55 protein-coding genes and 2 tRNA genes (1 of these 57 cut by a window edge) are annotated in these 46,830 nt (G+C 63.2%); 35 read left to right on the top strand and 22 right to left on the bottom strand.

All coding sequences use genetic code 11. The features are described from left to right. A partial coding sequence (locus NKJ15_RS22140) for a phosphotransferase (RefSeq protein ID WP_352817579.1) occupies window positions 1-437 on the top strand: 437 nt, incomplete at its 5' end. Between the two features lie 37 nt (window positions 438-474). On the opposite strand, the gene NKJ15_RS22135 is transcribed toward NKJ15_RS22140, so the two are convergent. Beyond that, entirely contained in the window at window positions 475-942 is a 468-nt protein-coding gene (locus NKJ15_RS22135; protein ID WP_352454415.1) for a carboxymuconolactone decarboxylase family protein, read from the bottom strand. Window positions 943-1,027: 85 nt separating this feature from the next. Here NKJ15_RS22135 and NKJ15_RS22130 point away from each other — a divergent pair, with 85 nt between their 5' ends. The 4 genes from NKJ15_RS22130 (at window position 1,028) to NKJ15_RS22115 (ending at window position 3,737) form a co-directional block, all read left to right on the top strand. Further along, window positions 1,028-1,699: a TetR/AcrR family transcriptional regulator gene (locus NKJ15_RS22130; protein ID WP_352501858.1), complete on the top strand. Its 672-nt coding sequence runs from the start codon at window positions 1,028-1,030 to the stop codon at window positions 1,697-1,699. A gap of 4 nt (window positions 1,700-1,703) precedes the next feature. Then, the gene (locus NKJ15_RS22125) at window positions 1,704-2,315 is read left to right on the top strand and encodes a hypothetical protein (RefSeq protein ID WP_352817577.1); all 612 of its coding nucleotides are present in this window, start codon (window positions 1,704-1,706) and stop codon (window positions 2,313-2,315) included. Beyond that, entirely contained in the window at window positions 2,312-3,160 is an 849-nt protein-coding gene (locus NKJ15_RS22120) for a 23S rRNA (adenine(2030)-N(6))-methyltransferase RlmJ (protein WP_352817574.1), read from the top strand. The genes NKJ15_RS22125 and NKJ15_RS22120 overlap by 4 nt, the downstream gene beginning before the upstream one ends. Before the next feature lie 124 nt (window positions 3,161-3,284). Further along, window positions 3,285-3,737, top strand: coding sequence for a hypothetical protein (locus tag NKJ15_RS22115; RefSeq protein WP_023677684.1), 453 nt, complete (start codon window positions 3,285-3,287; stop codon window positions 3,735-3,737). Window positions 3,738-3,773: 36 nt separating this feature from the next. Here the strand turns inward: NKJ15_RS22115 and NKJ15_RS22110 are convergent, their stop codons facing one another. Then, window positions 3,774-4,133, bottom strand: coding sequence for a VOC family protein (locus NKJ15_RS22110; protein ID WP_352501860.1), 360 nt, complete (start codon window positions 4,131-4,133; stop codon window positions 3,774-3,776). Between the two features lie 117 nt (window positions 4,134-4,250). Here NKJ15_RS22110 and NKJ15_RS22105 point away from each other — a divergent pair, with 117 nt between their 5' ends. Beyond that, complete coding sequence (locus NKJ15_RS22105; protein ID WP_352817571.1) at window positions 4,251-5,003, top strand: sulfite exporter TauE/SafE family protein; 753 nt, start codon at window positions 4,251-4,253, stop codon at window positions 5,001-5,003. Between the two features lie 36 nt (window positions 5,004-5,039). Here the strand turns inward: NKJ15_RS22105 and NKJ15_RS22100 are convergent, their stop codons facing one another. Then, window positions 5,040-5,675 carry a TetR/AcrR family transcriptional regulator gene (locus NKJ15_RS22100; protein WP_352501863.1) on the bottom strand — a complete coding sequence of 212 codons (636 nt, stop codon included), beginning with the start codon at window positions 5,673-5,675 and terminating at the stop codon, window positions 5,040-5,042. A gap of 62 nt (window positions 5,676-5,737) precedes the next feature. On the opposite strand from NKJ15_RS22100, the gene NKJ15_RS22095 reads away from it, so the two are divergent. From NKJ15_RS22095 to NKJ15_RS22085, 3 genes are all read left to right on the top strand, one after another. Next, the gene (locus NKJ15_RS22095; protein ID WP_352617672.1) at window positions 5,738-6,268 is read left to right on the top strand and encodes a DinB family protein; all 531 of its coding nucleotides are present in this window, start codon (window positions 5,738-5,740) and stop codon (window positions 6,266-6,268) included. Between the two features lie 495 nt (window positions 6,269-6,763). Then, window positions 6,764-7,183 (top strand): hypothetical protein, encoded by a 420-nt coding sequence (locus tag NKJ15_RS22090; protein WP_352817569.1) that lies wholly within the window; start codon window positions 6,764-6,766, stop codon window positions 7,181-7,183. Window positions 7,184-7,668: 485 nt separating this feature from the next. After that, window positions 7,669-8,265: a glutathione S-transferase family protein gene (locus tag NKJ15_RS22085; protein WP_352472598.1), complete on the top strand. Its 597-nt coding sequence runs from the start codon at window positions 7,669-7,671 to the stop codon at window positions 8,263-8,265. Between the two features lie 77 nt (window positions 8,266-8,342). Here NKJ15_RS22085 and NKJ15_RS22080 read toward each other — a convergent pair whose 3' ends face one another. Further along, window positions 8,343-8,993 carry an outer membrane protein gene (locus NKJ15_RS22080; RefSeq protein ID WP_292662341.1) on the bottom strand — a complete coding sequence of 217 codons (651 nt, stop codon included), beginning with the start codon at window positions 8,991-8,993 and terminating at the stop codon, window positions 8,343-8,345. 419 nt (window positions 8,994-9,412) lie between these two features. On the opposite strand from NKJ15_RS22080, the gene NKJ15_RS22075 reads away from it, so the two are divergent. From NKJ15_RS22075 to NKJ15_RS22045, 7 genes are all read left to right on the top strand, one after another. After that, window positions 9,413-10,189, top strand: coding sequence for an SDR family oxidoreductase (locus tag NKJ15_RS22075; protein WP_352472599.1), 777 nt, complete (start codon window positions 9,413-9,415; stop codon window positions 10,187-10,189). Continuing rightward, a complete protein-coding gene (gene uvrC / locus NKJ15_RS22070) occupies window positions 10,186-12,264 on the top strand; it encodes an excinuclease ABC subunit UvrC (RefSeq protein WP_352817566.1) in 2,079 nt (692 codons plus the stop codon). The genes NKJ15_RS22075 and uvrC overlap by 4 nt, the downstream gene beginning before the upstream one ends. A 100-nt stretch (window positions 12,265-12,364) precedes the next feature. Continuing rightward, window positions 12,365-12,961: a CDP-diacylglycerol--glycerol-3-phosphate 3-phosphatidyltransferase gene (gene pgsA, locus NKJ15_RS22065; protein ID WP_023719790.1), complete on the top strand. Its 597-nt coding sequence runs from the start codon at window positions 12,365-12,367 to the stop codon at window positions 12,959-12,961. 1 nt (window position 12,962) lies between these two features. After that, the gene (gene moaD / locus NKJ15_RS22060; protein WP_023677674.1) at window positions 12,963-13,220 is read left to right on the top strand and encodes a molybdopterin converting factor subunit 1; all 258 of its coding nucleotides are present in this window, start codon (window positions 12,963-12,965) and stop codon (window positions 13,218-13,220) included. A 3-nt stretch (window positions 13,221-13,223) separates the two neighbouring features. After that, window positions 13,224-13,703, top strand: coding sequence for a molybdenum cofactor biosynthesis protein MoaE (locus tag NKJ15_RS22055; protein WP_352817565.1), 480 nt, complete (start codon window positions 13,224-13,226; stop codon window positions 13,701-13,703). Between the two features lie 65 nt (window positions 13,704-13,768). Beyond that, the gene (locus tag NKJ15_RS22050) at window positions 13,769-14,536 is read left to right on the top strand and encodes a YbaY family lipoprotein (RefSeq protein WP_352817562.1); all 768 of its coding nucleotides are present in this window, start codon (window positions 13,769-13,771) and stop codon (window positions 14,534-14,536) included. Window positions 14,537-14,729: 193 nt separating this feature from the next. Further along, window positions 14,730-14,999: a hypothetical protein gene (locus tag NKJ15_RS22045; RefSeq protein ID WP_352667151.1), complete on the top strand. Its 270-nt coding sequence runs from the start codon at window positions 14,730-14,732 to the stop codon at window positions 14,997-14,999. 74 nt (window positions 15,000-15,073) lie between these two features. Here the strand turns inward: NKJ15_RS22045 and NKJ15_RS22040 are convergent, their stop codons facing one another. The 5 genes from NKJ15_RS22040 to NKJ15_RS22020 all read right to left on the bottom strand — a co-directional run bounded on the left by NKJ15_RS22040 (window position 15,074) and on the right by NKJ15_RS22020 (window position 18,711). Then, window positions 15,074-15,682, bottom strand: coding sequence for a class I SAM-dependent methyltransferase (locus NKJ15_RS22040; RefSeq protein WP_352817561.1), 609 nt, complete (start codon window positions 15,680-15,682; stop codon window positions 15,074-15,076). A 258-nt stretch (window positions 15,683-15,940) separates the two neighbouring features. Next, the gene (gene ndk, locus NKJ15_RS22035) at window positions 15,941-16,363 is read right to left on the bottom strand and encodes a nucleoside-diphosphate kinase (RefSeq protein WP_023677669.1); all 423 of its coding nucleotides are present in this window, start codon (window positions 16,361-16,363) and stop codon (window positions 15,941-15,943) included. A 243-nt stretch (window positions 16,364-16,606) separates the two neighbouring features. Next, entirely contained in the window at window positions 16,607-16,903 is a 297-nt protein-coding gene (locus NKJ15_RS22030) for a DUF1905 domain-containing protein (protein ID WP_352617688.1), read from the bottom strand. Window positions 16,904-17,051: 148 nt separating this feature from the next. After that, window positions 17,052-17,687: a 5,6-dimethylbenzimidazole synthase gene (gene bluB, locus NKJ15_RS22025; protein WP_352617690.1), complete on the bottom strand. Its 636-nt coding sequence runs from the start codon at window positions 17,685-17,687 to the stop codon at window positions 17,052-17,054. Window positions 17,688-18,000: 313 nt separating this feature from the next. After that, the gene (locus tag NKJ15_RS22020; RefSeq protein WP_352617693.1) at window positions 18,001-18,711 is read right to left on the bottom strand and encodes a glutathione S-transferase family protein; all 711 of its coding nucleotides are present in this window, start codon (window positions 18,709-18,711) and stop codon (window positions 18,001-18,003) included. A 73-nt stretch (window positions 18,712-18,784) separates the two neighbouring features. On the opposite strand from NKJ15_RS22020, the gene NKJ15_RS22015 reads away from it, so the two are divergent. From NKJ15_RS22015 to NKJ15_RS22005, 3 genes are all read left to right on the top strand, one after another. Continuing rightward, complete coding sequence (locus NKJ15_RS22015) at window positions 18,785-19,297, top strand: DinB family protein (protein ID WP_352472607.1); 513 nt, start codon at window positions 18,785-18,787, stop codon at window positions 19,295-19,297. Window positions 19,298-19,311: 14 nt separating this feature from the next. Beyond that, window positions 19,312-19,611, top strand: a complete 300-nt coding sequence (locus tag NKJ15_RS22010; RefSeq protein ID WP_352617699.1) for a hypothetical protein — start codon at window positions 19,312-19,314, stop codon at window positions 19,609-19,611. Window positions 19,612-19,741: 130 nt separating this feature from the next. Further along, window positions 19,742-20,530: a GGDEF domain-containing protein gene (locus NKJ15_RS22005; RefSeq protein WP_352472609.1), complete on the top strand. Its 789-nt coding sequence runs from the start codon at window positions 19,742-19,744 to the stop codon at window positions 20,528-20,530. A 12-nt stretch (window positions 20,531-20,542) separates the two neighbouring features. Here the strand turns inward: NKJ15_RS22005 and NKJ15_RS22000 are convergent, their stop codons facing one another. The 3 genes from NKJ15_RS22000 to NKJ15_RS21990 all read right to left on the bottom strand — a co-directional run bounded on the left by NKJ15_RS22000 (window position 20,543) and on the right by NKJ15_RS21990 (window position 23,359). Continuing rightward, window positions 20,543-20,845, bottom strand: coding sequence for a DUF982 domain-containing protein (locus tag NKJ15_RS22000; protein WP_352472610.1), 303 nt, complete (start codon window positions 20,843-20,845; stop codon window positions 20,543-20,545). 164 nt (window positions 20,846-21,009) lie between these two features. After that, on the bottom strand, window positions 21,010-23,091 hold the full coding sequence (locus NKJ15_RS21995) for an ATP-dependent helicase (RefSeq protein ID WP_352817556.1): 2,082 nt from the start codon (window positions 23,089-23,091) through the stop codon (window positions 21,010-21,012). 94 nt (window positions 23,092-23,185) lie between these two features. Next, entirely contained in the window at window positions 23,186-23,359 is a 174-nt protein-coding gene (locus NKJ15_RS21990; RefSeq protein WP_023677660.1) for a hypothetical protein, read from the bottom strand. Between the two features lie 132 nt (window positions 23,360-23,491). Here NKJ15_RS21990 and NKJ15_RS21985 point away from each other — a divergent pair, with 132 nt between their 5' ends. From NKJ15_RS21985 to NKJ15_RS21950, 8 genes are all read left to right on the top strand, one after another. Next, window positions 23,492-23,671, top strand: coding sequence for a hypothetical protein (locus NKJ15_RS21985; protein WP_023677659.1), 180 nt, complete (start codon window positions 23,492-23,494; stop codon window positions 23,669-23,671). Window positions 23,672-24,125: 454 nt separating this feature from the next. Further along, window positions 24,126-26,003 (top strand): ABC-F family ATP-binding cassette domain-containing protein, encoded by a 1,878-nt coding sequence (locus tag NKJ15_RS21980; RefSeq protein ID WP_352817553.1) that lies wholly within the window; start codon window positions 24,126-24,128, stop codon window positions 26,001-26,003. A 133-nt stretch (window positions 26,004-26,136) separates the two neighbouring features. Then, the gene (locus NKJ15_RS21975) at window positions 26,137-26,544 is read left to right on the top strand and encodes an SMI1/KNR4 family protein (RefSeq protein WP_352817550.1); all 408 of its coding nucleotides are present in this window, start codon (window positions 26,137-26,139) and stop codon (window positions 26,542-26,544) included. A gap of 69 nt (window positions 26,545-26,613) precedes the next feature. After that, window positions 26,614-28,722: a molybdopterin-containing oxidoreductase family protein gene (locus tag NKJ15_RS21970; RefSeq protein ID WP_352817547.1), complete on the top strand. Its 2,109-nt coding sequence runs from the start codon at window positions 26,614-26,616 to the stop codon at window positions 28,720-28,722. A 56-nt stretch (window positions 28,723-28,778) separates the two neighbouring features. Next, a complete protein-coding gene (locus NKJ15_RS21965) occupies window positions 28,779-29,477 on the top strand; it encodes a DUF2270 domain-containing protein (RefSeq protein ID WP_352472615.1) in 699 nt (232 codons plus the stop codon). A 190-nt stretch (window positions 29,478-29,667) separates the two neighbouring features. After that, a complete protein-coding gene (locus NKJ15_RS21960) occupies window positions 29,668-31,890 on the top strand; it encodes a cation:proton antiporter domain-containing protein (protein WP_502906937.1) in 2,223 nt (740 codons plus the stop codon). Window positions 31,891-32,266: 376 nt separating this feature from the next. Next, entirely contained in the window at window positions 32,267-32,500 is a 234-nt protein-coding gene (locus NKJ15_RS21955) for a DUF680 domain-containing protein (RefSeq protein WP_352472617.1), read from the top strand. A gap of 276 nt (window positions 32,501-32,776) precedes the next feature. After that, the gene (locus NKJ15_RS21950; protein ID WP_352817543.1) at window positions 32,777-33,049 is read left to right on the top strand and encodes a DUF680 domain-containing protein; all 273 of its coding nucleotides are present in this window, start codon (window positions 32,777-32,779) and stop codon (window positions 33,047-33,049) included. 110 nt (window positions 33,050-33,159) lie between these two features. Here NKJ15_RS21950 and NKJ15_RS21945 read toward each other — a convergent pair whose 3' ends face one another. From NKJ15_RS21945 to purM, 4 genes are read right to left on the bottom strand one after another with little or no spacing between them, the layout of a single operon-like run. Next, window positions 33,160-33,675: a SixA phosphatase family protein gene (locus tag NKJ15_RS21945; protein WP_352615697.1), complete on the bottom strand. Its 516-nt coding sequence runs from the start codon at window positions 33,673-33,675 to the stop codon at window positions 33,160-33,162. Window positions 33,676-33,684: 9 nt separating this feature from the next. Then, window positions 33,685-34,017, bottom strand: a complete 333-nt coding sequence (locus NKJ15_RS21940; protein ID WP_352817540.1) for a hypothetical protein — start codon at window positions 34,015-34,017, stop codon at window positions 33,685-33,687. A gap of 50 nt (window positions 34,018-34,067) precedes the next feature. Next, the gene (gene purN, locus NKJ15_RS21935; protein WP_352457663.1) at window positions 34,068-34,775 is read right to left on the bottom strand and encodes a phosphoribosylglycinamide formyltransferase; all 708 of its coding nucleotides are present in this window, start codon (window positions 34,773-34,775) and stop codon (window positions 34,068-34,070) included. Next, a complete protein-coding gene (gene purM, locus NKJ15_RS21930; RefSeq protein ID WP_352771776.1) occupies window positions 34,772-35,836 on the bottom strand; it encodes a phosphoribosylformylglycinamidine cyclo-ligase in 1,065 nt (354 codons plus the stop codon). The genes purN and purM overlap by 4 nt, the downstream gene beginning before the upstream one ends. Window positions 35,837-36,225: 389 nt before the next feature. On the opposite strand from purM, the gene NKJ15_RS21925 reads away from it, so the two are divergent. The 3 genes from NKJ15_RS21925 to hdaA are packed head-to-tail and all read left to right on the top strand — an operon-like array spanning window position 36,226 to window position 38,703. After that, a complete protein-coding gene (locus NKJ15_RS21925) occupies window positions 36,226-36,783 on the top strand; it encodes a CDP-alcohol phosphatidyltransferase family protein (protein ID WP_352472672.1) in 558 nt (185 codons plus the stop codon). After that, entirely contained in the window at window positions 36,755-37,996 is a 1,242-nt protein-coding gene (locus tag NKJ15_RS21920; RefSeq protein ID WP_352472627.1) for an AI-2E family transporter, read from the top strand. The genes NKJ15_RS21925 and NKJ15_RS21920 overlap by 29 nt, the downstream gene beginning before the upstream one ends. Window positions 37,997-38,001: 5 nt before the next feature. Further along, window positions 38,002-38,703 (top strand): DnaA regulatory inactivator HdaA, encoded by a 702-nt coding sequence (gene hdaA, locus NKJ15_RS21915; RefSeq protein ID WP_352472673.1) that lies wholly within the window; start codon window positions 38,002-38,004, stop codon window positions 38,701-38,703. A gap of 200 nt (window positions 38,704-38,903) precedes the next feature. Here the strand turns inward: hdaA and NKJ15_RS21910 are convergent, their stop codons facing one another. Continuing rightward, window positions 38,904-39,905 (bottom strand): GlxA family transcriptional regulator, encoded by a 1,002-nt coding sequence (locus NKJ15_RS21910; RefSeq protein ID WP_352817536.1) that lies wholly within the window; start codon window positions 39,903-39,905, stop codon window positions 38,904-38,906. A gap of 130 nt (window positions 39,906-40,035) precedes the next feature. On the opposite strand from NKJ15_RS21910, the gene NKJ15_RS21905 reads away from it, so the two are divergent. After that, the gene (locus NKJ15_RS21905; protein ID WP_352501886.1) at window positions 40,036-40,863 is read left to right on the top strand and encodes an alpha/beta fold hydrolase; all 828 of its coding nucleotides are present in this window, start codon (window positions 40,036-40,038) and stop codon (window positions 40,861-40,863) included. A gap of 124 nt (window positions 40,864-40,987) precedes the next feature. Here the strand turns inward: NKJ15_RS21905 and NKJ15_RS21900 are convergent. Then, window positions 40,988-41,064 (bottom strand) — tRNA-Pro (locus NKJ15_RS21900). A gap of 160 nt (window positions 41,065-41,224) precedes the next feature. Here NKJ15_RS21900 and NKJ15_RS21895 point away from each other — a divergent pair. The 3 genes from NKJ15_RS21895 to NKJ15_RS21885 all read left to right on the top strand — a co-directional run bounded on the left by NKJ15_RS21895 (window position 41,225) and on the right by NKJ15_RS21885 (window position 42,937). Next, window positions 41,225-41,530 carry an ETC complex I subunit gene (locus NKJ15_RS21895; protein WP_352472630.1) on the top strand — a complete coding sequence of 102 codons (306 nt, stop codon included), beginning with the start codon at window positions 41,225-41,227 and terminating at the stop codon, window positions 41,528-41,530. 50 nt (window positions 41,531-41,580) lie between these two features. After that, window positions 41,581-41,657: transfer RNA gene (locus tag NKJ15_RS21890), tRNA-Arg, on the top strand. A 59-nt stretch (window positions 41,658-41,716) separates the two neighbouring features. After that, window positions 41,717-42,937, top strand: a complete 1,221-nt coding sequence (locus tag NKJ15_RS21885) for an anion transporter (RefSeq protein ID WP_352817532.1) — start codon at window positions 41,717-41,719, stop codon at window positions 42,935-42,937. A 105-nt stretch (window positions 42,938-43,042) separates the two neighbouring features. Here NKJ15_RS21885 and NKJ15_RS21880 read toward each other — a convergent pair whose 3' ends face one another. From NKJ15_RS21880 to NKJ15_RS21865, 4 genes are all read right to left on the bottom strand, one after another. Then, window positions 43,043-43,357 (bottom strand): cupredoxin domain-containing protein, encoded by a 315-nt coding sequence (locus NKJ15_RS21880; protein ID WP_352817530.1) that lies wholly within the window; start codon window positions 43,355-43,357, stop codon window positions 43,043-43,045. An 11-nt stretch (window positions 43,358-43,368) separates the two neighbouring features. Further along, a complete protein-coding gene (locus NKJ15_RS21875; protein ID WP_352472633.1) occupies window positions 43,369-43,893 on the bottom strand; it encodes a DUF4142 domain-containing protein in 525 nt (174 codons plus the stop codon). Between the two features lie 103 nt (window positions 43,894-43,996). Then, window positions 43,997-44,668 carry an RNA polymerase sigma factor gene (locus tag NKJ15_RS21870; protein WP_352472634.1) on the bottom strand — a complete coding sequence of 224 codons (672 nt, stop codon included), beginning with the start codon at window positions 44,666-44,668 and terminating at the stop codon, window positions 43,997-43,999. A gap of 246 nt (window positions 44,669-44,914) precedes the next feature. Beyond that, on the bottom strand, window positions 44,915-46,084 hold the full coding sequence (locus NKJ15_RS21865) for a cystathionine beta-lyase (RefSeq protein WP_352817527.1): 1,170 nt from the start codon (window positions 46,082-46,084) through the stop codon (window positions 44,915-44,917). A 427-nt stretch (window positions 46,085-46,511) separates the two neighbouring features. Here NKJ15_RS21865 and NKJ15_RS21860 point away from each other — a divergent pair, with 427 nt between their 5' ends. Continuing rightward, window positions 46,512-46,830 carry the 5' end (the start) of an amino acid ABC transporter substrate-binding protein gene (locus NKJ15_RS21860; RefSeq protein ID WP_254820740.1) on the top strand. 710 nt of this gene lie beyond the right edge of the window, so 319 of the gene's 1,029 nt are visible here — the first part of the coding sequence; its start codon is at window positions 46,512-46,514; its stop codon lies beyond the right edge, outside the window.

Raw genomic sequence — 46,830 nt, 5'->3', positions numbered from 1 at the left:
CGGCCCCCCCCGCCGCGCGGGGGGGGCGGGGGGGCCGCTGCGACACGGCGGCGGCGGCGGCGGGGGGGGCGCGGCCCGTGGCCGCGCTTTGCCACGGGCCGCCGGTCTGGGTCCATGGCGACGTCGCCTCGGGCAATCTGCTCGTCGAAGATGGCAAGCTCTACGCGGTCGTCGATTTCGGTAGTTCGGCTATCGGCGATCCTGCCTGTGATCTGGTGATCGCGTGGACGGAATTTTACGGCGAGAGCCGTCAGGCGTTCCGCGACGCCATTGCCCTTGACGAGCACAGCTGGGCGCGCGCACGGGGCTGGGCGTTGTGGAAGGCGCTGATCGTCGCTTCGGGACATGACGGCAACCAGCGCGAGGCGGAAAAATCGTGGCGGGTCATCGATGAGGTGCTGGCGGATCACACAAAACAGTCGAAGCGGGAAGGCTAATTCAGTCTGAACGCGTCCCGCTCGAATAACGAAAGCATTACTGCCCGCCCATCTCCTTCCTGAACGTATCGAAATCGACCTGCATGCCGTTGAAGATGGTGCTCCAATGGCGGGTCAGCGCTGAAACGGCGACCGCCTCCTGGATCTCCTCGTCGGTGGCGCCGGCGCGCTTGGCGTCCTGCGTGTCCGACCAGATACAGTAGTTGCACGGGATTTGCGCCGCCACCGCCAGCGAGATCAGCGACTTGACCTTCGGCGGCAGCGCCGTCTTGTCGCTGAGCTGGATGGCCTTGACCTCGGCCCATGCACCGGGCAGACCGGCTTTCGGGAACTGCTTTACGAAACCGGGCACCCCGCCCATGGTCGACTGGATGTCCTTGACGGTCGCGTCATACTCATCGGCATAAGAAGGAGCTGCAGCCAGGGTCAGCACACAGGTGGCGGCGAGCAGGCAGGCGCGGCGGATGGAAGAATGCGTTGATGAAAGAGTACGATAGGCAGACATGACATTCTCCTCTGGCGTTTGTTGGCCTTACGGTGTAAGGTAACGTCGAAAATGAACCTTACAGCGTAAGTTGTCAAGCGGCACCATGGACACATCGATCAAAAAAAAGCGACCGCGCGGCCGGCTGTCTCGCGAGATGATCGAGGATGCCGCTTTGAAGGTGATCGAGAGCGAGGGCCTCGCCGGGTTTTCGATGCGCAAGCTGGCGGCAGAACTCGGCTGCGAAGCCATGAGCATCTATCACCACTTTCCTTCGGTGGCGCATCTCTTCGAAGCCTTGGTGGATCGGCTGATCGGCTCCCTCGAAATGCCCGACGCGGACCTCCCTTGGCGACAAAGGTTACGCATTGCCGTGCAGGATTTCCGCCGCGTCGCGCGTGAGCACCCGGCCTTTGCCACGTTCCTTGTAACCTACCGGATGAATTCGCCGACCTGTCTCACTTGGCTGAACGGCATCCTTGGCCTGTTCGAGGCCGGCGGCTTCGGACCGCAACTGGGTGCGCGGCTGTTCCGCACCACCGGCTATTATCTGATGGGTGCCATCCTCGACGAGACTGCCGGCTATGCAAAGGGGCCTTCGGCCGTGACCATCGTCAGCGACGAGCAACTGGCGCAGGATTTTCCAAAAGTAGCTGCGGCCGGGCGTTATTTCGGCACCGCCGAATTCGACCGGACATTTGATCTCGGCCTTGACATGCTCCTGGACGAAATGGAGCGCGCCCGCGACGGCACCATCGCGCCGAATACCGGGACTTGACCTCATGCGCTCCCTGTTCGCCCTGATACTGCTCATCGGTACCGGCATCGGCGTCGTCTATCCCTGGGCGATGACCAATTTCTCCGGCCGTGAGATCGGCACCTGGCGGGTTTACGACCAGGGCCGGTTCAAGCCGGTGACCGTGCCCCTGAGCGCACGCGACGGGCCGCTACGCCTGCTGGTCGACCTTACGGCAAGAGCCGAGCGCATCGTCTCGCAGCAGCGCACTGTGTTGACCCTCACTGCCGCCACTGGCGGCAGGACGGTGCTCGCCTCGACGCTGCAGTTCAATCACTCCGACAATCCGCGCCAGGTCAGCCCGCAACTGCCGGACAGGATCTTTCGCGACGAGGCCGGCCTGATCCAGACCGTTACCCCTGGTTCCTACATCTTCACCGTCGGTCCGGGCGACGCCGAAGGCATTCCGATGCAGGCCGTCGATCTCGTCCTGCGCTCGGGGGCCGGCGAGGTCGACCGCCGGGCGCGCCCGGTTGGTTTTTCCCTGATGGCGGCGGGCCTGGTCGGGCTGGTGCTGGCATTCCGTTTCGGCGGCCGTCGGCCGGAAAATCCGAACTCGCAGCCGCCAGCGCCGCGCTGGGGCAGGGGCTCCAATTGAACTATCGCCATGCCTACCATGCCGGGAACTTCGCCGACGTCGTCAAGCATGTCGTGCTCAGCCGGCTGATTGAATATCTGAAACAGAAGGACAAGGCGTTTCGGGTCATCGACACCCATGCCGGGATCGGCCGTTACGATCTGTCCTCGACCGAAGCGCAAAAGACCGGCGAATGGCAAGGCGGCATCGGCCGGCTCGTCGATGCGGCCCTCGATGCGCCGGCGGCAGCACTGCTGGCGCCGTATCTTGAAGCCGTCCGCTCGCTCAATCCGGACGGCGGCGTGAAAAAATACCCGGGTTCGCCGCTGATCGCCCGGCACCTGATGCGCAAGCAGGACCGGCTGTCGGCGGTCGAGCTGCATCCTAAGGATGCCGCCAGGCTGAAGTCGCTGTTCGACGGTGACTTCCAGACCCGGGTGATCGAGCTCGACGGGTGGCTGGCGCTCGGCGCGCATCTGCCGCCAAAGGAAAAGCGCGGCCTCGTGCTCATCGATCCGCCTTTCGAGGAAGAGGGCGAATTCGGTCGCTTGGTCGACGGGCTGCAAAGAGCCCATCGGCGCTGGCCAGGAGGGATTTACGCGCTGTGGTATCCGCTCAAGGACCGCAGGGCGGTCGCCGCCTTCCGCAAGGCGCTGAAGCAGACAGGCATTCCCAGGCTGCTCGACATCGGTTTTGAGATCAGGCCGGACGCCGTCGAGCCGAGCCTCGACGGCTGCGGCATGGTGGTGGTCAATCCGCCCTTCACGCTGGAGGGTGAGTTACGGACGCTGCTGCCGGCGCTGCACCGGCTGCTTGCACTTGAGCAGCCGTCGCACTGGACGCTGGATTGGCTGGCGGGAGAGTAGTTTGAGGCGTGGCCCTGCCGTTCCGTCAGCGCAACCATCGTCACCACAACCACGGTCGCTACAACCGCTTGACCGCGCGTCAGCGAATCCGCACAGTGCGCGCAGTCGACCTTGAGAGGCTGCCATGACTCGCTTCGCCCAATCCGCCCTTGCCGCACTGCTCGCCTTTTGCACGCCGCTGGCCGCGCCTCTTGGCGTCACCCAGGCAGTCCAGGCGGCCGACCTTGCAATCTATACCGACGAGGATAGCGGCGTCTGCGGCGAGGCCTGGGTGCTGAACAAGATCACCGACCGCTTCTCCTATCAGGTGCATCACGTGCCGCATCTGCCGGATGTGCAGATCGTCGACTTCCAGCGCATCCACCAGCATCGCTATCTGCCGGCCGACGACACCTGGCCGATCGGCCGCCGTTATTGCGGCGCCACCGTCAGCCTCTCCGACGGCGGCGCTCGCACCATCTGGTACCTGATCGAAGAAGGCCAGGGCTTTGCCTCGATCGGCGACAATGTCGAATTCTGCGTCTCGGGCTTCGACCGCTGGATGGTCTACAACGGCCGCTGCCGCGTCCTGCGCTGACCAGCGCTTTCCGATCCCGACGGATTGTTGCGTCACTTAGGTGGTCGAGAAAAGGAACACCTGACGGCCATCAGGATCACGGACGATCACACGTCGGCCCATAGCCGTCGCCTTGACGTCCGCAATGATTCCAAAGCCGTTGGCCTTGGCGGCAGAAGCAGCTTCATCTGCGTTGGCGACTTCGAAGCCGATCATCGTTCCCGCTCCTTCCGGCGTCGTTGCTTCTGCCGGGTAGAGTTCGATCGCAAGCCCTTCACCTTGGAACGCGAAATGTATCGGACCGGAGCCATGCTGCTCTTGCCTGAAGGCAATTCCGAAATTCGCGTAGAAAGCCGCGGCTGATCTGGGATCAGCCGAAAACCATGTGACAAATGCCAAGCTCGGCAAGGAGGACATTCATACCTCTCTGGTGTTGAGGGTCCAAGGTCGGACGAGGTTGCGAAAATCGGAGACTTCCATGCATGTCAACGCCAACCGACCACATCGATCATTTTGCGGGGGAAACAGCACCACATGGATTCGCTTGTTTATACTGTTGCTCTCGGCGCGGTCGTTGCAGGCTTCGTCCAGGGGCTTTCCGGGTTCGCTTTCAGCCTGGTTGCCATGTCGATTTGGGTTTGGACCGTGGAGCCCCAGCTTGCTGCCGCCATGGCGGTCTTTGGGGCGCTCACCGGCCAGATCATCGCCGCCGTCACCGTCCGCCGGGGCTTCGACCTCAAGCTTCTGCTGCCATTCCTGATCGGGGGGATCATCGGGATTCCGGTCGGTGTCGCCATCCTGCCTTTGCTGGATGTGCAGTTGTTCAAGTTGGTCTTCGGAGCGCTGCTGGTCGTTTGGTGTCCCTTGATGCTCTTTGCGCCTCGCCTCCCTCCCATCACGGTCGGGGGTCCTGTTGCAGACGGTGCAATAGGTCTGGTCGGCGGCATCATGGGTGGACTTGGCGGCTTCACCGGCCCGGTTCCAACGCTGTGGTGCGTGCTGCGCCAATGGGAAAAGGACAGGCAGCGTATTGTCATCCAGAATTTCAACCTTGTGACCCTCTCCATGACGATGGCTGCCTATCTTGCGGCCGGAAAGATCAAGCTCGAAATGCTGCCGATGTTTGCCCTCGTCGCACCGGCGATGTTGATACCGACACTCCTTGGCGCGAGACTCTACATCGGCGTTAGCGAGGCGACTTTTCGAACGATCGTCCTCACACTCTTGGCCGCATCAGGTGGGGCATTGTTGGTATCGTCCTTGCCGCGCCTCATAAGCCGGGTTTGAACGACACAGAAATCGCGACTTCCGCCGTGCCATGCGCTATCGACCGATGCGGCCTGCTCCCGATAGGTAGGCGCAGATCAGTTCGACGAGTTGCTTTTGCAGCTCCGGCGCGGCGAGCATGTTCCGGCGTGCCGCGTTATGGATCACACCTTCGATCGCTGACGACAGCACGCGCGCAACTGCCTCCGTGTCGGCGCCTTTCCTTGGTTTGCGATAAGTGGCGACAGCAGTCGCATAGTGATTGAGGTATTGTGCCTGGAACGAAGCATGGGCGGCCCTGGAGCCGCGATCGCCCGGCGCCTCGTCGAGCAGCACCTGATGTAGTGTCGGGTGAATGCTGTGCGCGGCGATCATGCCGCGCACCAGCTCCTGCGCGAATTTCCTGAGCGGCTTTTGGTCTTCCGCCGAATCGCGAATGACCGACAGCACATGATCGAAGTGACGGCGCCGGACGGCAGCGAGCAGGGAAAGCTTGTCGGGAAAATACTGGTAGAGCGTGCCGATGCTTACACCTGCTGTCTCGGCAACCTTGTTGGTGGTGAAGCCGGCCCACCCCAGCCCGCTCAGAACATGAGCCGCCGCCTCGATGATCGCCTCGACGGTTGCCCTGGAACGCGCCTGGCGCGGCTGTTTGCGCATGCGCGGATGCGGTTTTGCAATGCGAGTAGACACGTTCGCCCATTCTCCTGAAAATATAAACAACATACTCGCATTTCCGGAAAAGGACACCGACTATGAATGCGCTCGCTCTGCTTCGCAGCCTGTTTGCCTATCAGGCCTGGGCCAATGACGAACTGCTGGAAAAGCTCGCGAGTCTCGACCCGCATGTTCACGGCAAGGAACGGCAGGCCGTGATAGGGCTCATCGATCACAGCCATGTGGTGTCGCGGATATTCTCGGCGCACCTGGTTGACGCAAGCCATGGCTACTCCGCCGACACCACCGAGGACACGCCGGCGTTCGACGAACTTCGCGCCGCGGTCGCAGCGACCGATCGCTGGTATCTCGATTATCTCGAAACCGTTTCGTCGCGGCAGCTGTCCGAGTCCGTCGCATTCGTGTTCACCGACGGGGATAAGGCATTGATGTCGCGACAGGAAATGCTGACCCACGTCGTACTGCACGGCGGTTATCATCGCGGTGAAGCGGGGCGCATCCTGGCGCAGATTTCGGTCATGCCGCCATGGGATACCTTCGCCGTCCATCTCCACAGGGCCGAGCCTTCGCGCCGGCTGCAGATGAGCCGTGAGCCGCTCGGCGCCTGAACGGCCGAGCGCATTCGATCACGAGGTCGGCTCGACCGGATCTATCGAGCGATATCCTGTCCTTCAGAAATGCGAGCTATCTGCTTACTTTCATCGCGTCGTGCAAGATAGTGCAGCGGCGTGCTCGTCGCGTTGCTTCCTACTTACCTGTAGTTTATCTTTTCGAACAAGACGAGGCGGGCGACCGCCTTCGTTCTTGACAATGTTCGCGCTGAGCGTCGGACGTTGAAGCGCAAAAGCTGGTCGAAAAGGTCCTGAGCTTGACGAGAAGACCGGTCGAGATAGAGCGACCAGAATTTCTGTCGCAGAACTTCGCTGCGGGACACAAAGATTCGCAGCCGGTTTTTGCGCGGGTAAAATGGTCGCGCGCTCGCCGTAACCGAAACTTAAGCTGCAAAAATCATTCTAATGCTTCGCTGGCTAGCAAGCCGCGAGTCAGATATGCAATGCGCGCCGGGTCAATAACGGCCGTCGGCACAACGGAAGGGGCATGATATGGCTAAGCAGTCATCCAAAGCGCCGGCATCCAAGGGACCGGCAAAGTCACCGGCAAAGAAAGCACCGGCAAAAGCAGCCGCGGCAAAGGCCGCAACTGCTGTGAAGAAAGCAGCACCCGCGGCCAAAGCGAAGGCCGCTGCGCCTAAGGCAAAAGCAGCGCCGGCCAAAAAGCCGGCCGCCAAGGCCGCGGCAAAACCGGCCGTGAAGAAAGCAGCACCTGCCAAGGCAAAAGCAGCACCGGCCAAGGCCAAGGCTGCACCGGCCAAGAAGCCGGCTGCAAAGGCCGTGGCGAAGCCCGCTGCGAAGAAGGCAGCACCGGCAAAGGCCGCCGCTGCGAAATCTTCCGCAGCAGTGAAGAAAGCAGCGCCCGCGGCCAAGCCGAAGGCAGCGCCCGCAAAGGCGAAGGCCAAGAAGTAGTCGCCGTTCTCCGATCGCCGGGGACAGTACTCAAGACAGCCATGGCGGGATGCCTAATAGGCGCCTCGCTTGCTGGCTGACGGTCGGGCAGGACGAGAAAGAGGCGGGAGGAAGACATCTTTTCGCAGCTCCCAGGACTTCGCCGTGCGGCGAAGTCCGGTGGGATTTTCGTGGCTGCCAAAACCAACCTTCGGTGCAAGGCCTAGTTGGTAGTTGCTCGGATCTGGATTGTCCGACGCGCTCGCGTCTGCCGACGCACCTCCGATTCATCGCATCCGAACGCGAGACAATGGTTGTACGCTGGCGGCGCGGTTTTCCGCCTCTGGCCGTTGATGAACCCTGCATGATCGGTCAACGGTGCCCATGCACGAGCCCCTGTCGGAATCGATTTTCGGTGAGGGTCATGCACGAAGTCACAATGCTACCGCATCCTTTGCGCGTCCAATGGGGCATATGGAGCTGTAGCCGGCAAACAGGGATCGACAATGCCCAGACTGCTCTACGCGTCTACTTCTCCCTACAGTTCCAAGGTGCGCATGGCAGCACTTCATGCCGGCATCGCCGTCGATCTCGTGCCGATAAAGACCGAGGAAAGACCGGCCGCGCTGATCGGCGCCAATCCGCTCGGCAAGATCCCGGTGCTGGTGCTCGACGACGGCCGCTCGGTCCATGACAGCCGCGCCATCACCCAGCATCTCAACCGGATGTCGAAGAACGCATTGTTTCCGCGCAATCCCGACAAGCGCCTCGAGGCGGAGGTGCTGGAGGCATTGGCCGACGGCATCTGCGACTGCGCGCTGTCGATGGTCTACGAGCGGCGCACACGGCCGGAAGAGATGGTCTACCAGCCTTGGCTCGAGCGCCAGTGGACGAAGATTTCGGACGCGCTCGATCTGCTCAACGCAAACCCGCCGAAGCTGCCGAAGAAAATCACCCTCGGCCAGATCGCATTGCGCGCCTGCCTCGGCTATCTCTCGCTGCGCTTCGCTGGAAAATGGGAAAAGGGCCGCGGCCGGCTGACGCGCTGGGCGGCACGCTTCGACGAGAAATTCCCGGAGCTGAAGCCCGCCATCCCGGCTTGAGGGCGGGCGGCCCCAACCGGTGCCACAAAAAAAGCCGGGCGCGAGGCCCGGCTTTTTCGTGTCGTGGCTTGGACGACTTAGAACTTCATACCGACGCCGAAAGTGACGCGATTGTCGGTCGACTTGACCTTGCCGATACCGTCGAAGTCCTTCCTGCCGAAGTCCGTGTAACGATACTCAACACGGCCGAACACATTGTCGGTGATCTTGATGTCGGTACCGACGCCGGCTGTCCAGCCAAACTGCGTGTTGGTGTCGCTTACGCCGGCAGCTTCAATCTTCTGGTTCTTCAGCGCGCCACCGGCGGTGCCGTAGAGCAGGATGTCCGGGGTGACAGCGTAGCCGAGGCGGGCACGCAGCGAGCCCTCGAAGCCACCCTTGGCCTCGATGCCGGCATCGTCGCCCTTGACGCCGTTGTAGCCGATATCGGCTTCGGCACCGTAGACGAAGTTCTCCTGCTGCCAGTTATAGCCGCCGAAGACGCCGCCGACAAAACCCTTGGTGTCGACGTCGACGCCAATGTCTTTGGCTTTGGCGTGGCCAGCGAAGCCGTAGCCGACGCTCACACCGGCATAGGGACCGGCCCAGGATGCGACCGGAAGTTCTGCGATCGGGGCAGGTGCCGGCGGCTCTTCCTGAACCACGTCCGCGGCATAGGCGGTTCCGCCGAGGGCGAACAGCCCAAACGCCACCGCGAGCGGTCGCGCAAATTTAAGATTGGCTTGCATTGTTCTTTACTCCTTAAGCCACAGGACACAGGCTTGTTGTTTATGAGCGCCCTCAACCCGTCCGGGGGATGAAACGGATCCGGCGTTCAACGGTTCCAAATGTCGTGTCGAAATGCGGCTGAAGCGAACCTGAACTTGGGTCATTCCCTGGCACGAATGAGGCAGAACCTTGACGTTGCATCTTCGCAACAGCGAATGTCAGCAGGTTCGCCGTGCTGCACTGCACACGGCTTGGTGTAAGGGCTCCAGAGCCCTATATTGCGGGCGGGCTGGCCCGAATTCCGGTCGAGCCAAAACGCCCACCGGGCACTTTGCCACAATCCTGCCCCAGGTGGAAATGGGATTTAACGCTTGGCGGGCCATAATTTGCCGGCGCGATCCCGGCAGGCCGGAATCGGCATTGGATTAAGGATTGACAGATGAGCAAGGTCGCCGCGACGGCACTGGTGACGGGCGGTGCGAAACGGATCGGCAGGGCGATCGTCGAAGATCTTGCCGCGCATGGTTTTGCCGTCGCCATTCACTGCAATCGCTCGCTGGCCGAGGCGGAGGCACTGGCGGCCGAGATCAACAGTGGTCATTTTGGTCGACATGGCCGGGCCGCAGTGATTGCTGCCGACCTGACCGAGATGGACGCCGTCAGCAACCTGGTCGGTCGCGCGGCGGCGGCGCTCGGGCCGGTGTCGCTGCTGGTCAACAACGCCTCGCTGTTCGAGCACGACAGCGTTGAGGATTTCGACTGGCCGGCCTGGGATCGCCATTTCGCCATGCACGTCAAGGCGCCGGCGCTGTTGGCACAGACTTTCGCCCGGGCCTTGCCGCAGAACAGTGAGGGGCTGATCGTCAACATGATCGATCAGCGCGTCTGGCGGCCGACGCCGCGTTATTTCTCCTATGCGCTGTCGAAGTCGACCTTGTGGGCGGCGACCGAGATGATGGCGCAGGCGCTGGGTCCCCGCATCCGTGTCAACGCCATTGGTCCTGGCCCGACCTTGAAGAACACGCGCCAGCACGACAGCGATTTCGATGCCCAGATTGCCGGGCTGATCCTGAAACGCGGCCCGGAATTGCCGGAATTCGGTGCCACTATCCGTTATCTCTGGGCGGCACGCTCGGTCACCGGCCAGATGATCGCGCTTGACGGCGGCCAGCATCTTGCATGGCAGACGCCCGATGTGACAGGCATGACGGAATGAGCCCCATGGACCAGAAACAAAAAACGCGCGGTGGCGCCGACGACCTGCCGCCCGAAATCGACCTCGAGGACGAGGCGGCCGAGGAGGTCGTCGAGCCTGCAGCCAGCGGTCCGGACGTTACCTTCACCGCCATCGACTGGACCCCGCATGCCGGCGACGCCGACGGCATGGTCGGCGCCGAGGTGATCCAGACGCTGGTAAAGCGGCTGCCCAATGCGCCCGGCGTCTACCGCATGATGAATGCCGCCGGCGACGTGCTCTATGTCGGCAAGGCACGCAGCCTGAAGAAGCGGGTCACCAGCTACGCGCAAGGCCGGTTCCACACCAGCCGTATCGGCCGCATGGTGCGCGAGACATCGACGATGGAGTTCGTCGTCACCCGCACCGAGATCGAAGCGCTGCTGCTTGAAGCCAACCTCATCAAGCGCTTGCGGCCACGCTTCAACGTGCTGATGCGCGACGACAAGTCGTTCCCCTATATCCTGTTGACCGGCGACCATGTCTCGCCCGGTATTTACAAGCACCGCGGCGCGCGCTCGCGCAAGGGCGACTATTTCGGCCCCTTCGCCTCGGCCGGCGCAGTTGGCCGTACCATCAACTCGCTGCAGCGCGCCTTCCTGCTCAGGAGCTGCACCGACTCCTTCTACGAGAACCGCACCCGGCCTTGCCTTTTGTTCCAGATCAAGCGCTGCGCCGGCCCGTGCACCGGCGAAATCTCGCACGGCGACTATGCAAGGCTTGTCGCCGAGGCGAAGGATTTTCTCTCCGGCCGCAGCCAGAAGGTGAAGACGGAGATCTCCGCCGCCATGCAGCAGGCTTCGGAGAACCTCGATTTCGAACGCGCCGCCATCTATCGCGATCGGCTGGCGGCGCTGTCGCATGTGCAGAGCCATCAAGGCATCAATCCGCAGACCGTCGACGAGGCCGATGTCTTCGCCATCCATCAGGAGGGCGGCCAGGTCTGCATCCAGGTGTTCTTCTTCCGCACCGGCCAGAACTGGGGCAACCGCGCCTATTTTCCCAAGGCCGATCCGGCGCTCGAAGCCGGCGAGGTGCTGGGATCGTTCCTGGCGCAGTTCTACGACGACAAGCCGACGCCACGCACCATCCTGTTGTCGCATGGCGTCGAGGACCAGGAATTGCTGGCGGAGGCCCTCTCCACCCGCGCCGGCCGCAAGGTGTCGATCTCCGTGCCGCAGCGCGGCGAGAAGAAGGACCTGACCGACAACGCGCTGCAGAACGCGCGCGAAGCGCTCGGCCGGCGGCTCGCCGAAACCTCGACCCAGGCGCGGCTGCTCACTGGCTTTGCCGAGACCTTCGGCCTGGAAAAACCGCCGGTGCGCATCGAGGTCTATGACAACTCGCACATCATGGGCACCAACGCCGTCGGCGCCATGGTCGTCGCCGGGCCGGAAGGTTTTGTGAAGAACCAGTATCGAAAGTTCAACATCCGCTCGACCGAGATCACGCCGGGCGACGATTTCGGCATGATGCGCGAGGTGATGCAGCGGCGCTTCTCGCGGCTGTTGAAGGAACATGGCGATGCCCCGCAAACCAAGGGCGCGGACGAGGCGAGCCCTACCGCACCGGGCGACGATATCGAGGACGCGGGCGGCTTCCCGGCCTGGCCCGACGTCATCCTCATCGACGGCGGCCAGGGCCAGATGACGGCGGTGCGCAAGATTCTCGCCGATCTCGGCATCGAGGACCGCGTCGTGGCCATCGGCATCGCCAAGGGTCAGGACCGCGATGCCGGCCGCGAACGCTTCTTCGTCAAGGGCAAGGCCCCATTCTCGCTGCCCGTTCGCGATCCGGTGCTCTATTTCGTCCAGCGGCTGCGCGACGAAGTCCATCGCTTCGCCATCGGTTCGCACCGCGCCCGCCGCAAGAAGGAGATGGTCAAGAGCCCGCTCGACGAGATCAGCGGCATCGGCCCCGGCCGCAAGCGCGCGCTGCTGATGCATTTCGGCACGGCCAAGGCGGTCAGCCGTGCCGCCGTCGAGGACCTGGTCAAGGTCGACGGCATTTCGGAGCAGGTGGCGAAATTGGTCTACAATCATTTTCACGAGAGCTAAGACCTATTGCCGATATTTCGGCTGGCTAATCGATTCTGGCCTGTTGACCCCCCACATTCGCTTCTGATTTGACTAAGCAGGCAGAAAGAGTTCCCAAAACATGTCCCAGCGCGCATTCAACCTGCCCAACATGCTCACTTACGCCCGCATCCTGGCGGTGCCGCTGGTGGTGCTGTGCTTCTTCCTGGAAGGGCATCTGAAATCGAGCGACTTCGCCCGCTGGTCGGCGCTCATCATTTTCCTGCTCGCCTCGATCACCGATTACTTCGACGGCTATCTGGCGCGCGCCTGGCAGCAGACCTCCAACATCGGCAAGATGCTCGACCCGATCGCCGACAAGCTGCTGGTCGCCACTTGCCTGCTGCTGCTTGCCGCCGACACCGACCGCCATGCCGGCATCGCCGGCTGGTCGCTATGGGCGGCGATCATCATCCTGTGCCGCGAGATCCTGGTCTCGGGCCTGCGCGAATATCTGGCGGCCTTGAAGGTCTCGGTGCCGGTGACGCAGCTCGCCAAATGGAAGACCACCATCCAGATGATCGCCATCGCCTTCCTGCTTGCAGGTCCCGCCGGCGACAAGATCTTCCCGCTGACCACCCAGACCGGGCTGGTGCTGCTGTGGATCGCAGCCCTGGTGACGCTCTACACCGGCTACGACTATTTCCGCGCCGGCCTCAAGCACATCATGGATGAATAAAATGTCGACGAAGCTCATCTATTTCGCCTGGGTGCGCGAGCGGATCGGCAGACCGGAGGAAGAGGTCGAACTGCCGGCCGGCATCGAAACGGTCGCCGACCTGTTGCGCTGGCTGAAATCGCGCGGCGAGGAGTACGAGAACGCGCTGCAATATCCTGACGTGATCCGCGTCGCCATCAACCAGGAACACGTCGAGCACCGCGAGAAGATCGCCGGCGCGCGCGAGATCGCGCTGTTCCCGCCGATGACCGGTGGCTGAACCATGTCCGCGGTGGTGCCGGTCGTGCGCATCCAGGCGGAGGATTTCGACGTCGCCGCCGAGATCGCCAGGCTGACCAGGGGTCGCAACGATATCGGCGCTGTGGTGACCTTCTCCGGCCTTTGCCGCGACGAGCAAGGCAGGCTCTCGGCGCTCGAGCTCGAACATTATCCCGGCATGGCGGAAGCCGAGATATCCCGCATCGCCGGCGAGGCAATCGAGCGCTGGCCGCTGCAGGGGCTCACCGTCATCCATCGCCACGGCAAGATCGCGCCGGGCGAAAACATCGTGCTGGTAGTGGCGGCTTCCGCCCACCGGCAGGCGGCGTTCGAGGCCGCGAATTTCCTGATGGACTATTTGAAATCACGGGCGCCGTTCTGGAAAAAGGAACACCATAGCGACGGTTCCGAGGGCGGCTGGGTCGACGCCAAGGATGCCGACGACAAGGCGGCGAGCCGCTGGAAGCAGCCGCCGTCCGAATAAATCCCGCGACAGCCATTCATTGACCGTAATCCTGCGAAACCCTTTGCCGGAAGGGGAGCAGGATCATGCTGGACAGGATCGCCGAGTTCTTCATCTTCGGACTGGTGCCGCTGGCCGTCGGCATCCTGGCCGTCCCGGATCGTTCTGCGGCTGCCGAAAAGACCCTCAAGGGCGAGGTGATGTATCGCGAGCGCATCGCGCTGCCGCCCAATGCCGTGCTTTCCGTGCAGCTTGCCGACGTGTCGCTGGCCGACGCGCCGGCCGCAATCATCGGCGAGCGCAAGGTGGTGCCGGCCGGCCAGGTGCCGATCAAGTTCGAGATCAGCTTCGACCCGCGGGTGATCCGGCCTGATATGACCTACGCGCTGCAGGCGCGCATCACTGTCGATGACCGGCTGCTATTCGTCACCGATACGCGCCTCCAGGTCGACCCGCTCAGCGACGCGCCACAGACCATCATGCTGAAAATGGCGGCGCCGGGCGACGAGCCGGCGGCAGCCTCCGTGTTCGGCCAAAGTTGGCTGGTCGAATATATCGACGGCATCGGCGTGATTGCCGAGCCACGGGCGACATTCCGCATCAGCGAAGCCGGCAAGGCCGGCGGCAGCGGCCCTTGCAACGTCTATTTCGCCACCGCCAGGATAAACGGCTCGACGATCGCTGTCAGCGACATCGGCTCGACCTTCAAGGCCTGCGCGCCTCAGGTCATGGCCGAGGAAAAGGCGCTGTTCGAGGCGCTGGCCAAAGCAGCATCCTACCACGTCGACGCCGGCAAGCTTGTCATCGCCGACAGAGACGGCCGCGACATCCTGCGCTTCAACGCCGCGAGCTAGCGCTTAGTCCGCGCCGATTGGCCCGCGCGGCAGCCGCATGCCGATCACGTTGTGTTTCAGCGGGAATAGGCCGGGCAGGGGGCGCGTTAGTTCTTCATGAATGGCGGGTAAGGCAAAAGGGACGTTTGTCCCTTCGTTGAAGCCGCCAGAATGGCTGCGGCTCGTTCTGGCCTTAACTCAAAGGAGTCCAGACATGAAAACGCACACGCTTATCCTTGCCGCCACCGGTGCATCGCTCCTTGCCTTTACCGGCCTTGCCAAGGCGGACGACCATCTCGTCAATGCTCTTGACCACGGTCTCAAAGCGGACAGCCAACCGTTCCAGACCAACAAGGCCGGCCATAGTGGCGATCTCGCACCGGGGCAGGGCAGCCCGTTTTCAGGTGAAGAGACCAAGACCCCGTCTACCGACACGCCAGCGGCGAATGAACATGCGAACGTGAAGGAACGCCAGGCGAAATAGACCGGCAGAACCCGCCGCTAGGGGGCGGCGGGCGACATGGATCGGGCGACGATGCCGCATCTCATGCGATATTCTCAATTCGTCGCGAGTTTGAATACCGCGCCATAGTGATAGGGCGGCACATCAACTAGCTCGGCGAGCTTGAACCCGCTCGCTTCCACCGACGCGGTGGTCTGTTCGGGTGACAGCCTCAGCTCGGTCTTTGGCCCGCGCGGCTCGCCCAGGACCGTGGTTTGCTCGCGCGGATACTGGTGCCAGTTGACGATGGCAAAACGACCCGCAGGGCCAAGCGTCGCGCGCACGGCGCGGGCAAGCCGCGGCCGATCCGGAACGCCGTGGAAAGCGTTGGCGATAAAGACGAAGTCGACGGTTTGAGGCACCAGCCCGGCAAGGTCATAGGCGTCGCCCGCCAAAAACTCGCAATTGCCCGCGCCTCCTTCGGCCAGCCGCAGCCTGGCAACTTCGAGCAGATCGGCATCAATGTCGATAGCGATCACATGACGGGCGACCCTGGCGATTGGCAGCGTGAACCAGCCGTCGCCGCAGCAGAGATCGACCACGTCCGTGCCGGGCTTCATGCCGACCGCCGCCAGGACACTGGCAGGCTCGGGCCACAGCGCTTCCCACCAGCCGCCGGTTGGCATTTCGGTGCCTTGGAAGAAACCGGGAATGGTGCTGGTCATGGCCTGGTCGGCTCCATTGTCGGGACCGCGTTTGATCCGCCCCTCCGAGCTTAACGCGCCCGTGACCCGTCGAGGAGCCTGAAGCTGAAAATGTCGGCTACTGCATGTCGCGCAAAAGTGTGCAGCGGTTTTGCGATAACGACATGCATCAAGACAAGAAACCTAAAGCGCGTCGCAGGAGGCCGGTCGAACGCGACGCGCTTTAGCAAAAAAGGCCGGCGTTGCGCCGGCCTCTTTGATGGGGTTCGGGATGCCGGCTCAGCCGACGATCTCGGTGTCCGAGAACCAGTATTTGATCTCCTGGGCGGCGGTTTCGGGCGCATCGGAACCATGCACGGAATTCTCGCCGATCGACAGCGCGTGCAGCTTGCGGATGGTGCCTTCGGCGGCGCTTGCCGGATTGGTGGCGCCCATCACTTCGCGGTTCTTGGCAATGGCGTTCTCGCCTTCCAGTACTTGCACGACTGTCGGGCCCGACGACATGGATTCGACCAGCTCGCCGAAGAACGGACGCTCCTTGTGGACGGCATAGAAACCTTCCGCCTCGCGGCGGCTCATCCACACCCGGCGCGAAGCGACGACGCGCAGGCCGGCATCTTCCAGTATCTTGGTGATAGCGCCGGTGAGGTTGCGACGGGTCGCGTCCGGCTTGATCATGGAAAAAGTGCGTTCGAGCGCCATGGGATCGTCCTTGTGATGGAGAGTGGAATTGAGGGTGGCGGGCTCTATACAAGCCGCCCGCCGCCTTGCCAAGGGGAGGCCGGCGCAGCGCGCATTTCTGCGCTGGGGCGGCGGACTTTCAAGTCGAACCATGCCGCCGCTCCATCTTTTTGCTGAGCATCGGATTTTCCAGAAACCGTACCCACTTGGGTCCGATCGACTGGCCGCCCTATAGCGCGTCGTCGTCAGCCTGAGACTACGTCGTCATAACTGCATCTCGATCGTCAGGTTGGCCGTGTCGCCAGCCCCGAGGCCTTCGCGGACCCGCACCGCGGTCTTGATCGGCAAGAGCAGGCTGCCGGATTTCTGGTCGGGAAACAGCGATGTCCGCCATCTGGTCTGGCCGATGACGGCTTCCACGCCAAGCGAGCCCCAGGGCCTTGCCATCCCCACCATCGCCGTCTTGATCCGGGCTCCAAGCTCCGGCGGCAGCGTCACGAAATGCCAGCCGCCCTTGCCCGGATAGACCCAGATCTCGGCCTGCATGTCGTAGCGAAACATTCTATGCCCTTCCCTCAGGTCAAGCCCGTCACGACTGGCTTTGCCATGGTGTGTCTTGCTGGCAATGCTGACGATCGGCGAAACCATCCATGACATCCACAGCCCTGCAGGGAGGAGTCATTCTTCCCCGCGCAGCGCCGCCATTCCACTACCGCCTTGTCACGATAGACGGCCGCCGGGTTTCCCAGCCTTCCCGTTCCAGTTCCGGCACGCTGTGTTCCTCCGAGGGATAGCCGATGCAGAAGTAACCGATCAGCGTCCACTCCGGCGGCACATCCAGGATCGTCGCCATCTCCGCCGGATCGAGGATCGAGACCCAGCCCATGCCTATTCCTTCGGCCCGCGCCGCCAGCCACATCGTGTGGACCGCCATGACAGCCGAATAGTCTATGGTGGCCGGCATGGTCTGGCGGCCGAGCCCATGTCCTTGCTCGGTTGCGCGGTCGGCGAAAACCGCAAGCTGGCAGGGCGCCTCATTCAGGCCGGCAAGCTTCAGGCGCGAATACAGGGCGGCGCGTTCACCGCAAAAGGTTTGGAGTGCCTCCGCGTTGCAGCGCTCGAAGCAGGCCCTGACGGCGGCGCGGCATGCTTCGCTCTCGGCGACGACGAAGCGCCAGGGCTGGCTCAGCCCGACGGACGGCGCGGCGCTGGCAAGCTCGAGCAGCCGCTCCAGCGCTCCATCGGGGAGCGGCGTCGGCTTGAACCGCCTGACGTCGCGCCGCCACAGGAAAAGGTTGGCGAGCGCAGCGCGAAAATCGGCCGGGAACTCTGGGTTTGCCGTCATGGCGCGCTGCCTTTGTTGTGATTGCCCGGTTCGCCGGATGTTCGTCTTGTTTGCTTCGATCCAGGCACTGATGAGGCGCTTCGAGCGACACTTCGTCTACCCGCATTGTCGCATTTCGCCGGCTGGCAACTTGCAGCTAAGGCCGGACGACATCCCTGCCGGCAACGCCGTTGGACCTCGATCGGCAAAACAAAACCCGCCTCGGCAGGCCGGGCGGGCGTCGGTGCGAATCATCACCATATCGAGATTAGTAGCATAGCTGCCGGCACAAAGCAAGAACAAAATGTGGCGCCTCCGATAAAAACTGCCGATTTCAACTCTCGAGCGGGGCGATCGCTGCCGCCGCGACGTTGCGGCCGAGGCCGCCATGCAGATCGAGGCATCGTTCGAACCATTGCGCCACGACGTCGCTGTCGTCGAGCAGCCGGTAGGGCGTGGCGATGCGCGCCCATTGCAGCGCGCCGAAAACGATGTAGTCGGCAAATAGCGGCGACCGGCCGCCGATGAAGGGCTGATAGCCAAGCATCGAGCGCAGCGGCTCCAGCGAGGCGCGGAAGCCGGCGAGCCCGGCGTCGCGGGTGGCGTAAACCGCCTCCAGGGGCTTGCCGAAGCGCTGCTCGCGGTTCTGCCGGAAATAGGCGGCGTTCGCCTCGTCCTGCATAGCGTGCAGGTCCAGTATCGCAGCGGTGGTGACGTAGGGATGGATGGTCAGCTGCGACCAGCGTTCGATGAAGCGCGCCGTCGCCTTGCCGCCGTCGCCGGAAAACAACGTCGGCCGCTCGGGATAGGTCTCCTCGAGATAGAGCGCGATGGCGAAGGAATCGGCGACCACCGTCTCGCCGTCGCGGATCACCGGAACGAGCTTCGAGACGCCGCCTTCCACCTTCGGCACTTCGACGAAACGGGTCGGCACGCTGGTGATGTCGAGCCCTTTGTGGGCCAGCGCCATCGCCGCCTTCCAGCAATGTGGGCTGAATGGGCGGGCGGCATCGCGTCCGACAAGGTCATAGAGCAGAATGGTCATTGGCGGCAGCGTCCTTGCAGTCTAACTATGCCCGAAACGGACCCGCGCAGGGGGTCTCGCAGGTCGGGAGAAAATGAAACAGCATTTCAGGATGTTTGCGGCCTACAATCAATGGGCCAACGGCCGCATCTACGATGCCGCCGCCGATCTCGACGAGGAAGAGTTCGACCGCAATGTCGGCGTCTTCTTCGGTTCGATGATGGGAACGCTCAACCACCTCCTGGCAGCCGACCGTATCTGGATGAAACGCTTCACCGGCGAGGGCGACGCGCCGGCAAGGCTCGACACGGTCCTGCACCGCGCCTTGCCAGGCTTGCGGCTGGCGCGCGAGGCCGAGGACAAACGGATCATCGACTGGGTCGACGGCCTGAGCGACAAGGCGCTGTCGGGCCGCTTCTCCTACATGACCGTCTCGGATATGCGCACCGTCTCTCAGCGGCTGGCGCCGGCGCTCGACCACTTCTTCAACCACCAGACCCACCACCGCGGCCAGGCGCATGCGATCCTGACCATTCTGGGCAAGCCAAGCCTCGGACTGGACCTGACGATGTTCCAGCGCAGCGAGGAGGGCAGGGCTTTCGCCTGAATCTGGGGCGGCTGGTGACGCGGACGGTGGATAGAGGACAATCTGCCGAGATTGCAAAACGCGCCGAAACATTTTATGGAGCGGACGGTCGTGAGGGCGGCCGCTTCAGCAGCATTCAGCAGCAACAGCGAGAATTGGCACGCATGCCCAATGAACCCTTGCGCCTCGTGGCGTTCTTCGCCGTGGTCCTGGCGCTTCTCAACTCCGGTTATTATTTCCACCAGGGCGACATTGTCGCGACCATCTATTTCATGATCGGCGCCATTCTTGTGACCGCGGTCACCCGGATGAGCATCAGACGGCAGCTGATTTAGGACCGATCTCCTTATCTGGCCGCCATCTCGACGGCTGGTTTCGCTTCGACTGCGATCGAATTGAAGCAAAGTCTTAGGACTTCGTTTGCGCTGTTGCTTCAAGGTAGCCGGCTGAAGCAGGAGCAAAAGCATGCAGATCGATTTGTCCCCGACGAGCTGGGGCAGGGTCGTGGCGGTTACCGTCGCGGGCACGGCAGTCTGCATTGCAGCCGCATTCCTCGTCGATTCCTTCAATTTCCCGTATTTGTCGCCGGAAGCGCTGTGGCGGGCGCAGCTCACAGACCTGCTGCTGCCGCTTGTCCTGGCCAGCTCGTTCTTCTTCTTCCTCATGTGGAAAATGCGCCAGCTGGCGATCGCGCAGAAGGTACTGGCCGTCGTCGCGGCGACCGACAGCCTGACGGCGGTATTCAACCGGGGTGCATTTTCCATGCTCGTCGAGGCCTATCTCGAACAGGCCCGCAGCCATTCCGTCGTAAATGCCGGAGCCTTGCTGATCGTCGATGCCGACCATTTCAAATCCGTCAACGACCGCCTCGGCCACGACTGCGGAGACCAGGCGCTCAAGCTGATCGCCAGGACAATCCAGGGCCAGCTGCGCGGCGCCGACATCGTCGGCCGGATCGGCGGCGAGGAATTTGCGGTTTTCCTTCCCGGCGCAGATCCTTCGCAGTCCTGGCTGGTGGCGGAGACAATTCGCCGGCGCGTCCGTGAGGCGGAGTTCTCGCCTGGCGGCCGGCCCTGTCCTCTCTCGGTCAGCATCGGCGGCGTCGCCTTCAGCGGGCCGACCACCTACGCCGAGATGTTCGTGGTGGCGGACAAGCACCTTTACAAGGCCAAATCGAACGGCCGCGATCAGGTCAGTTTCGAAACCGCGGCAGCGGGCGACCCGCCGGGCGGCGGCCCGATGACGGTCCATTGATGGTCGTTTCTGTCAGGCGGCGTAGCCGCCGAGGCCCCGGGCGACCGGCTTGACCGAGACCGCCGGCTGGGCGGCCGGCCAGAGGATGCCTGCCGTTACGGCAAAGGTGATCAGGGCGTCGCGTGCCGCTTCGGGCGAGATATCGCCGGCACGTGCCGCCTCGCAGGCCTTCACCGCGGCGCCATAGCTCAGCCGGCGGCGCGAAGGCGGGAACTCGGTCAGGAATTCGTGCATCTCGGAGAACGAAGCGATCGTACGCTTGTAGCCGGCGCCAACGGTTAGGGCGACCGGGGTGGAAAACGTCCTGTCGTGCATTCTGGCCTCTCGAATGGGCGGAGGTCACGGCGGACGCCGTTCTCCGGTCTGGGGGTCGGGCAGAAACGCGGATCACGGCGCGAGGTTCCATGTTGCCGGGATTGTTTTTTCGCCGGCTCCGGGAGCGGTCGCCGGGCGAGCAGCGCCGACGTCGAGGCGGGTGCCTATTTCCACATGCCGCGCATGCGGGCGCCGAGGTCGACACGTACCTGCGGCTGGCGGCGCGGATCGTCTCTGGCCTGGACGCTGGCCCATGCCACCTGCTCGAAGGCGCCGAGGATCGAGCGCGGGATGAAGCGCGTGCGCGAGGCATAGACATGGCGGTCGCCGCGCGCCGCCTGGCCATGGACGAAAAAGCGATGCGGCATGACCAGGTGCAGGGTGTCCTTGGCCCGCGTCATCGCCACGTAGAGCAGCCGCCGCTCCTCGTCGACATCCTCCTTGCTGCCGACGCCGAGATCGATCGGGATGCAGCCGTCGACGGTGTTGAGCACGAAGACGTTCTTCCACTCCTGGCCCTTGGCCGAATGGATCGTCGACAGGATCAGATAATCCTCGTCGCGGTGTGGCGGGCCGGCCTCGTCGCTGGTCGCGTCCGGCGGATCGAGTGTCAGCTCGGTAAGGAAGCGCTCGCGCGACGCATAGCCGGAAGCGATCTGCTCGAGCTGCAGGAGATCGGCCCGGCGCGTCGTTGCATCCTCGTGGATGCGTTCCAGATGCGGCTCGTACCAGAGCCTGACCTGTTCGATGTCGGCCGGCCATTTTTGCGCGCCGGCGCGCAGGCCGCTATAGAGCGCGACAAAGCCCGGCCAGTCGTCGGCGGCACGCTGCGGCGGCCGATAGCGGGCAAGCCCCATCGTCTCGTCAAGCGAATTTGCCATGGTCTCGACGATCGCATTGGCGGCCGAAGGGCCGATGCCCGGCAGAAGTTGCAGCACGCGAAAGCCGGCGACGCGGTCGCGCGGGTTTTCGGCAAAGCGCAGCACGGCCAGCATATCCTTGACGTGGGCGGCATCGAGAAATTTCAGCCCGCCGAACTTGACGAAGGGGATGTTGCGGCGCGTCAGCTCGATCTCCAGCGGGCCGCTATGGTGCGAGGCGCGAAACAGCACCGCCTGTGCTTTGAGAACAGTGCCGGCCTCGCGTTCGGTGAGTATCGCCTGGCAGACATAGCTCGCCTGCTCGGTCTCGTCGCGCACGCTGACCAGCTTCGGCTTTTCCGCAGATTTGCGCTCGGTCCAGAGATTTTTGGTGAAACGTTCCGACGCTTCGCCGATTACCGCATTGGCGGCCGCCAGGATGGTCTCGGTCGAGCGGTAATTGCGCTCCAGCATGACGACTTCCGCCGGCTGCGCGAACTGCTTGGGAAAATCCAGGATATTGCGCACTTCCGCGGCGCGGAACGAATAGATCGACTGCGCGTCGTCGCCGACCACCGTCAGCCCAGATCCGTCGGGCTTGAGCGCCGTCAGGATCGATGCCTGCAGCCGGTTGGTGTCCTGGTATTCATCGACCAGCACATGGTCGAAACGCGCACCCAGATGCGCGGCGATTTCCGGCTCGCCGGCCATCTGCGCCCAGTAGAGCAGCAGGTCGTCGTAATCGAGCACATTCTGCGCCTGCTTGGCCTCGACATATCGTGCGAATAATTGCTTCAGCTGTTCGGCCCAGCCGGCGCACCACGGGAACACCGAACCCAGCACCTCGCCGAGCGGCGCCTGTGCGTTGACGGCGCGCGAATAGATCGCAAGGCAGGTGCCCTTGGTCGGAAAGCGGGCTTCGGTCTTCGAAAACCCAAGCTCGTGGCGGGCGAGGTTCATCAGGTCGGCGGAATCCTCGCGATCGTGGATGGTGAAGGCCGGATCGAGACCGATCTCCAGCGCATAATCGCGCAGCAGCCTGGCGCCGATGCCGTGGAACGTGCCGGCCCAGCTCAGCGCATCGGTAATCACCGAGGCATCGCGCCCCAGCACCTCGCCGGCGATGCGCTCGACCCGCTTGGCCATTTCCGCTGCGGCACGGCGCGAAAATGTCATCAAAAGGATGCGGCGCGGGTCGGCACCCCTGACGATCAGATGCGCGACCCGGTGCGCCAGCGTGTTGGTTTTGCCGGAGCCGGCGCCGGCAATCACCAGCAACGGCCCGGCGATCTTGCCGTCGCCATGTTCGACGGCAAGCCGCTGCTCGGCGTTGAGCTTCGCCAGATAGGCCGGCTGGAAGGACGAATCACGGGCGGCGAGGTTCATCGCCCATCAAGCATCGTTTCTGCTTTGTTCGCAACGGTTTGCGGAGCCGGAATAGGGCTCGTGAACGAAGAAGCCTTGCGGGCAGGCCTGTCGACTAACGCTCGGGCTCGACGCCCATCCTTGCCGATTGCCGCCGCAGCGCCTCGCGATCGTCCTGTGGCGGCGGCAGCAGCAGCGGATCGAAATCGTCGGGCACCTCGTCGATCACTTTCTTGGCGACGCGATAGGCGACATAGACGATTGCCCCGGCGATGAGCAGACGGATCATGCCATCCTCCATTGATTGTGCAGCAACCGGAGACACGGCATTTTGTTCCCGGGCTCCTCGGCCAATGCGAGAACGACGCCGGCCGCGCAACCAAATCGCCGACGCCTCGTTGTCGGGCGAGAGGAGACTGCGATGAAAAAGCGCTCAATCCTGCTGCTTATGGCAGCTCTGACCGTTGCGGGTTGCGACAACAATATCCAGCCGACCAAGGCCCCTGGCGACACGGTCGATCAGAACCCGCAGGTCGACAAGAATCCGGTGCCGAAGTCGACGACCGGCGGCGATCAGCCCGGCACGCCGCCGAAACAATGACCGCCTCAAATGGCGTCGGCGTCGGTCAAGGAAGGTGGCCGGCGCCGCTTGGGAGGAAGCTGATGGCGCCGGCCAGGCGGAGATCAGGCCCGCCGCACATCCAAGGATAGCCGAGTCTTTCCGCAGCGTCATGGTCGATAGCGTACAGACGGCACGCCCCTGTGGACAAACCTGCCGGCCACAGCAGCGTTTGTTCATCACATAGTTCGTTCTTCCCATGGAACAAACCAGGCTGCTGCGTGTTTGGATGTCGATCGGACGCTCCCAAGGCCGCCGTTCACGAAAGAGCCCGCTCTCCTTGTCCCCCCTCAGGATAGCGGGTTCTTTTTGCGTTTTGCGGGAAGTCGCGGCGCGCGGGGTCGACATCACCAGCTTTGTCGGTTTTCGCGGCTTACGCGGCGAACCGGGGCTCAAGCCCTTGCGAAGCATGGTTGTCCCGTGCAAAAGCCCGGCCATGCTGATCATCAACGACCTTTCGCTCCGCATGGCCGGACGCCTGCTTCTCGACCATGCCTCGCTGACCTTGCCGGCCGGCAGCAAGGCCGGCCTTGTCGGCCGCAACGGCACCGGCAAGACGACCCTGTTCAAGGCGATCACCGGCGACCTCGCCTCCGAGACCGGCTCGATCAGCCTGCCCAAGAATACGCGCATCGGCCAGGTCGCGCAGGAAGCGCCGGGCACCGAGGAGCCGCTGATCGAGATCGTGCTCAAGGCCGACCTCGAACGGAGTGCGCTGCTCGAAGAGGAAAAGACGGCGGCCGACCCGCACCGCATCGCCGACATCCACATGCGGCTGGCCGATATCGATGCGCACTCGGCCGAGTCACGCGCGGCCACCATTCTCGCCGGCCTCGGCTTCGACGATGCCGCGCAGCGGCGCCCGGCCTCGTCCTTCTCCGGTGGCTGGCGCATGCGCGTCGCGCTGGCCGCCGTGTTGTTTGCCGAGCCCGATCTGCTGCTGCTCGACGAGCCGACCAATTATCTCGACCTCGAAGGCACGCTGTGGCTGGAAAACTACGTGTCGAAATATCCGCATACCGTGCTGCTGATTTCGCACGATCGCGACCTGCTCAACCGCGCCGTTAATTCGATCGTTCATCTCGACCAGAAGAAGCTGACCTTCTGGCGCGGCGGCTACGACCAGTTCGAGCGCCAATACACCGAGCAGCGCGAATTGCAGGAGAAGGGCCGCGTCAAGCAGGAAGCCGCGCGAAAGCACATGGAATCCTTTGTCGAGCGCTTCCGCGCCAAGGCATCGAAGGCGAGGCAGGCGCAGTCGCGCATCAAGGCGCTGGAGAAGATGAAGCCGATCGCCGCGATCGTGAACGACACGGTGCGGCCGTTCTCCTTTCCGGAGCCGGTGAAGACGGTGGCCTCGCCGATCATTGCGCTGAACAACGTCAATGTCGGCTACGTCGAGGGTGCGCCGATCCTGAAGAAGATGACGCTGCGCATCGATGCCGACGACCGCATCGCGCTGCTCGGCGCCAACGGCAACGGCAAGTCGACCTTCGCCAAGCTTTTGGCCGGCCGGCTGAAGCCGGAGACCGGCTCCATGACTGTGGCGCCCGGGCTGAAGGTGGCAATCTTCGCCCAGCACCAGCTCGACGACCTCAGGCCCGATGAAAACGCCTATGAACACGTCCGCCGGCTGATGCCGGACGCGCCGGAATCCAAGGTGCGCGGCCGCGTCGCCCAGTTCGGCCTGACCACCGAAAAGATGAATACCGCGGCCAAGGATCTGTCCGGCGGCGAGAAGGCGCGGCTCCTGATGGGCCTGTCGGCCTTCGAGGGGCCGAACCTTTTCATCCTCGACGAGCCGACCAACCATCTTGATATCGACAGCCGTGAATCGCTGATCCATGCGCTGAACGATTTTCCCGGCGCGGTCATCCTGATCTCGCACGACCGCCATCTGCTCGAAGCGACCGCCGATCGGCTTTGGCTGGTCAAGGACGGCGCGGTTAATCCGTATGACGGCGATCTCGAGGATTACAAGACACTGGTCACCGGCGTCTCCGGCGACCGCCGCGGCAAGCGCGAGGCGGACAAAGCGTCGAAGGCCGACCGCCGCCGCGATGCGGCCGCGCGCCGCGCCGCCTTCGAGCCGCTGGCCAAGGAAATCCGCGCCACCGAAGCGCTGATGGACCGCCTCCGCAAGCGCATCGACCTGATCGAGGACGAACTCGCCAACCCGGCCGTCTACGAAAAGGACCCGTCGACCGCGACAAGGCTGGCCAAGGAGCGCTCACAACTTGCGCAACAGCTGGTCGGCCATGAGGAAAAATGGCTGTCGATGTCGGCGGAGTACGAGGAAGGCACGGCGGAGTAGGAAGAGCGCAATCTCCCCCCTCGCGGGAGATACCCGAAATGCCGCGCCTACGACGCGTTGCTCAAGCGTGTCGCGTCATGTGGCCGGGTACGTTCCCGGATACCCAAATGGTTCGCGGTAGGAGGTGAATGAGATGCTTGAAGGTCGGGAGTGGCGCAAAAAAGATGGAGCGTCAGACGAAGCGATCGAGAAACTCAGGGACGTGGGGCCTTTGGTCCTGCCTGAAGGCTATGTTGCCCTTCTCTCTTTCAGCAACGGTGGTGAGGGCCCCCTGCCAGTCCAGCCGCTATGGCTTGCCTTGCACGCTGCGGAAGAGGTGATCGAAATAGAGCAACAGGGGACATTCAAGGAGTTCTTTCCGGGTTTTTTCGTTATCGGCAGCAACGGGGGCGGCGAGGCGATTGCGTTCGATCTACGCACAGTGGGGCTTTATCCGCTCGTTGCGTTTGACATGACAAATATCGATCTTGTCGAAAGCGTTTGGCCCATTGCGCCGGACTTTGATGCATTCTTGGACTTGATCGGCCTTTCCGACGAATAGCCCAGAGGGGGATGTAGGCCCGCCCATCTGGCCCTACACGCCGCCGCCATAAACGACTAGTTTGCTCCCATGAATCAGCACGCGAAGCTCAGAATCGGCCATTCGGCCTGTCCGCATGATTGCCCGTCGACCTGCGCGCTCGAGGTCGAGCTGCTCGATGAAAAGCGCATCGGTCGCGTCCATGGCGCCAAGGCCAACAGCTATACGGCCGGCGTCATCTGCGCCAAGGTCGCCCGTTACGCTGATCGCGTCCATCATCCCGACCGCCTGCTGAAGCCGCTGATCCGAGCCGGCGGCAAGGGCGAGGGCGCCTGGAAGGAATCCAGCTGGGAGGCGGCGCTCGACTTCGTCGCCGAAAGGTTCATAGCCGCCGAGGCAAAATATGGCTCGGAGACGGTCTGGCCCTATTACTATGCCGGCACGATGGGTCTGGTGCAGCGCGACGGCATCGAGCGGCTCAGGCACGCCAAGAAATATTCCGGCTTCTTCGGTTCGATCTGCACCAATCTGGCCTGGACCGGCTGGATGATGGGCGCCGGCGCGCTGCGCGGCCCCGACCCGCGCGAAATGGCAAAGTCCGACTGCGTGGTGATCTGGGGCACCAACGCCGTGGTCACGCAGGTCAACGTCATGACCCACGCCATCAAGGCGCGCAAGGAACGCGGCGCCAAGATCGTCGTCATCGACGTCTACGAAAATGCGACGATGAAGCAGGCCGATCTCGGCCTGGTGCTGAAGCCCGGCACCGACGGCGCGCTGGCCTGCGCGGTGATGCACGTGCTGTTCCGTGACGGCATGGCCGACCGCGCCTATCTGGAAAAATACACCGACGATCCGCACGGTCTGGAAGCGCATCTCAGCACAAAGACGCCGCAATGGGCCGCTGATATCAGCGGGCTTTCTGTCGACGAAATCGAGGCCTTCGCCCGTCTCGTCGGCACGACGAAGAAGACCTACTTTCGCCTCGGCTACGGTTTTTCGCGGCAGCGCAACGGTTCGGTCAACATGCACGCCGCGGCCTCGATCGCGGCGGTTACCGGCTGCTGGCAATATGAGGGCGGCGGCGCCTTCCATTCCAATTCGGGCATCTTCAAGCTCAACCAGGAACTGCTCGAAGGCACACGGATGCGCGACCCCGCGATCCGTCATCTCGATCATTCGCGGATCGGCCCGGTGCTGACCGGGGCTGAGGATGCGCTCTATGGCGGCCCGCCGGTGACGGCGCTGCTGATCCAGAACACCAATCCGGTCAATGTCGCGCCGGAGCAGCGGCTGGTGAAGCAAGGTTTTCTGCGCGACGATCTGTTTTCCTGCGTGCACGAGCAGTTCATGACCGACACCGCCAAGCTCGCCGATGTCGTCCTGCCGGCGACGATGTTTCTCGAGCATGACGACGTCTACAAGGGCGGCGGCAACCAGCACATCACACTCGGGCCGAAGCTGATCGATCCGCCGGAAGGTCCGCGCACCAACCATTTCGTCATCGAGGAGCTCGGCAAAAGGCTCGGTATCGCCGATCGCCCTGGCTTCGGCATGACCGAGCAGCAGCATATCGACATCATCCTGGGCAAGCGCGGGCTGGGCAGCTTTTCGAGCCTGAAAGAGCAGAAATGGGTCGATTTGCAGCCGGATTTCGAGGCGGCGCATTTCCTCGACGGCTTCGGCCATGCCGACAAGAAGTTCCATTTCCGCGCCAACTGGACCGGGCAGGCAGCGCCTAACCGGCCACCGAAAAGCATGGGCCTGTTCGGGCCGGTGGCGAGCCTGCCGGAATTCCCCGATCATGTCGACCTGATCGAGGTGGCGGACGCGGCGCACCCGTTCCGGCTGACCACCTCGCCGGCGCGCAATTTCCTCAATTCGACCTTTGCCGAAACGCCGGTATCGCAGGCAAAAGAGCGCCGGCCGGAGCTGCTCCTGCATCCCGATGATGCGGCGGCACTCGGCGTCGCCGACGGCGGCCGTGTCGAGGTCGGCAACCAGCGCGGCGAGGTGGTGCTGCACGCAAAGCTGTTCGACGGCATCAAGCGCGGCGTCGTCGTCGCCGAAGGCATCTGGCCCAACAGCGCCCATGAGCGCGGCGAGGGCATCAACGTGCTGACCGGCGCCGATGCGCCGGCGCCCTATGGCGGCGCCGCCTTCCACGACAACAAGGTCTGGCTGCGCCCGGCAGATTGAGCGTCGGAACGATATCTCCATCCGGCCGTTTTCGCGTGGCGGGTGGAGGCATTGTCATGGCAGAAGTGTTGCCGGCGCCGGATCCTATCGGAAGGACACTGTCGTCCGGCGAACTCGTAACCACGATGTCCCACTTTCATCGCGCCGAGATTGCGCGCATGGCTGGGTGGCGTGACCGCCTGGACCGGACGAGCAACTGGGCGATAACCGTTGTCGCAGCCATGCTGTCCGTTTCGCTTTCGACAGCCAGCGCTCACCATGGTGTGCTGCTGTTTGCCATGCTGCTTGTTCTGCTGCTGCTGTGGATAGAGGCCCGCCGATATCGCTTCTTCGACTTCTACCGGGCTCGCGTGCGCCAGTTCGAACGGCACTATTTCGCGCAGATATTCTCGCCGCAGCCGGACTTCGCGTCCGATTGGCTGTTGATCGTCGGCGAGAGCCTGCGCGCGCCGAAATTCCTGATTTCGCAACGCATGGCTTTGGCGCGCCGCCTGCGTCGCAATTACATCTACATGCTGCTGATCCTGCTGCTGGCCTGGATCCTCAAACTGTCGACCCCCAGTCTTCTGACCGAAGGTGTCCGCATCGGCTTCGTCGGGTCGATGCGTGAGGCCGTCGCCAGTGCTGCCTTGGGTCCAATTCCGGGCGCCGTCATCGTCGTGCTGGTCGCCGTCCTCTATGCGGGCCTGCTGGTGACAGCATTTCTGACAGAGAGCGACGACGGCGAACTCTCCTTCGGTGACGTCCACGTCTAGCAACGCAACGCCCTGTCTAGCAACGCAACGCCCTGTCGCGCGTTGTTGGACACGTGCATTGGGCGATGGGGGTTTCATGGCTTGGCAGGCTCCGACACGTTCCAGCCTGGCGCTGCTGGTTTGCGCTTTCGTCCCCGCGGGGGCGGCCTGGGCAGCGCAGACGCTCGTTGCCGGTACCCGGGCCTCCGGCATGGGTGGTTCGGGCGAAGGCGCTTTCGTCGCCGAGATCGTGCTTCTGCTGCTTGTCGGGCGCGGCCTGGGCGAAGTGCTGCAGCGTTATGGCCAGCCGGCGATCATGGGCCAACTGATCGGCGGCATCCTGCTCGGTCCTTCGCTGTTCGGCTGGCTGTGGCCGTCGGCCCAGCACCTGATCTTTCCCAGTGATCCTGCGCAAAAGGGCATGATCGACGCCGTCTCGCAGCTCGGCATCCTGATGCTGCTTTTGCTGACCGGCATGGAGACGGACCTGCGGCTGGTGCGCCGGGTTGGCGCGGCCTGTTTTTCCATTTCGGCTACCGGCGTCGTGGTGCCCTTCATCTTCGGTTTTGCGCTGGCGCAGTTCCTGCCGGACGCATTGCTGGCTGACCCCACGCAGCGCACCGTCGCCGGGCTGTTCCTGGGCACGGCGCTGTCGATCTCGTCGGTCAAGGTCGTCGCCATGGTGGTGCGCGAGATGAACTTCATGCGCCGCAACCTCGGACAGGTGATTATTTCCTCGGCGATCATCGAGGACACGATCGGCTGGCTGGTCATCGCCGTAACCTTCGGCATCGCCACCAATGGCAAGCTACAGTTCGCGCCGCTGGTGACCACCATCGCCGCGGTGGCACTGTTCATGGTGTTCTCCTTCACCATTGGCCGCCGTCTTGTCTTCACCTTGATCCGCTGGACCAACGATCAATTCCGCAGCGAGTTTGCGGTGATCACCATGATCCTCATCATCATGGGAGCGATGGCGCTGATCACTAATCAGATAGGCGTCCATACCGTGCTGGGGGCGTTCGTCGCCGGCATCCTGGTCGGGGAATCGCCCATCCTCTCCAGCCATATCGAAGGTCAGCTTCGCGGCGTCATCACCGCGCTGTTCATGCCGATCTTCTTCGGCATGGCGGGGCTTTCCGCCGATCTCACAGTGCTCGCCGATCCAACCCTTGCCATGCTGACGGGCGCTCTCGTGATCATCGCCAGCATCGGCAAGTTTGGCGGCGCGTTCATCGGCGCCAAGCTCGCCGCCATGTCGCTCAAGGAAGCAATCGCCGTCGGCAGTGCCATGAACGCACGCGGCTCGACCGAGGTGATCGTCGCCAGCATCGGCCTGTCGATGAACATCCTGTCGCACAATCTCTTCACCATGATCGTCACCATGGCCGTGATCACCACCTTGGCCATGCCGCCGATGCTGCGCTGGGCGCTCGGCCGGCTGCCGGTTGGGCACGACGAGCAGCAGCGTGTCGAGCGCGAGGCGTTGGACGAATACGGCTTCATTTCCAGGCTGGAGAGGCTGCTGGTGCTGGTCGACGACAGCAGGATCGGCAAGTTCACTGCATATCTCGCCGGACTGGTCGGCGGAGGCAGCGGCATGCCCACCACCTTGCTTCGCCTGCCCACCACCTTGCTTCAGCCGAAAGACGGCCGAGTTGACAGGCCGACCGACAGCAAGGGACAGGAGCGCGCCCTCCAGGAAATCAAAAAGGGCGCAAAAAAGAGCGCTCAGGCGGTGAAACGGACCGAAGATACGCTTGTCGACAAAGTCCATCTGACGGCCCGCACCGAATTGGAAGCCACGGGTGAGACGATCGCCGAAGAGGCCCGCAAGGGATACGGCCTGTTGCTGGTCGGCCTGGACAATGTGCTGACCGCCGATGGCGCCTTCGCGCCGGCCCTCAACGACATTGCCGCAGGATTTGACGGCCCGCTTTGCCTGGTCCTGAACGGCGGCAATGCTGGCGAAAAGATGCCGACGCTGAAGGCCGGCACCAGCATTCTCGTCCCCGTCAACGGTACCCAGGTGGCGCGTCGCGCCGCCGACCTGGCGCTGGCGCTGGCCCGTCCAAACCGGGCGCGGATCAAGGTTCTCTACGTCTCGCAAAAGGCAGCCAAGGGCCGCAGGTCGACATCGGTGTCACATAGCCGCGAAGAGGCCGTCCTGAAAGACATCGCTGATCTGGCGGGCCGCTACGGCCTGCATATCGACACAGCGTTCCATACCCGCGTCACACCCGACAAGGCGATCACCCGGGAGGCGGCCAAAGGAGCGGCGATCGTCGTGATGGGCGTCACCCAACGTCCGGGTGAGGACCTGTTCTTCGGTGAAACAGCCGGCGCTGTTTTAGCCGCCTGCAACTGCCCGGTCGTGCTTCTGGCCAGCGCGCGGCCCAAGCACGACGCCGCTGGCGCTGAGCTGGCAGCGTGAATTTCACCGCGCATTGATCGGTCGGCAGGAATGTCGATCGAGCCTCTGAAAGCGCTGATCAGCCAAGCGTAAAAGAACTCGAACCGAACGGCTCGGTTCCGTTAGCAGAGAGTACAGGAAAGGGTGAACGCCGGCTCAAAGAATGTTCGCGCGGCAAATCACCACTGACCGCATAACCAGTTGAAAAGAAAGAAGAAAATTGTGGCGCAGGAGTTGCATGTCGAATTTCAAGCGGCCAATTTGGCGCACCGGCACAAAATTTTCGTGATTGGAAACGACAGACTTGCCGACCCATCTCGGGTTGGTCCGAGCGACGCGAATTCCTCCCGAGGCACGCCACTTGACGGACAGACCAAAGAACTACCGGAGTACCGAAATGACCAAGCTCGCTCTTACCGCCGCCGCCATCCTCGTTGCCACCGGCACTGCTTTTGCCGGCAGCGACCATTATGGCTCGGACAACGTCAACCAGCCGGCCGCCGCTGCTGCCAACGTCGACAACACCTTCACTGGTTCGATCCGCAAGCCAGTTACTTCCGAGCATACCGGTGCCAAGACAACCTCCGAGTCGGTGGCGCCTGAATCCGGCCAAGGCATCTGGGGCCGCTGATTATCACGGCCCGCAACACAAAGAGCGGCGGGCTTGGCCCGCTACTCTTGCTGTCGCGTATCAACGGGCGTGTGCGCCGAATAGCATCCTGCGCCAATCGAATACTTTGATTTGCAGGTTTCATCTGTAGCCACAATCTCGGTTGCTGAAATCGTCCAGCAACGTGCACATCGGAAAAAGCCGGGTGCGTATTCGTCGGCGCGGACAGCGCTCTCATCTCGAATGCGTCGAAAGCAACGACAACTCACGAATGACCAGTACACTGGAGTACCTGAAATGACCAAGACTGCTCTTACCGTCGCCACCGTCGTCCTCGTCGCCACGGGCAGCGCCTTTGCAGGCAGTGATCACTATGGTTCGGACGGCGTCAACCAGCCGGCCGCGCCTGTTGGCAACGCGCCTGTCGGCAGCATCGACAGCGGGTTTACCGGTTCCATCCGCAAGCCGCTGACGACCGAGCACAACGCTGTCGACACCGAGGCGACGACCCGGTTCGGCGCGGATCAACCCGTAGTGCCCCAATCTGGCCGGGGCAACTGGGGCCGATAGTTCCTCAAACCCCGGAGCACGAAGAGCGGCGGGCTTGGCCCGCCGCTTTTGTTTGCGCGAAGCCGGGTTTGGTCGAAAGGTCGGCGATCCGCCGGCCTGTCAGGCAGTCGCTAGCGAAGATCCTTCGGCCAAATGCAGTGCGTCAGTCGGGCGCTGCCGAAGGTGAGACCGGTCCAATCGCCGTCGACGTCGAACCGAGCCAGGCCCGCGGTGGGGTATTTTTCCGCCAGCTTCTTCAGCGCCGCTTGGTCCGATCCAGCCCCGGCAACCCCGCGCGCGAACTCCTCCAGCCCGGGATTGTGGCCAAGCACCAGCAGCGTTCCAGTCCCCGCCTTTACTTGCCGCACCTTGGCGAGGATGTCCGCCGCCGCTGCCTCGTAGAGCGCCTGGGAAAATTTGGCCTGCACCTTAGCCGGCAATTCCGCCGAGACCAGCCGCCACGTGTCGCGGGTGCGCAGCGCCGGCGACACCAGCGCCAGCTCCGGCAGCCAGCCGCGCCGGGCCAGTTCGCGCCCGACCAGTGGTGCTGCCTTCAGCCCGCGCGCGGACAGCGGCCGGTCGAAGTCGATGAGGTCGGGATCGTCCCAACTCGACTTGGCGTGACGCAGGAGCAGCAGTTGCTTCATGGATTCAACTCAAGTCCAAGGGATGTCGGGCTGAAAGTCTTTCCCATAGCCGCCGTCATGTCTTGCACCTGTGACGGTATCAAAACTCGCCCAAAGCGCACCAAAGATGAACAGGCCTACACGCCGTTCATCTTTATCCCAACTGACCGAAATGTCTGCTTCAGTGATGGCCCAATCGCCCGATCGAACGTGAATTGCACCGACGACGGGACCTACTCCTCCGTCCTCGATCCGACAGAGATAAAAATATGCCGTGGCACTTTTCGGATCCTCCGCCTCTTCGTATTCGAAGACGCCGGCCAGATCACCTTTTGTCCGGATCGCGCTGTCGAACACGTCCATTGATCTATTCTGTCATTCCCCGGCGATTTATTGGCCGTTTCTGCGGACCCTCACGGCGTGATCCGCGCCAGGTGCTCGAGATCGGTCTCTTCGCGCAGCGGGTCGGGCGCGATCACCACCGACGTGGCGTTGTCGGCATCGTCGGCGAAGCGCGAAAACACCGTGCGGCCGCCTTCCATCCGCGCCTTGCCTTCGGCGACCAAGCCCAGCGCCAGCGGATAGAGCTGGTGCTCGGCCTTGAGCACGCGCGCGGCCAGCGTGTCCTCATTGTCGCCGACCATCACCGGCACGGCGGCCTGGGCGATGATCGGCCCGTCATCCATGTCGAGCGTGACGAAATGCACCGTGCAGCCATGGATGCGCATGCCCGCGCGGAGGGCCCGCGCATGCGTATCCAGCCCCTTGAAGGCAGGCAGCAGGGCAGGGTGGATATTGATCATGCGGCCCTGCCACTTCTCCACGAAGCGCGCGCCGAGGATGCGCATATAGCCGGCCAGCGCGACGATCTCGGCGCCGAACGACAAGAGGGCCGCATCGATCGCCTCGTCATGCGCTTGCTTGCTGGCATAGTCGGAGCGCGAAATCACTCTGGTGGCGATGCCGCGCGCCGCGGCGATGCCAAGGCCGGCGGCATTGGCGCGGTCGGAGATGACGCCGACGATCTCGGCCGGATAGGCCGGGTTGCTCGCCGCCGCAACCAGCGCCGTCATGTTGGAGCCGCGCCCCGAGATCAGTACGACCGTCCGTTTTCTGGTCATAGGCCAATCGAGCCCCGATAGATGACGCCGGCATCGCGGCGCGGCACGATCTGGCCGATCGGCGTCACCGTCTCGCCGGCCTCCTGCAGAACGGCAGCGACCTGCGCCGCCTGGCCGGAGGCGACGACCAGGATCATGCCGATGCCGCAATTGAAGGTCCGCATCATCTCTTCCGGCGCGACGCCGCCTGTCTTGGCCAGCCACGAAAACACCGGCGGCACCTCGATGGCGCCGAGATCGAGCTCGGCCGAAAAATCCTTGGGCAGAACGCGCGGGATATTTTCGGGAAAGCCACCGCCGGTGATATGGGCCAGCGCCTTGATGCCGTGGGTGTTGCGGATCGCCTTGAGGATCGACTTGACGTAGATGCGGGTCGGTTCGAGCAGCGCCTCGGCCAGCGTCGCTTCGTCATTGAACGGCGCCGGATCGTTCCAGCCAAGGCCGCTTACGGCGACGATGCGGCGGACCAGCGAATAGCCGTTCGAATGCAGGCCCGACGAGGCGAGGCCGAGCAGCACGTCGCCCTCGACGATGTCGTCGGTCGGCAGCAGCTGGCCGCGTTCGGCGGCACCGACGGCAAAGCCGGCAAGGTCATAATCCTTGTCGTGATACATGCCGGGCATCTCCGCCGTCTCGCCGCCGATCAGCGCGCAGCCGGCCTGCCGGCAGCCGGCGGCAATGCCGCCGACAATCGAGGCACCCTGGTCGGGATCGAGCTTGCCGGTGGCGAAATAGTCGAGGAAGAACAGCGGCTCGGCGCCTTGCACGACGATGTCGTTGACGCACATGGCGACGAGGTCGATGCCGATCGTGTCGTGCTTGCCGGCATCGATGGCGATCTTCAGCTTGGTGCCGACGCCGTCATTGGCGGCCACCAGCACCGGATCGGTGAAGCCGGCGGCCTTGAGGTCGAACAGGCCGCCGAAGCCGCCGATCTCGCCATCGGCGCCCGGCCGGCGGGTGGCGCGCACCAGCGGCTTGATCTTCTCGACCATGAGATTGCCGGCGTCGATGTCGACGCCCGCTTCGGCATAGGTGAGCCCGTTCTTGCGCTTGCTCATACTCTTTCCCTGCTTTCTCGGGCTCTTCGCATGAACGGTTTCGGTCCGCAAGGATAACGGCGGGATGTGGAGCTTTTGCCCCCGATAATAACAAAGGTTGGCAGGCCCTGCAGTTCCGAATGTGGCGATCCTTCGCGCCCCCCTCTGTCCTGCCGGACATCTCCCCCTCAAATGGGGAGATTGGATGTCGCCTCGGCTTTCGCCAACCTGCAACGTTGCAGGAAGGGCGCGATAAATGAAGCTGCCAATCTCCCCACTTGAGGGGGAGATGTCCGGCAGGACAGAGGGGGGTGGTTCACGCTAGCCTTCGCGTTCCTGTGTCGCTTCTCACTTGCCGTAACCCTCCATCTCGATCATGTATCGGCAAACAAGAGCGACGGGATATGCGTTTGACCATCCCCAACATGATCACGATCATGCGCTTCGTGCTGGTGCCGGCCGTGGTGCTGGCCATGCTGCAGGACCGCTGGGACTGGGCCTTTGCGGGCTTCCTCATTGCCGGCATTTCCGACGGCGTCGACGGCTTCATCGCCCGCCATTTCAATCAGTTTTCCAGGCTCGGCGCCTATCTCGATCCGATGGCCGACAAGCTGCTGCTGGTCTCGGTTTTCGTGGTCCTGGGCTTCAGCGGCGAACTGCCGCTGTGGCTGGTCGTTACCATGGTGTCGCGCGACGCACTGATCGTCTGCGCCGTGCTTTTATCCACCGTCATGGCGCATCCGGTCGAGATGAAGCCGCTCCTGGTGTCGAAGGCCAACACCGCGATCCAGATCGTGCTGGCGGCAGTGGTGTTGGGCGAACTCGCCTTCGACATCCATCTCGATCCGCTGAGGCCGGCCCTCATATTGCTGTCCGGGGTCTTGACCGTGGCTTCGGCCGCGGCCTATCTCGTGGCTTGGCTGAGGCATATGAGCGGCTATGGCGAAGGCTCCACACCCGGCACCTGAACGCGGGGCACCTGAACGCCGGGCACCCGAACACCGGGCACCTGACGAACGGTCCATCGACGCCGAGGCCGAAGCCGCGGCAGCGGAGGCTGCGGCGTCGGCGTCGTTTCGCCGCCAGATCCGCTTCTGGCTGGTCAGCGCCATCATCCTCGCCGTCTTCCTCTATGTCTTCAGCGGCATCCTTCTGCCGTTCGTCGCCGGCATGGTGCTCGCCTATTTCCTCGACCCTGTCGCCGACCGGCTGGAGCGGCTCGGCCTCTCCAGGCTGATGGCGACGGTGGTCATCCTCATCGCCTTCATCGTCGTCCTGGTGCTGGCCGTCGTCATCCTGGTTCCGGTGCTCGCCTCGCAGATGGCTGATTTCGCCAGCAAGCTGCCGGACTATCTGACCCGGCTGCAGAGCCTGATCACCAGCTTCGACCCGAAATGGCTGGAAGAGAAATTCGGCGTCGACGCCAACGGCCTGCGCGAAGGCCTGAACTCGCTGCTGACCTCCGGCTTCGGCCTCCTGACCACCGTGTTCACCTCGATCTGGAGCTCCGGCGTGGCGCTGGTCTCGGTGGTCAGCCTGTTCGTGGTGACGCCGGTCGTCGCCTTCTACATGCTGCTCGACTGGGATCGCATGGTGACAATCGTCGACAGCTGGGTGCCGCGCGACTATGTCAAGACCGTCAGGACGATCGCCAGGGACATCAACACGGCGACCGCCGGCTTCGTGCGCGGCCAGGGCACGCTGTGCCTGGTGCTGGGCGCCATGTATGCCACCGGCCTGACACTGACGGGCCTGAATTTCGGCATCCTCATCGGTCTGTTCGCCGGACTGATCTCCTTCATCCCCTATGTCGGCTCGCTGACCGGCCTGGTGCTGGCCGTCGGCGTCGCCTTCGTCCAGTTCTGGCCGGACTGGACCATGATCGCAGCGGTGGCCGGTGTGTTCTTCGTCGGCCAGTTCATCGAGGGCAACATCCTGCAGCCAAGGCTGGTCGGCAAAAGCGTTGGCCTGCATCCGGTATGGCTGATGTTTGCGCTGTTTGCCTTCGGCGCGCTGTTCGGCTTCGTCGGCCTGCTGATCGCCGTTCCGGCTTCCGCCGCCGTTGCCGTTCTGGTGCGCTTCGCCATCGCCCGCTATCTCGAATCGCCGCTCTACAAGGGCCACGCCGACGAGCCGGTGCCGCCGCTGCAGGTGCGCCGCCGCGGGGGCGCGCGCGGTTGAGCCAGATGCCGGACAAGATCGATCCGCCGCGTCAATTGCCGCTCGATCTAGGCCACGGCACCGGCTATTCGCGCGACGAGCTCGTCGTCTCCAGCACCAACAGCCAGGCGGCGGCGCTTGTCGACCGCTGGCCGGACTGGCCGTCGCCGGTCGTTGTGCTGGCCGGGCCGGCCGGCTCGGGGAAAACCCATCTGGCCTCGATCTGGCGGACCCGCGCCGACGCGGTGAAAGTGGAGGCCGGCCGCATCGGCGACTGCATCGAAAATCTCGGCGCGCATCCGGCCCTGATCGACGATGTCGATGCCGGCCCGATCGATGAGCACGGCCTCTTCCACCTGATCAACGCGGTGCGCGGCGCCGGCTCGAGCTTGCTGTTGACGGCGCGGCGCTTCCCGTCCGCCTGGGGCGTCAGGCTGCCCGACCTGGCGTCGCGGCTGAAGGCGGCGGCGACCGTCGAGATCCACGAACCCGACGATCTTCTGCTGGCCGGCGTCATCACAAAGCTGTTCGCCGACCGCCAGGTCGAGGTCGAGCCGCATGTCGTGCAATATCTGGTGCGCCGCATCGAGCGCTCGCTGGCCACTGCCATGCGGGTGGTCGAACGGCTCGACCGCACCGCGCTCGAGCGCAAGACGCCGATCACCCGCGCGCTCGCCGCCGAGACCGTCAGCGCCATGGACGAAGGGCAGGGCGAGTTCGAGATTTGACGATTCCAGTGCCGCCACTGTCCCATTTCGGGAACAAAAGCTGGCATCTGTCTTGCAGCAAAGAGCTTGCCGGCTAATCCCGGTCCTGATTGCGTATCAAATCAGGTAGTAGGCTCGCCGGGAGATGGGTGGTTGGGGTTCTCGCCCGGCGAGCTTGCCTTTGGCAGCATCGAATCGATTGCGTCATTGCGCGGCTGGCCTCAGCTCTCTCCGCCTGCAATTACCGCTCGTTCCGTGCCAAAGCGCTTGCGATAGTCGCCGGGCACCAGGCCGGTTATCCTGGCGAATACCTTGCGGAACGAGCCGGGATCGTCATAGCCGACCTCCCAGGCGATCTGGTCGATCGATCGCATCGTGGTTTCCAGCATCTCGCGCGCCTTGCCGACGCGCAGGTGCTGGCAATATTCGGTCGGCCTGAGGCCGGTGGCGTTGCGGAAGCGTCGGAGAAAGGTCCGCTCCTCCAGCCCCGCATGCGCGGCCATGGCGCCGAGCGTCACGTCGCGCGCGCCGTTCGCCTGCAGCCAATGCTGCACCTTGAGGATCGCTTCGTCGTCATGGGTCAATCGCGGCGCGAACGGGCTGTAAAAACGTTGCTCGCGGCCCGGCGGATCGACCAGCATGAAACGCGCCGTGTCCATCATCACGGCTGACCCGAGCACCCGGTCCACCAGCTTCAGGCCGAGGTCGGTCCAGGCCATGTAGCCGCCTGCGGTGATGACGTCGCCATCGTCAATGACCAGCCTGTCGGCGTCGAGCAGGATGTCGGGAAAGCGTAGCGCCAGCGCGTCGCGATAGGCCCAGTGCGTTGTCGCGGCGCGACCGGACAACAGGCCGGTCTCGGCAAGCACGAAGGCGCCGGCGCAGACCGAGCCGAGGGTCGCGCCTGCCCCATGACGGTCCCTGAGCCAGCCGGCATAGGCCGCGGCTGCTTCCCGAGCGATCGGATCTCCCAAGGTTGGCGGGAGGATAACCATGGTTGGTTCATTGTCGGCGCCGGGGTCGCTGTCGAAGGTGCGGACTACGGTGTGGCCCGCGTCCTCCAATTGCCAATGACTGACGCGAAGCCTCGCCGCGTCCGGCGACCGCTCGACAGCCAGCCGGTTTGCCAGCATGAAAAGATCGGTAAGGCCGAGCACGGCCGCTTCCTGCACGCCGGGATACAAGACAAGGCCGATTTCGATCAGATCACGCGTAGCCGTCATTTGTCAGTTTTGCCACGTTGAATGTCCGTTTTGCCAATGCTCACCTTGGCCGCACTGTTATAATTTGTCCAGCTGAAGGGGCTAAAAGCTTCCCTGTTACCCCCCAACTTTTCCATCAAGGAGTAGGACGATGAGCACATTCACCACCCATGACGGCACCGAGATTTTCTACAAGGATTGGGGCAAGGGCCAGCCGATCGTGTTCCATCACGGCTGGCCGCTCAGCGGCGACGACTGGGACAACCAGATGCTGTTCTTCCTCGATAAGGGCTACCGCGTCGTCGCACATGACCGCCGCGGCCACGGCCGCTCGTCGCAGACCGCGACTGGCAATGAGATGGACACCTACGCCGCCGATGTTGCGGCGCTGGCGGTGCATCTCGATCTCAGGGATGCGATCCACATCGGCCACTCGACCGGTGGCGGCGAGGTAGCGCGTTACGTCGCGCTTTATGGCGGCGGCGGCCGTGTTGCCAAGGCGGTGCTGATCGGCGCCGTGCCGCCGATCATGGTCAAGACCGACAGCAACCCCGGCGGCTTGCCGATCGAAGTCTTCGACGGCTTTCGCGCTGCTCTGGCCGCTAACCGCGCCCAGTTCTACAGGGATGTGCCGGCCGGCCCGTTTTACGGTTTCAACCGCGACGGCGCCAAGGTCTCGCCAGGCGCTATCGATAATTGGTGGCGCCAAGGCATGATGGGTGGGGCCAAGGCCCATTACGACTGCATCAAGGCCTTTTCCGAGACCGACTTCACCGACGACCTCAAGCAGATCGACGTGCCCGTCCTGATCATGCACGGCGACGACGACCAGATCGTGCCTATCGCCGACTCCGCGCTGCTTGCGGCCAAGCTGGTGAAGCGCGGCACGCTCAAGGTCTACAAGGGCCTGCCGCACGGCATGTGCACCACCCACCCGGAGATCATCAATCCGGATCTGCTGGCCTTCATCCAGGGCTGACGGCTTGCATGTCGGACGGGCAGCGCGGGCTCATGCTGTCCGTCCGTCGCTTAAACATGACCGGCGACGGCAGACACACTCGAGCGTGATCCGCTTGCCCTGCCGACGAGATTCGCTTGATGAATGGTCGGAGTGGAGAGATTCGAACTCCCGACCCTCTGGTCCCAAACCAGATGCGCTACCAGGCTGCGCTACACTCCGAACGGTCTGTTGCCTAGTGATTTCAGCCCGCCAAAGCAAGCGTAAAAAGCCATCGGCCTTGCTGCCGGCGGCATTGCGCAGTAATGACGGGCTAGTGCATGGCCAGAGAACAGTAATGTGGTCTCGGGGTCGTGTGCTTGCAACCAGCAATGAGGTGGTCATGTCAGCCCGCATTTTCAGCCCAGCCAAAACCGCGATGCAGTCCGGCAAGGCCAAGACCGGCTATTGGGTGCTGGAATTCGATCCGGAGCAGCGCAAGAAGATCGATCCGCTGATGGGCTACACCACGTCCGGCGACATGCGAAGCCAGATCAGGCTGACCTTCGACACAAGAGAGGACGCGGTCGCCTACGCTGAGAAGGAAGGGCTGGCTTTCCGCGTCGAGGAGCCGAAGGAAATCAAGCGCCGCCAGATTTCCTATGCGGAGAATTTCCGCTATGACCGCAGGACGCCCTGGACGCATTGATCCCATACCGGCCCTGCCGGCACAATCCGCCGGTCATGCGGCCGGCCAGCGGTCCCGTAGCTCAGCTGGATAGAGCACCGGCCTTCTAAGCCGATGGTCACAGGTTCGAATCCTGTCGGGATCGCCAATATTTTCAGGGTCCATTCCGGACAGGTTCACTCGCCAGTCGCACAGGATTTCCAACACATGACAGCGATGGGCGCGGCGGCACTGCTGATCCTGGTCCTGACCTATGCCGGCGTCGCCATCGGCAGGATACCCGGGCTGCGCCTCGACCGGGCAGGGATCGCGCTGCTCGGCGGTGCGGTGATGATCGCCATCGGCGCGCTCGACATGGAGGACGCCTACCGCGCCATCAGCTTCGACACCATCACGCTTCTGCTCGGCATGATGATCGTCGTGGCGCATCTTAAAGTGTCGGGCGCCTTTCGCGCGCTCGGCGGGTTCGCCATCGAGCATGCGCATGCGCCGTTCATGCTGCTGGTGATGGTGACGCTGTTGACCGGCCTCCTGTCCGCATTCCTGGTCAACGACGCCATCTGCCTGGTCATGGCGCCGATCGTCGTCCATGTCACCCGCGTCATCAACCGCAACCCGGTTCCCTATCTGATCGCCACCGCCACCGCCTCGAATTGCGGCAGCGTCGCCACCATCACCGGCAACCCGCAGAACATGGTCATCGGCACGCTGTCGGGGATTTCCTATCCGGCCTTCTCTGCGGCGCTGGCGCCGGTCGCGGCGTTCGGCCTCATCGCCGTCATCGTCATCATCCGCATCGTCTACCGCGCCGAATTTTCGCGCAAGGCCGAGCTCAGCCCCGAAGTCTACCGCGGCCGCATGCTGCCGGGGCAGGTGGTGAAGGCGGTGGTCGTCTGTGTCGGTTTGGCGATCGCCTTCTTCGCCGGCGTTCCAGTCGCCAAGGCAGCGCTGATCGGCGGTGCCATTCTTCTTTTGACCCGCGCCATCAAACCTGAGCGCATCTATCGCGAGATCGATGGGCCGCTGCTGTTCATGTTCGCCGGGCTGTTCATCGTCGTCGCCGGGGCGGAGAAGACGCTGCTGACGCCCGACATCGTCGCCTCGGCAAAGGACCTCGGACTGAATGATGTCTGGCGGCTGTCCGGCTTCACCGCGGTGCTGTCCAACATCATGAGCAATGTCCCGGCCGTGCTGGCGCTGAAGCCGTTCGTGCCCGGACTGGAAAACCCCGAGCGGGCCTGGCTGGTCGTCGCCATGAGCTCGACGCTGGCCGGCAATTTCACGCTGCTCGGCTCGGTCGCCAATCTGATCGTTGCCGAGCACGCGCGAATCTCCGGCAAACCGCTGGGCTTCATCGCCTTCTTCAAGGTCGGCCTGCCGTTGACGCTGGTCACGCTTCTCGTAGGGACGGCATGGCTGGCAGCCTAAAAGCGCGTCGCATTAGACCGACCTCATGCGGCGCGCTTTAGGCTTTTTTATGCATGTCGTTATCGCAAAACCGCTGCACGATTTTGCGCGACATGCATCAGCCAGTCAGGGCGATGTCACCGTCAGATGGCCTTTCATGTTGGGATGGAAGCGGCAGAAATAATCGACCGATTCCGCCTTCTTCACCGTCAGGCTCGCCGCCTTCTTCGGCGGGATCATCACTTCCCAGGCGCCGTTGACGGTTGCCGTGTGGGCGAACACGTCCTTGTTCACCCACTTGATCGTGTCGCCGACCTTCGCCTCGATCTTTGCCGGCGAAAACACAAGCTTGTCGATCGTCACCTCGATGGTTTCGGCCTTGGCCGGTGCGGCGGCGATGGTCAGCGCCAGCGCAACCCACAGACGCCGCCTCGACACCATTGGCCCGATCCTCACTTCAGCATGCCAGCGACGTGTTCGGCGTGCTGTTCGTGGCCCTGGAATATTTTCAGGCCGGTTTCCAGCAGGCTCTTCAGCTCGGCATTGCTGGCTGACGGGATCAGCAGTGTTTCGAGCGCGCTATTGACCTGCTTGTGGTAGGCCACCTCGTTGGCGACATAGGCCTTGTCGAACGCCGCTCCCTTGAGCTTGGCAAGCTTGGCACGTTCCTCGGCCGCCGCCTTGGTCAGCGCCTTGCTGGTCGGATTGTCCTCAGGCGTGACCTTGAGCTTCTTGACCAGGTCGAGAGCCTGTTTGTTGACCGCCTCGTGATCTCGCACCATGTCCTTGGCGAAATCCACCACCTCCTTGTTCTTCGATTTCTTCAGCGCCTGCTTGGCCGCCTCGACGTCAAGCACCCCTGCTGTGTAGGCGATATGTGCGATCTGCGGATCGGTCGGTTTGTCGGCAGCTTGCGACAAGGGCGCTGCGCTAAGCAGGAAAAATGCGGCCAGTGCCGTGGTCGATCGAATAAACATGATGCTCTCCTTCGCCCCGACGCGGAACTGCATCGGGCTTCGTTTCAGTGATGCTCATTGGATGCAGGTCACGGGAAAACGTTCCCGCGAAAATCGGCGCGACCTATCCGGAAAGACCGAGCCGCTGCATCACGGCATTGGTCAGCCGTTCGCAGCGCCGGCCCGCGAAGGGAAAGGCGTCGAGCAGCACCGGGCCGATCTGGTCGTCCAGCGCCTTGCGCACCAGCGCGCGGGCGCGGTGCAGCCGGGTCTTGATGGTTTCTGGTCGCACGCCAAGCAGTTCGGCGGTTTCTTCGATGCTCAATCCCTCGATGACGCGCGCCACGAACACCATCCGGTAGACATCGGGAAGACTGTCGGTTGCCCGTTCGACAAGCTCAAGGATCTGCCGTTGCGCCATCGTCCGCTCCGGATCGTCGCTCGGGTTGAGGGGAAACCGGATGATTTCGGCTTGCGGGTTTTCAGGCATCGCTACCATTCGCCGCCTTTTGCGCAAGCGGCCGAGCGCTTCGTTGATGACGATACGCGATAGCCACGTGGCGAGCGAGGCATCGCCGCGAAAGGCCTCGAGATGGGCAAAGGCGCTGACATAGGCCTCCTGGACGATGTCCTCTGCCTCGCTGTCGTTACGCACGACGCCTCGGGCGATGCGGTAGAGCCTTTGGTTGTGCGTCTTGATGATGGTGCGGAATGCATCGCCATCACGTGCCAGCGCGCGGCCGACAAGCTGCATGTCGCCGGGAGCGGCGGGCGTTGCCGTCAACGCAGCAGGCATGGCCGATCTCCTGATAGGCTTCTCATCGCGACATTGGATGCATCGGCCGACAAAAGGTTCCCGACCGATCCCGCCGGCCAGCCTCAATCCGTGTCAAGGACTGGCAGAGGCTATTCTACCGCCTTCACCACACCGCCGCCTCTATTTTGTAGACGCCGGCCGATCGGTCGCCATGACATCGCTCAGGATCGCAATTTTTCCAGGCTGTTACGCCGATTTTCTGACTCAGTGTGAAAAGGTGCTGGCTCAGGCCTCAGCGGCCGCCGCCAGCCCGCGCGCCAGGTCGGCCTTCAAATCCCCTACATCCTCGAGCCCGATCTGCAGGCGCACCAGCGGCCCGTCATACGGGCCCTTGGCGATGGTGCGGTCGCCAAGGAATACCGGCACGGCAAGGCTCTCATAGCCGCCCCAGGAATAGCCGAGGCCGAAAAACTTCAACGCGTCGAGGAAGGCGTGCTGCTGCTTCTGTCCGCCGCCCGCGAGAACGATCGAGAAGATGCCGCTCGATCCGCAAAAATCGCGCTTCCACATGGCGTGGTCGGGATGACTGGGCAGCCCCGGATGCAGCACCTGCGCTACGCCCGGCTGACCCTCGAGCCAGCCGGCGAGGGCAAGCGCGCTCTTTTGATGATGCTCCAGCCGCACACCCATCGTGCGCAGGCCGCGCAGCACCTGGTAGACGTCGTCAGGCCCGGCGCAGCAGCCCATCGTGTTGAACGTCTCGAAAAGCTGCTTCCAGCAGTCCGCATTGGCCGACACGGTGCCGAGCAGCACGTCGGAATGGCCGGCCGGGTATTTCGTCGCCGCGTGGATCGAGATGTCGACGCCATGGTCGAGCGGGCGAAAGTAGAGCGGCGTCGCCCAGGTGTTGTCCATCATGACGATGGCGCCGGCGGCATGCGCTGCCTTGGCGATGGCCGGTATGTCCTGCACCTCGAAGGTGTTGGAGGCCGGCGATTCGGTGAACACCACCTTGGTGTTGGGCTTGATCAGCGCCGCGATGCCGGCGCCGATGCGCGGTTCGTAATACTCGACCTCGATGCCCAGCCGCTTCAGCATCGTGTCGGCGAAATTGCGGGTCGGATGATAGACGGAATCGACGATCAGCAGATGATCGCCGGCCGACAGGAAGGCGAGCAGCGGCAGCACCACGGCCGCCAGGCCGGACGGCACCGCGACCGTGCCGGCGGAGCCTTCCAGCGCATCGATGGCGCTGGTCAGCGCATCGGTGGTCGGGGTGCCGCGCGTGCCGTAGGTGTATTTCTGGCTGCGCGCCGCCATTGTCGCCGCATTGGGATAGAGCACGGTCGAGGCATGCACCACCGGCGGATTGACGAAGCCGAAATAGTCATGCGGGTTGTTGCCGGAATGGGCGAGCCGTGTGTTGACGCCCATCTCGCTGTCGTCTTTTGCCATTGCTTTTCGTCCCATGGGTTGGTCGTTAGCCATAGTGCGGCGGCATTGGCCGTGCAACCGCACCGCACTCGCCAGGCCAAGGTCTTGAATATGCCAATTCAGCAACGAGCCGTGGACCTGCGGGAAGGCTGCCAAGTGCGCTTGGCAACTCACGGTCGGACTTTGCCGGCTTTATTGGCGCGCTGGCCGATTTGCGAGCGCGTTTGTCTGCAATTTCAGGCATTTCAGGCAGTTGGTTTTCAAAGTCTTTCGGATTTGGTCATTTCCCTTGACCTCACAGGAATAATCGCCTTCGATGTTGTTCGTGAATGGGAGGCAGCGCGTCGGTTACGATGCGGGATTCCGGTAATGGGCCGGGATACATAGCTGCGTTCACACGGGAAAAAGTCAGGTTCGCCTGGAAAAAACAGAAAAGGGTCTGTGGGTCATGAAACACATTGCAATCGGCGTTTTGGGCGCCGCCGCGTTTGGATTCGCGGCTTCGGCGGCTTCGGCGGCCACGCTCGACGATGTCAAAGCGAAGGGCTTCATCCAATGCGGCGTCTCGACCGGTCTGGCCGGCTTCTCGGCGCCGGACGACAAGGGTGAGTGGCAAGGCATCGACGCGGACTTCTGTCGCGCTGTGGCAGCCGCCGTGTTCGGCGATGGCACCAAGGTGAAGTTTACGCCGCTCAGCGCCAAGGAGCGGTTTACCGCTCTGCAGTCGGGCGAGATCGACATCCTGTCGCGCAATACCACCTGGACCA

Source organism: Mesorhizobium sp. M0207 (genome assembly GCF_040321995.1).
Taxonomy (GTDB): Bacteria; Pseudomonadota; Alphaproteobacteria; order Rhizobiales; family Rhizobiaceae; genus Mesorhizobium.
The sequence above is the reverse complement of the archived record's forward strand: the minus strand, read 5'-3'. Positions and strand labels throughout refer to the sequence as shown.

Bases quoted from the DNA above. Each gene is read 5' to 3' on its own strand.
- NKJ15_RS22130 (WP_352501858.1), top strand. From the start codon at position 1,028: ATGGACACATCGATCAAAAAAAAGCGACCGCGCGGCCGGCTGTCTCGC.
- NKJ15_RS22095 (WP_352617672.1), top strand. From the start codon at position 5,738: ATGAATGCGCTCGCTCTGCTTCGCAGCCTGTTTGCCTATCAGGCCTGG.
- NKJ15_RS21995 (WP_352817556.1), bottom strand. From the start codon at position 23,091: ATGAACCTCGCCGCCCGTGATTCGTCCTTCCAGCCGGCCTATCTGGCG.
- NKJ15_RS22115 (WP_023677684.1), top strand. From the start codon at position 3,285: ATGACTCGCTTCGCCCAATCCGCCCTTGCCGCACTGCTCGCCTTTTGC.
- NKJ15_RS21950 (WP_352817543.1), top strand. From the start codon at position 32,777: ATGACCAAGACTGCTCTTACCGTCGCCACCGTCGTCCTCGTCGCCACG.
- NKJ15_RS21865 (WP_352817527.1), bottom strand. From the start codon at position 46,084: ATGGCAAAAGACGACAGCGAGATGGGCGTCAACACACGGCTCGCCCAT.
- NKJ15_RS22050 (WP_352817562.1), top strand. From the start codon at position 13,769: ATGCTGGACAGGATCGCCGAGTTCTTCATCTTCGGACTGGTGCCGCTG.
- NKJ15_RS21985 (WP_023677659.1), top strand. From the start codon at position 23,492: ATGAAAAAGCGCTCAATCCTGCTGCTTATGGCAGCTCTGACCGTTGCG.
- moaD (WP_023677674.1), top strand. From the start codon at position 12,963: ATGTCGACGAAGCTCATCTATTTCGCCTGGGTGCGCGAGCGGATCGGC.
- NKJ15_RS22090 (WP_352817569.1), top strand. From the start codon at position 6,764: ATGGCTAAGCAGTCATCCAAAGCGCCGGCATCCAAGGGACCGGCAAAG.
- purN (WP_352457663.1), bottom strand. From the start codon at position 34,775: ATGACCAGAAAACGGACGGTCGTACTGATCTCGGGGCGCGGCTCCAAC.
- NKJ15_RS22105 (WP_352817571.1), top strand. From the start codon at position 4,251: ATGGATTCGCTTGTTTATACTGTTGCTCTCGGCGCGGTCGTTGCAGGC.
- NKJ15_RS21895 (WP_352472630.1), top strand. From the start codon at position 41,225: ATGTCAGCCCGCATTTTCAGCCCAGCCAAAACCGCGATGCAGTCCGGC.
- NKJ15_RS21980 (WP_352817553.1), top strand. From the start codon at position 24,126: ATGCTGATCATCAACGACCTTTCGCTCCGCATGGCCGGACGCCTGCTT.
- NKJ15_RS22055 (WP_352817565.1), top strand. From the start codon at position 13,224: ATGTCCGCGGTGGTGCCGGTCGTGCGCATCCAGGCGGAGGATTTCGAC.
- NKJ15_RS22040 (WP_352817561.1), bottom strand. From the start codon at position 15,682: ATGACCAGCACCATTCCCGGTTTCTTCCAAGGCACCGAAATGCCAACC.
- bluB (WP_352617690.1), bottom strand. From the start codon at position 17,687: ATGACGGCAAACCCAGAGTTCCCGGCCGATTTTCGCGCTGCGCTCGCC.
- NKJ15_RS21975 (WP_352817550.1), top strand. From the start codon at position 26,137: ATGCTTGAAGGTCGGGAGTGGCGCAAAAAAGATGGAGCGTCAGACGAA.
- NKJ15_RS21960 (WP_502906937.1), top strand. From the start codon at position 29,668: ATGGGTGGTTCGGGCGAAGGCGCTTTCGTCGCCGAGATCGTGCTTCTG.
- NKJ15_RS22080 (WP_292662341.1), bottom strand. From the start codon at position 8,993: ATGCAAGCCAATCTTAAATTTGCGCGACCGCTCGCGGTGGCGTTTGGG.
- NKJ15_RS22030 (WP_352617688.1), bottom strand. From the start codon at position 16,903: ATGTTTCGCTACGACATGCAGGCCGAGATCTGGGTCTATCCGGGCAAG.
- NKJ15_RS21870 (WP_352472634.1), bottom strand. From the start codon at position 44,668: ATGCCTGCTGCGTTGACGGCAACGCCCGCCGCTCCCGGCGACATGCAG.
- NKJ15_RS21875 (WP_352472633.1), bottom strand. From the start codon at position 43,893: ATGTTTATTCGATCGACCACGGCACTGGCCGCATTTTTCCTGCTTAGC.
- NKJ15_RS22005 (WP_352472609.1), top strand. From the start codon at position 19,742: ATGCAGATCGATTTGTCCCCGACGAGCTGGGGCAGGGTCGTGGCGGTT.
- NKJ15_RS21885 (WP_352817532.1), top strand. From the start codon at position 41,717: ATGACAGCGATGGGCGCGGCGGCACTGCTGATCCTGGTCCTGACCTAT.
- uvrC (WP_352817566.1), top strand. From the start codon at position 10,186: ATGAGCCCCATGGACCAGAAACAAAAAACGCGCGGTGGCGCCGACGAC.
- NKJ15_RS21940 (WP_352817540.1), bottom strand. From the start codon at position 34,017: ATGGACGTGTTCGACAGCGCGATCCGGACAAAAGGTGATCTGGCCGGC.
- NKJ15_RS22075 (WP_352472599.1), top strand. From the start codon at position 9,413: ATGAGCAAGGTCGCCGCGACGGCACTGGTGACGGGCGGTGCGAAACGG.
- NKJ15_RS22110 (WP_352501860.1), bottom strand. From the start codon at position 4,133: ATGTCCTCCTTGCCGAGCTTGGCATTTGTCACATGGTTTTCGGCTGAT.
- NKJ15_RS21955 (WP_352472617.1), top strand. From the start codon at position 32,267: ATGACCAAGCTCGCTCTTACCGCCGCCGCCATCCTCGTTGCCACCGGC.
- NKJ15_RS22015 (WP_352472607.1), top strand. From the start codon at position 18,785: ATGAAACAGCATTTCAGGATGTTTGCGGCCTACAATCAATGGGCCAAC.
- NKJ15_RS21920 (WP_352472627.1), top strand. From the start codon at position 36,755: ATGGCGAAGGCTCCACACCCGGCACCTGAACGCGGGGCACCTGAACGC.
- pgsA (WP_023719790.1), top strand. From the start codon at position 12,365: ATGTCCCAGCGCGCATTCAACCTGCCCAACATGCTCACTTACGCCCGC.
- ndk (WP_023677669.1), bottom strand. From the start codon at position 16,363: ATGGCGCTCGAACGCACTTTTTCCATGATCAAGCCGGACGCGACCCGT.
- NKJ15_RS22000 (WP_352472610.1), bottom strand. From the start codon at position 20,845: ATGCACGACAGGACGTTTTCCACCCCGGTCGCCCTAACCGTTGGCGCC.
- NKJ15_RS21965 (WP_352472615.1), top strand. From the start codon at position 28,779: ATGGCAGAAGTGTTGCCGGCGCCGGATCCTATCGGAAGGACACTGTCG.
- purM (WP_352771776.1), bottom strand. From the start codon at position 35,836: ATGAGCAAGCGCAAGAACGGGCTCACCTATGCCGAAGCGGGCGTCGAC.
- NKJ15_RS22045 (WP_352667151.1), top strand. From the start codon at position 14,730: ATGAAAACGCACACGCTTATCCTTGCCGCCACCGGTGCATCGCTCCTT.
- NKJ15_RS22135 (WP_352454415.1), bottom strand. From the start codon at position 942: ATGTCTGCCTATCGTACTCTTTCATCAACGCATTCTTCCATCCGCCGC.
- NKJ15_RS22020 (WP_352617693.1), bottom strand. From the start codon at position 18,711: ATGACCATTCTGCTCTATGACCTTGTCGGACGCGATGCCGCCCGCCCA.
- NKJ15_RS21970 (WP_352817547.1), top strand. From the start codon at position 26,614: ATGAATCAGCACGCGAAGCTCAGAATCGGCCATTCGGCCTGTCCGCAT.
- NKJ15_RS22125 (WP_352817577.1), top strand. From the start codon at position 1,704: ATGCGCTCCCTGTTCGCCCTGATACTGCTCATCGGTACCGGCATCGGC.
- NKJ15_RS21905 (WP_352501886.1), top strand. From the start codon at position 40,036: ATGAGCACATTCACCACCCATGACGGCACCGAGATTTTCTACAAGGAT.
- NKJ15_RS21880 (WP_352817530.1), bottom strand. From the start codon at position 43,357: ATGGTGTCGAGGCGGCGTCTGTGGGTTGCGCTGGCGCTGACCATCGCC.
- hdaA (WP_352472673.1), top strand. From the start codon at position 38,002: ATGCCGGACAAGATCGATCCGCCGCGTCAATTGCCGCTCGATCTAGGC.
- NKJ15_RS21910 (WP_352817536.1), bottom strand. From the start codon at position 39,905: ATGACGGCTACGCGTGATCTGATCGAAATCGGCCTTGTCTTGTATCCC.
- NKJ15_RS21990 (WP_023677660.1), bottom strand. From the start codon at position 23,359: ATGATCCGTCTGCTCATCGCCGGGGCAATCGTCTATGTCGCCTATCGC.
- NKJ15_RS21945 (WP_352615697.1), bottom strand. From the start codon at position 33,675: ATGAAGCAACTGCTGCTCCTGCGTCACGCCAAGTCGAGTTGGGACGAT.
- NKJ15_RS22085 (WP_352472598.1), top strand. From the start codon at position 7,669: ATGCCCAGACTGCTCTACGCGTCTACTTCTCCCTACAGTTCCAAGGTG.